Source organism: Caulobacter sp. SLTY (assembly GCF_009905535.1).
Lineage (GTDB): Bacteria > Pseudomonadota > Alphaproteobacteria > Caulobacterales > Caulobacteraceae > Caulobacter.
The window spans coordinates 114,685-163,055 of the sequence record NZ_JAAALA010000005.1 but is presented as its reverse complement, the minus strand read 5'-3'; the positions used below and the strand labels follow the sequence as shown (position 1 = coordinate 163,055).

At 68.0% G+C, this 48,371-nt stretch carries 54 protein-coding genes and 1 tRNA gene (1 of these 55 running past the window's edge); 33 read left to right on the top strand and 22 right to left on the bottom strand.

Features of this window, described 5'->3' with window-relative positions; all coding sequences use genetic code 11:
- Window positions 1-107 precede the first annotated feature (107 nt).
- Window positions 108-449 (top strand): ferredoxin FdxA, encoded by a 342-nt coding sequence (fdxA, locus tag GVN21_RS04515; RefSeq protein ID WP_166573522.1) that lies wholly within the window; start codon window positions 108-110, stop codon window positions 447-449.
- 22 nt (window positions 450-471) lie between these two features.
- Here the strand turns inward: fdxA and GVN21_RS04510 are convergent, their stop codons facing one another.
- A complete protein-coding gene (locus tag GVN21_RS04510; protein ID WP_166573521.1) occupies window positions 472-1,026 on the bottom strand; it encodes a hypothetical protein in 555 nt (184 codons plus the stop codon).
- Between the two features lie 345 nt (window positions 1,027-1,371).
- Here GVN21_RS04510 and GVN21_RS04505 point away from each other — a divergent pair, with 345 nt between their 5' ends.
- From GVN21_RS04505 to GVN21_RS04490, 4 genes are all read left to right on the top strand, one after another.
- Complete coding sequence (locus GVN21_RS04505) at window positions 1,372-1,875, top strand: CarD family transcriptional regulator (protein WP_166573520.1); 504 nt, start codon at window positions 1,372-1,374, stop codon at window positions 1,873-1,875.
- Between the two features lie 123 nt (window positions 1,876-1,998).
- On the top strand, window positions 1,999-2,250 hold the full coding sequence (locus GVN21_RS04500; protein WP_166573519.1) for a type II toxin-antitoxin system ParD family antitoxin: 252 nt from the start codon (window positions 1,999-2,001) through the stop codon (window positions 2,248-2,250).
- Entirely contained in the window at window positions 2,234-2,545 is a 312-nt protein-coding gene (locus GVN21_RS04495; protein ID WP_346764221.1) for a type II toxin-antitoxin system RelE/ParE family toxin, read from the top strand. The genes GVN21_RS04500 and GVN21_RS04495 overlap by 17 nt, the downstream gene beginning before the upstream one ends.
- Before the next feature lie 38 nt (window positions 2,546-2,583).
- On the top strand, window positions 2,584-3,465 hold the full coding sequence (locus GVN21_RS04490; RefSeq protein ID WP_166573517.1) for an RNA polymerase factor sigma-32: 882 nt from the start codon (window positions 2,584-2,586) through the stop codon (window positions 3,463-3,465).
- On the opposite strand, the gene GVN21_RS04485 is transcribed toward GVN21_RS04490, so the two are convergent.
- Complete coding sequence (locus GVN21_RS04485) at window positions 3,466-4,221, bottom strand: thermonuclease family protein (protein ID WP_166573516.1); 756 nt, start codon at window positions 4,219-4,221, stop codon at window positions 3,466-3,468. It abuts the gene before it with no gap.
- Window positions 4,222-4,302: 81 nt separating this feature from the next.
- Here GVN21_RS04485 and GVN21_RS04480 point away from each other — a divergent pair, with 81 nt between their 5' ends.
- The 3 genes from GVN21_RS04480 (at window position 4,303) to GVN21_RS04470 (ending at window position 5,541) form a co-directional block, all read left to right on the top strand.
- Window positions 4,303-4,737 carry a DUF488 domain-containing protein gene (locus GVN21_RS04480; protein ID WP_166573515.1) on the top strand — a complete coding sequence of 145 codons (435 nt, stop codon included), beginning with the start codon at window positions 4,303-4,305 and terminating at the stop codon, window positions 4,735-4,737.
- A 37-nt stretch (window positions 4,738-4,774) separates the two neighbouring features.
- Window positions 4,775-4,851 (top strand) — tRNA-Arg (locus GVN21_RS04475).
- Between the two features lie 114 nt (window positions 4,852-4,965).
- Complete coding sequence (locus GVN21_RS04470) at window positions 4,966-5,541, top strand: TIGR04282 family arsenosugar biosynthesis glycosyltransferase (RefSeq protein WP_205689924.1); 576 nt, start codon at window positions 4,966-4,968, stop codon at window positions 5,539-5,541.
- Here the strand turns inward: GVN21_RS04470 and GVN21_RS04465 are convergent.
- Complete coding sequence (locus GVN21_RS04465) at window positions 5,529-6,215, bottom strand: TIGR04283 family arsenosugar biosynthesis glycosyltransferase (RefSeq protein WP_205689923.1); 687 nt, start codon at window positions 6,213-6,215, stop codon at window positions 5,529-5,531. The two genes, GVN21_RS04470 and GVN21_RS04465, sit on opposite strands and share 13 nt — an antisense overlap.
- Window positions 6,206-7,204 (bottom strand): radical SAM protein, encoded by a 999-nt coding sequence (locus GVN21_RS04460; protein WP_205689922.1) that lies wholly within the window; start codon window positions 7,202-7,204, stop codon window positions 6,206-6,208. Before GVN21_RS04460 ends, GVN21_RS04465 begins: the two co-directional genes overlap by 10 nt.
- Before the next feature lie 155 nt (window positions 7,205-7,359).
- Between GVN21_RS04460 and GVN21_RS04455 the strand changes: the two genes are divergently transcribed.
- From GVN21_RS04455 to GVN21_RS21310, 5 genes are all read left to right on the top strand, one after another.
- The gene (locus tag GVN21_RS04455) at window positions 7,360-8,067 is read left to right on the top strand and encodes a VTT domain-containing protein (protein WP_166573513.1); all 708 of its coding nucleotides are present in this window, start codon (window positions 7,360-7,362) and stop codon (window positions 8,065-8,067) included.
- Window positions 8,064-9,485: an FAD-dependent oxidoreductase gene (locus tag GVN21_RS21315; protein WP_166573512.1), complete on the top strand. Its 1,422-nt coding sequence runs from the start codon at window positions 8,064-8,066 to the stop codon at window positions 9,483-9,485. The genes GVN21_RS04455 and GVN21_RS21315 overlap by 4 nt, the downstream gene beginning before the upstream one ends.
- Window positions 9,486-9,554: 69 nt before the next feature.
- Complete coding sequence (locus tag GVN21_RS04445; RefSeq protein WP_166573511.1) at window positions 9,555-10,334, top strand: DUF1499 domain-containing protein; 780 nt, start codon at window positions 9,555-9,557, stop codon at window positions 10,332-10,334.
- Window positions 10,335-10,474: 140 nt separating this feature from the next.
- Window positions 10,475-10,870, top strand: coding sequence for a hypothetical protein (locus GVN21_RS04440; protein WP_166573510.1), 396 nt, complete (start codon window positions 10,475-10,477; stop codon window positions 10,868-10,870).
- Window positions 10,871-10,916: 46 nt separating this feature from the next.
- Window positions 10,917-12,725, top strand: a complete 1,809-nt coding sequence (locus GVN21_RS21310; RefSeq protein ID WP_166573509.1) for an alpha/beta fold hydrolase — start codon at window positions 10,917-10,919, stop codon at window positions 12,723-12,725.
- A gap of 303 nt (window positions 12,726-13,028) precedes the next feature.
- Here the strand turns inward: GVN21_RS21310 and GVN21_RS04430 are convergent, their stop codons facing one another.
- Window positions 13,029-13,211 carry a DUF3606 domain-containing protein gene (locus tag GVN21_RS04430; RefSeq protein ID WP_166573508.1) on the bottom strand — a complete coding sequence of 61 codons (183 nt, stop codon included), beginning with the start codon at window positions 13,209-13,211 and terminating at the stop codon, window positions 13,029-13,031.
- A gap of 114 nt (window positions 13,212-13,325) precedes the next feature.
- On the opposite strand from GVN21_RS04430, the gene GVN21_RS04425 reads away from it, so the two are divergent.
- Entirely contained in the window at window positions 13,326-13,757 is a 432-nt protein-coding gene (locus GVN21_RS04425; RefSeq protein WP_205689921.1) for a PaaI family thioesterase, read from the top strand.
- Window positions 13,758-13,858: 101 nt separating this feature from the next.
- Here GVN21_RS04425 and GVN21_RS21305 read toward each other — a convergent pair whose 3' ends face one another.
- A complete protein-coding gene (locus GVN21_RS21305; protein WP_205689920.1) occupies window positions 13,859-14,812 on the bottom strand; it encodes a type II CAAX endopeptidase family protein in 954 nt (317 codons plus the stop codon).
- Complete coding sequence (locus tag GVN21_RS04415) at window positions 14,764-15,585, bottom strand: AraC family transcriptional regulator (protein WP_166573507.1); 822 nt, start codon at window positions 15,583-15,585, stop codon at window positions 14,764-14,766. The genes GVN21_RS21305 and GVN21_RS04415 overlap by 49 nt, the downstream gene beginning before the upstream one ends.
- Window positions 15,586-15,760: 175 nt before the next feature.
- Here GVN21_RS04415 and GVN21_RS04410 point away from each other — a divergent pair, with 175 nt between their 5' ends.
- From GVN21_RS04410 to GVN21_RS04385, 6 genes are all read left to right on the top strand, one after another.
- On the top strand, window positions 15,761-15,925 hold the full coding sequence (locus GVN21_RS04410; protein WP_166573506.1) for a hypothetical protein: 165 nt from the start codon (window positions 15,761-15,763) through the stop codon (window positions 15,923-15,925).
- Between the two features lie 1,140 nt (window positions 15,926-17,065).
- Window positions 17,066-18,763, top strand: coding sequence for a class I adenylate-forming enzyme family protein (locus GVN21_RS04405; protein ID WP_166573505.1), 1,698 nt, complete (start codon window positions 17,066-17,068; stop codon window positions 18,761-18,763).
- Window positions 18,764-18,898: 135 nt separating this feature from the next.
- Window positions 18,899-19,426 (top strand): hemerythrin domain-containing protein, encoded by a 528-nt coding sequence (locus tag GVN21_RS04400; protein ID WP_166573504.1) that lies wholly within the window; start codon window positions 18,899-18,901, stop codon window positions 19,424-19,426.
- A gap of 156 nt (window positions 19,427-19,582) precedes the next feature.
- Entirely contained in the window at window positions 19,583-22,585 is a 3,003-nt protein-coding gene (locus tag GVN21_RS04395) for an FG-GAP-like repeat-containing protein (protein ID WP_166573503.1), read from the top strand.
- Between the two features lie 151 nt (window positions 22,586-22,736).
- Entirely contained in the window at window positions 22,737-25,739 is a 3,003-nt protein-coding gene (locus GVN21_RS04390; RefSeq protein ID WP_166573502.1) for a calcium-binding protein, read from the top strand.
- Window positions 25,740-25,769: 30 nt separating this feature from the next.
- Entirely contained in the window at window positions 25,770-25,997 is a 228-nt protein-coding gene (locus GVN21_RS04385; RefSeq protein WP_205689919.1) for a hypothetical protein, read from the top strand.
- Here the strand turns inward: GVN21_RS04385 and GVN21_RS04380 are convergent.
- Window positions 25,990-27,120 carry an aminotransferase class I/II-fold pyridoxal phosphate-dependent enzyme gene (locus GVN21_RS04380; RefSeq protein ID WP_166573501.1) on the bottom strand — a complete coding sequence of 377 codons (1,131 nt, stop codon included), beginning with the start codon at window positions 27,118-27,120 and terminating at the stop codon, window positions 25,990-25,992. The genes GVN21_RS04385 and GVN21_RS04380 overlap by 8 nt on opposite strands.
- A gap of 76 nt (window positions 27,121-27,196) precedes the next feature.
- Here GVN21_RS04380 and GVN21_RS04375 point away from each other — a divergent pair, with 76 nt between their 5' ends.
- The gene (locus tag GVN21_RS04375; protein WP_166573500.1) at window positions 27,197-27,376 is read left to right on the top strand and encodes a hypothetical protein; all 180 of its coding nucleotides are present in this window, start codon (window positions 27,197-27,199) and stop codon (window positions 27,374-27,376) included.
- Here the strand turns inward: GVN21_RS04375 and GVN21_RS04370 are convergent.
- The 9 genes from GVN21_RS04370 to GVN21_RS04335 all read right to left on the bottom strand — a co-directional run bounded on the left by GVN21_RS04370 (window position 27,373) and on the right by GVN21_RS04335 (window position 33,902).
- Window positions 27,373-28,530: an acyl-CoA dehydrogenase family protein gene (locus GVN21_RS04370; RefSeq protein ID WP_166573499.1), complete on the bottom strand. Its 1,158-nt coding sequence runs from the start codon at window positions 28,528-28,530 to the stop codon at window positions 27,373-27,375. The genes GVN21_RS04375 and GVN21_RS04370 overlap by 4 nt on opposite strands.
- Window positions 28,527-29,327 carry an enoyl-CoA hydratase/isomerase family protein gene (locus tag GVN21_RS04365; protein ID WP_166573498.1) on the bottom strand — a complete coding sequence of 267 codons (801 nt, stop codon included), beginning with the start codon at window positions 29,325-29,327 and terminating at the stop codon, window positions 28,527-28,529. Before GVN21_RS04365 ends, GVN21_RS04370 begins: the two co-directional genes overlap by 4 nt.
- The gene (locus GVN21_RS04360; RefSeq protein ID WP_166573497.1) at window positions 29,324-30,361 is read right to left on the bottom strand and encodes an NADP-dependent oxidoreductase; all 1,038 of its coding nucleotides are present in this window, start codon (window positions 30,359-30,361) and stop codon (window positions 29,324-29,326) included. Before GVN21_RS04360 ends, GVN21_RS04365 begins: the two co-directional genes overlap by 4 nt.
- A 113-nt stretch (window positions 30,362-30,474) precedes the next feature.
- Window positions 30,475-30,879, bottom strand: a complete 405-nt coding sequence (locus tag GVN21_RS04355) for a helix-turn-helix domain-containing protein (protein WP_166573496.1) — start codon at window positions 30,877-30,879, stop codon at window positions 30,475-30,477.
- Window positions 30,880-30,922: 43 nt separating this feature from the next.
- Window positions 30,923-31,357, bottom strand: a complete 435-nt coding sequence (locus GVN21_RS04350; protein ID WP_166573495.1) for a hypothetical protein — start codon at window positions 31,355-31,357, stop codon at window positions 30,923-30,925.
- 97 nt (window positions 31,358-31,454) lie between these two features.
- Window positions 31,455-31,790 carry a hypothetical protein gene (locus GVN21_RS04345; RefSeq protein WP_166573494.1) on the bottom strand — a complete coding sequence of 112 codons (336 nt, stop codon included), beginning with the start codon at window positions 31,788-31,790 and terminating at the stop codon, window positions 31,455-31,457.
- Window positions 31,791-31,869: 79 nt separating this feature from the next.
- Window positions 31,870-31,998: a hypothetical protein gene (locus GVN21_RS21130; protein WP_276608483.1), complete on the bottom strand. Its 129-nt coding sequence runs from the start codon at window positions 31,996-31,998 to the stop codon at window positions 31,870-31,872.
- Window positions 31,999-32,009: 11 nt separating this feature from the next.
- The gene (locus GVN21_RS20740; RefSeq protein ID WP_240902745.1) at window positions 32,010-32,264 is read right to left on the bottom strand and encodes a hypothetical protein; all 255 of its coding nucleotides are present in this window, start codon (window positions 32,262-32,264) and stop codon (window positions 32,010-32,012) included.
- A 426-nt stretch (window positions 32,265-32,690) separates the two neighbouring features.
- Window positions 32,691-33,902, bottom strand: a complete 1,212-nt coding sequence (locus tag GVN21_RS04335) for an acyl-CoA dehydrogenase family protein (protein WP_166573492.1) — start codon at window positions 33,900-33,902, stop codon at window positions 32,691-32,693.
- A 95-nt stretch (window positions 33,903-33,997) separates the two neighbouring features.
- On the opposite strand from GVN21_RS04335, the gene GVN21_RS04330 reads away from it, so the two are divergent.
- The 3 genes from GVN21_RS04330 to GVN21_RS04320 all read left to right on the top strand — a co-directional run bounded on the left by GVN21_RS04330 (window position 33,998) and on the right by GVN21_RS04320 (window position 38,119).
- Window positions 33,998-36,064, top strand: a complete 2,067-nt coding sequence (locus GVN21_RS04330; protein ID WP_166573491.1) for a 3-hydroxyacyl-CoA dehydrogenase NAD-binding domain-containing protein — start codon at window positions 33,998-34,000, stop codon at window positions 36,062-36,064.
- 196 nt (window positions 36,065-36,260) lie between these two features.
- Window positions 36,261-37,826, top strand: coding sequence for a class I adenylate-forming enzyme family protein (locus GVN21_RS04325; RefSeq protein ID WP_166573490.1), 1,566 nt, complete (start codon window positions 36,261-36,263; stop codon window positions 37,824-37,826).
- Window positions 37,826-38,119: a putative quinol monooxygenase gene (locus tag GVN21_RS04320; RefSeq protein WP_166573489.1), complete on the top strand. Its 294-nt coding sequence runs from the start codon at window positions 37,826-37,828 to the stop codon at window positions 38,117-38,119. Before GVN21_RS04325 ends, GVN21_RS04320 begins: the two co-directional genes overlap by 1 nt.
- Here GVN21_RS04320 and GVN21_RS04315 read toward each other — a convergent pair whose 3' ends face one another.
- Window positions 38,120-39,412, bottom strand: coding sequence for a sorbosone dehydrogenase family protein (locus tag GVN21_RS04315; protein WP_166573488.1), 1,293 nt, complete (start codon window positions 39,410-39,412; stop codon window positions 38,120-38,122).
- A complete protein-coding gene (locus GVN21_RS04310; RefSeq protein WP_166573487.1) occupies window positions 39,412-39,813 on the bottom strand; it encodes a DUF2231 domain-containing protein in 402 nt (133 codons plus the stop codon). The genes GVN21_RS04315 and GVN21_RS04310 overlap by 1 nt, the downstream gene beginning before the upstream one ends.
- 105 nt (window positions 39,814-39,918) lie before the next feature.
- Here GVN21_RS04310 and GVN21_RS04305 point away from each other — a divergent pair, with 105 nt between their 5' ends.
- Window positions 39,919-40,497 carry a DUF1285 domain-containing protein gene (locus tag GVN21_RS04305; RefSeq protein ID WP_166573486.1) on the top strand — a complete coding sequence of 193 codons (579 nt, stop codon included), beginning with the start codon at window positions 39,919-39,921 and terminating at the stop codon, window positions 40,495-40,497.
- Window positions 40,494-41,129: a CoA pyrophosphatase gene (locus tag GVN21_RS04300; RefSeq protein WP_166573485.1), complete on the top strand. Its 636-nt coding sequence runs from the start codon at window positions 40,494-40,496 to the stop codon at window positions 41,127-41,129. The genes GVN21_RS04305 and GVN21_RS04300 overlap by 4 nt, the downstream gene beginning before the upstream one ends.
- Here the strand turns inward: GVN21_RS04300 and GVN21_RS04295 are convergent.
- Window positions 41,126-41,902 carry an SDR family oxidoreductase gene (locus GVN21_RS04295; protein WP_166573484.1) on the bottom strand — a complete coding sequence of 259 codons (777 nt, stop codon included), beginning with the start codon at window positions 41,900-41,902 and terminating at the stop codon, window positions 41,126-41,128. The genes GVN21_RS04300 and GVN21_RS04295 overlap by 4 nt on opposite strands.
- Window positions 41,902-42,228 carry a nuclear transport factor 2 family protein gene (locus GVN21_RS04290; RefSeq protein ID WP_166573483.1) on the bottom strand — a complete coding sequence of 109 codons (327 nt, stop codon included), beginning with the start codon at window positions 42,226-42,228 and terminating at the stop codon, window positions 41,902-41,904. Before GVN21_RS04290 ends, GVN21_RS04295 begins: the two co-directional genes overlap by 1 nt.
- 159 nt (window positions 42,229-42,387) lie before the next feature.
- Between GVN21_RS04290 and GVN21_RS04285 the strand changes: the two genes are divergently transcribed.
- The 5 genes from GVN21_RS04285 to GVN21_RS04265 all read left to right on the top strand — a co-directional run bounded on the left by GVN21_RS04285 (window position 42,388) and on the right by GVN21_RS04265 (window position 45,388).
- Window positions 42,388-42,672 carry a helix-turn-helix domain-containing protein gene (locus GVN21_RS04285; protein WP_240902744.1) on the top strand — a complete coding sequence of 95 codons (285 nt, stop codon included), beginning with the start codon at window positions 42,388-42,390 and terminating at the stop codon, window positions 42,670-42,672.
- 79 nt (window positions 42,673-42,751) lie between these two features.
- Complete coding sequence (locus tag GVN21_RS04280; RefSeq protein ID WP_166573481.1) at window positions 42,752-42,991, top strand: AbrB/MazE/SpoVT family DNA-binding domain-containing protein; 240 nt, start codon at window positions 42,752-42,754, stop codon at window positions 42,989-42,991.
- A 3-nt stretch (window positions 42,992-42,994) separates the two neighbouring features.
- Entirely contained in the window at window positions 42,995-43,378 is a 384-nt protein-coding gene (locus GVN21_RS04275) for a PIN domain-containing protein (RefSeq protein ID WP_166573480.1), read from the top strand.
- A gap of 50 nt (window positions 43,379-43,428) precedes the next feature.
- On the top strand, window positions 43,429-44,688 hold the full coding sequence (locus GVN21_RS04270; RefSeq protein WP_166573479.1) for a CCA tRNA nucleotidyltransferase: 1,260 nt from the start codon (window positions 43,429-43,431) through the stop codon (window positions 44,686-44,688).
- Between the two features lie 34 nt (window positions 44,689-44,722).
- Window positions 44,723-45,388 (top strand): Isoquinoline 1-oxidoreductase subunit, encoded by a 666-nt coding sequence (locus tag GVN21_RS04265; RefSeq protein ID WP_166573478.1) that lies wholly within the window; start codon window positions 44,723-44,725, stop codon window positions 45,386-45,388.
- Here the strand turns inward: GVN21_RS04265 and hemF are convergent.
- A complete protein-coding gene (gene hemF / locus GVN21_RS04260) occupies window positions 45,385-46,257 on the bottom strand; it encodes an oxygen-dependent coproporphyrinogen oxidase (RefSeq protein ID WP_166573477.1) in 873 nt (290 codons plus the stop codon). The genes GVN21_RS04265 and hemF overlap by 4 nt on opposite strands.
- Before the next feature lie 250 nt (window positions 46,258-46,507).
- Here hemF and petA point away from each other — a divergent pair, with 250 nt between their 5' ends.
- A complete protein-coding gene (gene petA, locus GVN21_RS04255; RefSeq protein WP_166573476.1) occupies window positions 46,508-47,050 on the top strand; it encodes a ubiquinol-cytochrome c reductase iron-sulfur subunit in 543 nt (180 codons plus the stop codon).
- Between the two features lie 2 nt (window positions 47,051-47,052).
- Window positions 47,053-48,371, top strand: partial view of a cytochrome b N-terminal domain-containing protein gene (locus GVN21_RS04250; RefSeq protein ID WP_166573475.1) — the 5' portion only. The gene runs 1 nt beyond the window's last position; 1,319 of the gene's 1,320 nt are visible here — the first part of the coding sequence; it begins with the start codon at window positions 47,053-47,055; the stop codon is cut by the window's right edge — 2 of its three bases fall inside, at window positions 48,370-48,371.

Below are 48,371 nucleotides of genomic sequence, written 5' to 3'. Positions count from 1 at the left end.
AGCGGGCGCGGGCGACGGCCGCATTGACAAGGCGCCCTCCCCCGGCCGATTACGCCAGCCCACGAAAGAACCCGCGCGCGCCAGCTTGCGCGCCTTCAGAGCGCCTGATGACCTACATCGTCACCGATCCCTGCATCAAATGTAAGTTCATGGACTGCGTCGAGGTGTGCCCCGTCGACTGCTTCTATGAGGGCGAGAACTTCCTGGTCATCAATCCGGACGAATGCATCGACTGCGGCGTCTGCGAACCCGAGTGCCCGGTCGACGCCATCAAGCCGGACACCGAAGACGATCCCGACAGCAAGTGGCTGAAGATCAACACCGACTACGCCAAGATCTGGCCGAACATCACCCTCAAGGGCGAGCCGCCAGCCGACAAGGAACAGTTCGAGCGCGAGACGGGCAAGTTCGAGAAATACTTCAGCGAGAAGCCCGGCAAGGGCAGCTGACCCCGTCGAGGGACACAGAAGGCTAGCGCCGCTCGACTTTGATAACGATCGCGTAAGCGTCCAGCAGGTCGATGGCGCCGTCAGCGGGCGGGGAAAAACGTTCGACGATAAGCCGCTCGGCCGGTCGCTCGAAGACCGTGCGGGAGGCGGGCTTGGGGCCGAACATATCCTCGGTGAAGTCTCGCGGCCGATCCGCGACGATGAAGGCCGGTCGCGTGCCCAGAGCCCAGTCGCGGATTTCGCGCTCCAGCCGCTCGCCATCAACAGCCCCGCGGGAGACATCGATGCGGCAGGTCGGCCCCTTTCGGCCTTCCGCGCGCGTCAGGGTGATGCCGACCTGATGGCTCCCCTTGGTCCAGGTCAGCCGCTCTCCCAGCACGCCGCCCCGGTCCGAATCGCGGACGAACCCTCCGCTCTGGGCACGGGCGACCAACGCCGCCGCCGGCTCACCCGCCAGGTAGGGCACGCAGACCTTCAGCAGACTGGTGGTCGACAGGTCCCCCGCGCTGTTCTGGGCCCAGGCCGTCCCCGCCAGGAGCGGAAGGACCAGCAGGGCGGCGGCGATCGAATGACGCATGAGATCTCCAGACTCGCGACCGGAGGGTAGCAAGGCCGGCGATCCGCGGCATCCTCTGAACCGGGGGGAGTCGACGGCGCGACACGGCCTTGTCGCAAACCTTTCATTCGGCTGAATTTTGTGCTAATACACCCTCGACGCGGAGGGATTTCACCCCCGCGCCTCGGTTCAAGAACAGCCGCTCCCGATCGGCGCGCCCGGACGAAGGCGAAGGGTGTCCTAGAAGACTTTTGACCACGAACGATCAGCCCGCGCCTCTCTGGCGCCTGGGGCTTTTTCGCGTCGCGGTCAGGGTCATATCGGTAGTGGCTCGCCGGCAAACGGCGGGTGCAGGAGAAGACGAGAATGAGCAAGTCCGGACAGGCGTTTTCGGTGGGTGACCACGTTGTCTATCCCGCGCACGGGGTGGGCACGATCCAGGCGGTCGAGACCCAGGAAGTCGCCGGCATGTCTCTGGAAGTCTATGTGATCACCTTCGACCACGAGAAGATGACCCTGCGCGTCCCGACCAAGAAGGCGGCCACCAGCGGCCTGCGCTCGCTGGCCGAAGAAGGCGTGATGAGCAAGGCCCTGACCACCTTGAAGGGCCGCGCCCGGGTCAAGCGCACCATGTGGTCGCGCCGCGCCCAGGAATACGAAGCCAAGATCAACTCGGGCGACCTGGTGTCGATCGCCGAGGTGGTGCGCGACCTGCACCGCGCCGAGAACCAGCCGGAACAGTCCTACTCCGAGCGCCAGCTCTATGAGTCGGCCCTGGACCGCATGGCCCGCGAAGTCGCCGCCGTCGAACGCATCGACCGCGACGCGGCCGTCAACCTGCTGACCAAGAACCTGCAGAAGGCCGCCTGAGGGGACTGACTGTGGTTTGAAGGAATGAACGCCCGGACCCGAAAAGTCCGGGCGTTTTTCTTTGGGCGGAGCACCCTTGACAAATTTTGCCAAGCGCCCGATCCTTGGGTTTGGAGGTGCGCCATGGCGACCATGAATGTGTCCCTGCCCGATGCCATGAAGGATTGGGTCGAGCGGCAATCCGCCGATGGCCGGTACAGCAATTCCAGCGACTATGTGCGCGACCTGATCCGGCAGGATCAGGAGCGAGCCCGAAAGATCTCGGCCATGCAGGTCCTGGTCGATGAGGCGCTGGCGAGCGGATTCTGCGAACGGTCGTTGCCAGAAATTATCGAGGATGCTCGGCAGAGGGCAGCGCGTGACGAAACGGTATAGGACGACACGCGAAGCAGAGAACGACATCATCCGCCTCTACCTAGAGGGCTATGAGCGTTTCGGGCCTAATCAGGCAGATGTTTATGCGGCGGGACTGATCGCGGCGATCGAGATGCTGGCCGAGCACCCGACGATGGTGCGTGAACGACGCGAACTGAAGCCGCCCGTTCGCATCCATCGATATGGCTCTCACGTGATCGTCTACATGATTGAAGATCAGGGCATCGCCATTCTCCGTGTTCGGTATGGACGAGAGAATTGGTCCGGAGATCCCCTAGGTCGGCGAAATACCTGATCAGTGATCCACCCGCGCCACCCTCGCGTATTCGCGTTATGGCTCGGGAAGCACCCATCACCGCGGAGACGGCGGAGCGGCGGTACATCCGCCATGCGATGCGCGCCCCGATGCTGGCCGCCGACCATGAGCATGACCTGGCGGTGCGCTGGAAAGAGCATCAGGACGAGGAAGCCCTGCACGAACTGACGAGCGCCTACATGCGCCTGGTCATTTCCATGGCCAGCCGCTTCAAGGCCTACGGCCTGCCCCACGGCGACCTGATCCAGGAGGGCAGCGTCGGCCTCATGCAGGCCGCCGCGCGGTTCGAGCCGGACCGTGCGGTACGGTTCTCCACCTATGCCGGCTGGTGGGTGCGGGCGGCGATGCAGGACTATGTGCTGCGCAACTGGTCGATCGTACGCACCGGCACCACCGCGGCCGGCAAGAGCCTGTTCTTCAACCTGCGCCGGCTGCGCGCCCGCCTCGGCGACCTGGACGGCCGGCTGAACCCCGAAGCCCGCCAGAAGATCGCCGTCGAACTGGGCGTCGATGTCGAGGACGTGGAGGCCATGGCCGCCCGCCTGGCTGCCGGCGATCGCTCGCTGAACGCCCCCGTCGCCGCCGGGGCCGACGACGCCTACCAGGATTTCCTGGCCGACGAGGCTGATGACCCCGAAACGGTGGTCACCGCCAAGCTGGACGGGGCGGCCCGCCAGAGCGCCGTGGCTCGCGCCCTGAAGGTTCTAAATCCCCGTGAGCTGGCCATCGTCAAGGCGCGGCGGCTGAGCGAAGAGCAGCGCACGCTGGAATCACTGGGCGAGGAGATGGGCGTCTCCAAGGAGCGGGTGCGCCAGGTCGAGCACGGAGCCTTGGCCAAGCTGCGCAAGGCGCTCGAGAGTGAGTATGGCGGCGCCGGTCTGGCCGGGCTTGTCGGCTGATCACTTCTGAGGATTGAGAATCTCGACCGTCTCGGGATGGTCCAGCCGCATGCTCCCCTCCCGCCCGACATAGCCCCGAACCCGCACCAGCCGACCCTCAAGCGCAGCCGGCGAGCGGCCGGCGCTGTCGAAATCCTGGATCGCCCGCGCCGGAATCTCCGCCCGGAAACCGTGGCCGAGGTCGAGCACCCGGGCGTCCCCGCTGGTCGTCACCTGTCCCACCTGGCCCTCGACCAGAGCAAAGCCTGGGGTCGCCGCCACGGCCTCCTTCGGCAGCAGCACCCGGTAGCGCGGCAGGGCCCACAGCCCGTCGCTCTTGTTGCGCGCCTCGCCCTCCCGGCGGAGCATCATCCCGGCCAGCGCCCGACTCTCCGGAAAGGTGCGCACCCGCACCGCGCCCTCGCGGAGCATTCGCCCCTGCACCCAGCGCCGGCCCTTGGCCATGCGCACCTGGGCCAGTCGCCGCCCAAACGGATCCTTCGCCGCCCCCGCCGACAACAGCTCGATGTCCTTGCCCAGCACCATATCGGCCAGCCGCTCCCGCGAGGCCTCGCCATAGGGTTCGGACAGTTTCGGCGCGGTGATCCCGGCCAGCTTAAGATCGCTACCGTCATCCAGCCGGACCATGTCGCCGGTCACCACCTCGACCACCCGCGCCCGTCCCTGGGCCGCCAGGCTGTCGAGCTTGGCCGCTTCACCGCAGGCCGACAGGGCAAGAGCCATGAAGACCAGGCCCAGCAGTCTTGGAAAACCCATATCCCCTCCGCTCGACAGTGCGTCACGATAGAGCAGGCGCCCGCCGATGCGAAGGCGGCCCTCGGCGCCCATCTCTCCGTCATGTCCAAGCTCTTCACCATCGGCTACGAGGCCGAGACCCTCGACCGCTTCCTGGCCCGGCTGAAGGACGCCGGGGTCAAGGTGGTCATCGATGTGCGCGCCATCGCCGCTTCGCGCCGCGCCGGCTTCTCCAAGACGATGCTGGCCGCCAGCCTGGCCGCCCAGGGCATCGACTACGTCCACCTGCGCGCGCTCGGCACCCCCAAGGCCGGCCGCGACGCCGCCCGCAAGGGCCGGATCGCCGAGATGCGCGACATCTTCGAAGCGGCCCTGGCCGAGCCCAAGGCCCAGTTCGAACTGGCCGAGGCCGAGCAGATCGCCGCCGGCCGCCCCGCCGCCCTCCTCTGTTTCGAGGCCCAGGCCTGCGGCTGTCACCGGGCCATCGTGGCGGAGCGACTGCAGGAGAAGCGGTCCTTCGAGGTGATCAACCTCTAGCGAAGCGACGGCCGGGCCGGTATCACGCCCTCAGCGCGGCCCCGTAGCTCAGCCGGATAGAGCAGGGCTTTCCTAAAGCCAAGGTCGGGGGTTCGAGTCCCTCCGGGGCCGCCAGTGCATCCCAAGCCATCGCCAGCCCTCCTCAACTCCGATCGCGGGCGATCTGGACGTGGCGTTCGGGCGGGTTGAGAAGAGCCTATGGCGGCGCCCGCGGACCCAGCTCAGCTCGTGATTTTCGCCCGTCGCCCCACTCTGGGCGTCGGCAAGCGGCGGCTGGCTGCGGCGGTCGGCGATGTGGAGGCCCTGCGCTTTCAGCGGACGGCGATCGACGGCCTGCTGCGCCGCCTGGCGAGGGACCCGCGCTGGACCACGGCGGTGGCCACGGCGCCCGACCGGCCGACGGACTGGCTGAGGAACCGGGCGGTGGGCCTTCCCCAGGGCCCCGGCGATCTGGGACAGCGACTGACGCGGGTCGCCCGACGGTTTCCGACTGGACGGCTGGTGATCATCGGCAGCGATACGCCCGCCGTTCGGCCAGCCGACGTGGCGGCGGCTTTCGATGCGCTTCGCGGACATGACGCGGTGGTCGGGCCGGCCCGCGACGGCGGATACTGGCTGATCGGTTTGCGGCGATCGGCGCGCGGCCCGCTGCCGTTCGACCAGATCCGATGGTCCAGCCCCTATACGCTGGCCGACACTCTGGCGCGCCTGGAGGGGCGGCGCCTGGTGCGTCTGCGGGTGCTGGAGGACGTCGATGACCTGGCCAGCTACCGCCGGTTCGCGGCCCGCGCTCAGCGGCCGTAGAGCCGGGCGATCCTGGCTGCCGGCACGCCCGCCAGGAACAGGGCCAGACAGAACAGGTTGCGGGCGCTGCGGGCGAGCCAGCCGTCCTGTCGCCAGCGGCGGGCGGAGGTCACGGCCCGGAGGGGCAGGACGTTCAGCCCGCGTCGCCCGATGCGCCGCACCAGATCGACATCTTCCATCAGCGGCAACGGCCGAAAGCCCCCCAGCCGAGCGTAGTGGTCCCGATGGATCAGCAGGCCCTGGTCGCCATAGGGCAGCGCCAGCAGCGCCACGCGCAGCGCCACCCATCGCTCCAGGCGGCGGGCCTGGGGAGAGGCGTCGTCCAGGGCGAACCGGAAGCAAGCCGCTCGCGCCGCCGCATCGGGGCTCGCCGCATGGCGGTCGACCGCTTCTCGCCATCCTGCGTCCAGCACAGTGTCGGCATGCAGGAAGAGCAACCACTCTCCGGAGGCGGCCGCTGCGCCGGCCGCAAGCTGCCCTCCGCGACCCGGCGGCGCTTCGATAACCGTCGCACCGGCCTCCCGGGCCAGGGCGATGGTGGCGTCGCGCGAGCCGCCATCCACCACGATGATCTCGTCTGCGCCAGTCAGCGCGGCGAGCGTCTGTGCCAGGGTGTCCGCCGCGTTCAGCGCCGGTATCACCACCGACAGCCGGGCGCTGCCCGTCAGCTGCAACTGGCCCCGCCCAGCACGCAGAAGCGGGCGCAGTGGGGATGGTTGAGCGGCACCGTCCCCAGCGCCTGCGCCAGGGTCGCGCCGAGCTCGAACTGGGGATCGTATGGCGTCAGGGTGCAGGCGACCACCGCCGGCGTCGCGGCGCCCTTGCGCTTCACCACCATGCGGCTCGACGCGCACATCACCGACTCCGGCGATAGGCCCAGGATGCCCCAGCAGGCCTCGGTGATCTCCGGGGCGTCCCGCGTGGCGTCCATCTCCGGGAACAGCACCAGCCGGGATGGGTCATCCACATTGAGCGCGATCCCAAGCGAGGACAGCAGGGCCGCATAGCCCGCGGCCGCCGCCGACGGGTCCTCGTCCGCCAGCCTCCGCCCGGCGATCGCGATGGAGAAGCCTTCGCGCGCCAGCCATTGCAGACCCGACAGCGCGGGCGCCCAGGTGTCGGCGCCGCGCTCGGCCTCATGCACCGCCTGGCTGTGGTGGTCGAGGCTGACCCGCAGAACCAGGGCGTCACCGAAGCGGCGCCGCAGCTCGATGAGCTGTCGCTCGAAGCGCCGCATCGGCCGCATGGCGTTGGTCAGGACCAAGGTGCGCCGCCCCGTGGTGAGGGACGCTTCCAGCATGGGAATAATGGCGGCGTTCATGAACGGCTCGCCACCCGTAAAGCCGATCTCGCTGGTCTGAAGACCGAGCGTCTCGATCTCGTCCAGATAGCCCCGCACCTCATCCAGCGCGAGGTAGGAGAGGGCGTCGTTGCGCGGCGAGCTTTCGATGTAGCAGGTCAGGCAGGCGATGTTGCAGAGCGTGCCGGTGTTGAACCACAGGGTGTCCAGCGCCCGCAGCGCGACCGCCGCCCGGGGCGATCCGTCCAGCGTGACCCGGGGGTCCTGGAACTTTCGGGGGTCCAGACGCGGAGCCGCCGGGGACAGGAACGGCGAGCGCGCCGCTTCGCCCACCGCCAGGTCTCCGTCATGCCTCTTATCCAACGCGCTGCTCCCGCCGTGTCGGCTGAACCGTGGCACAGACTGCCCCACCGGGCCAAGGACTTGACCGGAAAACCGCGCGGTCCATCTGCGCCAGGTGACGCCGTCTGCCTGCTAGGGCTATGGTCCGGCGCCATCGGGCAAGGGGCTACGCCGACATGAAACGTTTCCTGCCGCTGATCTTGCTGATCGCGGCCGTCATCGCGGTGTTCGCGAGCGGGGCCGGCCGATACCTGAGCTTTGAGTCCCTGCGCGCCAACGAGGCGCTGCTGCGCGGACTGGTCACCGACAACCTGGCGCTCAGCCTGCTGGTCTTCATCCTGGTCTACGCCGCCGCCACCGCCGTGAGCATTCCGGGGGCGGTGTTCCTCACCCTGGCCGGCGGCTTCCTGTTCGGCACCTGGATCGGCGGCAGCGCCACCGTGGTCGGCGCCACCATCGGCGCCATCCTGGTCTTCCTCGTGGTCCGCACCTCGCTCGGCGCCGTCCTTCGAGCGCGGGCGGAGCGTTCCGGCGGCGCGCTGAAGTCGGCGATGGACGGCATCAGCGCCGGCGCCTTCGGCTATATCCTGACCCTTCGACTGATCCCGCTCGCGCCCTTCTGGCTGGTCAATGTCGCCTCGGCCCTGGCCCATGCGCCGCTACGGTCCTACGCCCTGGCCACGCTGATCGGCATCATCCCGGCCACCTTCATCTACAGCAGCATCGGCGCGGGTGTCGGCCAGCTGCTGGCGCGGGGCGAGGAGCCGAACCTGCGCGTCATCTTCGAACCCTACGTCTTCGGCCCGCTGATCGCGCTGGGCCTGATGTCCCTGGGCGTCACCATCTACCAGAGGGTCCGCGCCCGCCGGGGAGCCGCCTCGTGAAGCCGGAGCGTATCCGCGCCGACCTCGCCATCATCGGGGCCGGGTCCGGTGGGCTGTCGGTCGCCGCCGGCGCCGCGCAGCTGGGCCTGAAGGTCGTGCTGTTCGAAAAGGGCGAGATGGGCGGCGATTGCCTGAACTACGGCTGCGTCCCCTCCAAGGCCCTGATCGCCTCCGCCGAGGCGGCGCACCGCGCACGCCACAGCGGCCCGCTCGGCGTCGCCGCCGCGGACGTCACGGTCGACTTTGTCGCCGTGATGGCGCGGGTCCACAAGGTCATCGAGGAGATCGCTCCCATCGACAGCCAGGAGCGCTTCGAGGGGCTGGGGGTGAGGGTCGTTCGCGAGACGGCGCGCTTCCGCGACCGTCGGACGGTCGAGAGCGACAGTGTGCGGGTGACGGCCCGCAAGGTGGTCATCGCCAGCGGATCGCGCGCGGCCGTGCCGCCGATTCCGGGCCTCGAGGCATCTCCCTACCTGACCAACGAAAGCATCTTCGAGCTGACCACCCTGCCCGAGCACCTGATCGTGCTGGGCGGCGGGCCCATCGGCGTCGAACTGGGCCAGGTGTTCCGGCGCCTCGGCTCACAGGTCACCCTCATCGAGGCGGCGGCCATCCTCGGCCGCGAAGAGCCCGACGCGGCGGCTGTGGTCATCGATCAGCTGACCGCCGATGGCGTCACCCTTCTGCCCGGCCACAAGGCGAAGCGGATCGAGCCTGGACCGGTCGTGGTGGTCGACGGGCCGGACGGGGAGCAACGCATCTCGGGCTCCCACCTGCTGGTCGCCGTCGGCCGCACCCCGTCGATCGAGGCGCTGAACCTCGAGGCCGCCGGAGTGGCCTTCGACAAGGCCGGGGTGAAGACGGACAAGGCCCTGCGCACCAGCAATCCCCGCATCTTCGCCATCGGCGATGTCGCCGGGCGCGGCCAGTTCACCCATCTCGCCGGCGCCCACGCCTCGCTGTTCGTGCGCAAGGCGCTGTTCGCCGCTCCGATCAACGCCGACGCCCTGGCTGTCCCTCGCGTCACCTACTGCAGCCCCGAACTGGCCTCCGTCGGCCTGACCGAGGCCCAGGCCCGCGCCGAGCATGGCGACGACATCCGCGTGCTGGTCCAGCCCTTCGCCGACAACGACCGGGCCCAGGCCGAGGGCGACGTTCGCGGCTTTGGAAAGCTGATCACCACAAAGCGCGGCAAGATCCTGGGGGTGACCCTGGTCGGCGCCCATGCCGGCGACCACCTGCCGCTGTGGGTGCTGACCATGACCGCGGGGCTGAAGCTCAGCACCCTGACCGGCATGATTGCGCCCTATCCGACGCGCGGCGAGATCAACAAGCGACTGGCGGGCCAGTGGTACACCGGGGCGCTGTTCTCACCGGCCACGCGTCGGCTGGTCTCTGTGCTCAAGCGTATCGGCTGAACATCAAACAGGCTGGCGAAAGCGGCCCGGTCGGGCGCATGCTGGCGGAAAGAACGATGGGGGAAACAGATGTCGAAGCTTCGTGATCTCTGGGTGAAGACGGTCTGGGTGCTGGCCCTGCTCCTGCCGGTCTGGTTCCTGGTCGGCGCCCTGGGCACCAAGTTCGGCCTTCTGGACTGGCGCATCGGCTTTGGCTTGATGGTGGTCACGCTGGGGGGGCTGTTGCTGCTCGGCGTGCTGGTCCTGGCCCTGATCGGGCTGCTGCTGGCGCTGCTGGTCAAGCCGCGCAGGGGATGGGGTCGCGCCCTGGTCGCCGTGATCATCCCGGCCCTGGCGCTGGGCTTCGCCGCCAGCGTGATGAGCAAGGCCAAGGACGTGCCGCCGATCCACGACATCGCCACCAACATCCAGGACCCGCCGACCTTCTCCAAGGCCGTCACCGACACCCGCGCGGCCATCGCCGGCGGCAACCCCATCGCGCCCATGGACGTCTCGGTCGCGGCCCTGAAGGGCAAGACGGTCGGCGAGCTCGGCCGCGCCGCCAACCCGGACCTGACGACCCTGACCCTGTCCCAGACCGTGCCCGAGGCCACCAAGCTGGTGGCCGAGGTCGCGGCGGCGGAGGGCCTCAAGGTCACCAGCACGACCGATGGCGCTGTGGAGGCGACCGCCGAATCCTTCTGGTTCGGCTTCAAGGACGACGTCGTCTTCCGCATCCGCCCGGCGGCAAACGGAACCGGCTCGGTCATCGACATCCGCTCGGTCTCTCGCGTTGGGATCAGCGACCTGGGCGCCAACGCCGCCCGGATCCGGAAACTCTCGGCGGCGATCAAGGCGAAGGCAGGCTGACCCGGAGCGTGCTGCAAACCCTTCGCTCGGCGCAGACGTCCAGAGGCGCCCGCAAAACCCCTCAACGCCCCGTTAAGCCTCCTTACCCTAACCTCAACGCGAAGCAGGCCTTTCAGCGCCGGCGTCCGGAGGAGGCCGCCATGTCCGTTACCCGCACCAACAGCGTCCGACGCGGCTACGACCACTTCGAGCCGGAGGTCGACAGCGACCCCCACACCCAGCGCCGCATCCGCGGCCTGCTGGAGCAGATCGACTACACCGCCTTCGCCGCCAACAAGGAAATCCTCGCCCAGTCTCTGGGCCAGGGCGATATCCGCAAGTTCCAGCGCCTGGCCGTTGCCGCCGCCCAGGCCCGCGCCGTATGGGCGGCCCAGGCGCTCGCCGCCTCGGCCTCTGGCGGTCGCCTCAGCGCCGCGGACCTCGCACAGCTGACCCATCTGCGCACAACCTACGAGGAACTGACCGAGGCCTATGAGGCCCTGCGGCGCATGGTGGAGCGCGGCTATCTGGCCATGCCGGTCCCAGCCGCGACCTGACCGGCGGTTGGTGGCGCCCTCCGCTGATCGCCCGTAAGCTTCGGGGGTGGCGGAAGTTGGCTTTCCCAAGATGAAGGACTTCGAGGCCCTCAAGGCCATGGCCGACCTGCTGGCCGGCCCGGAGGCGCCGAACGATTCCGCCGAGGCCGAGGCCCGTCGTTTCCTGCCCCTGGTTCGCCTGGACCGGCTGTCGAGCGCCGTGGTCGATCGGCACGGCCGGCCCCTGCATGCCGACGGCCTGTTCGCCGAGGACCGCGATGTCCTGGCCGCCATCGCCCGCGACCTGGTCGCCGGGCCGGACCGGGGGCCGTTCGTCCTGAGCTGGACCGATCCCGGCGGCCTCGACATGCCGGTCGCCTTCGCCCGCGCCCCCGCCGCCGCCGACTGGCGCCTGCCCCCGGCCGCCCGTCAGGCGCTGTCGGCCCCAGGCGCCTTCGCCGTGCTGCTGACCGCCGGCGCCTGGCAGGCCGAGGGCGCGCTGGAGGAGGCCGCCGCCGCCTACGGCCTGACCGCCGCCCAAGGCCGGCTCGTCGCGGCGCTCGCCCGCACCGGCGACCTGCGCCAGGCGGCGGAGGCCGCTGGCGTGACCTACGCCACCGCCCGAACCCTCGCCGCCGAGGCCATGGCCCGGATGGGCGTCCGCAAGCTGACGGCCCTGATCACCCGGCTGGTGACCCATGCCTTCGGCGCCCTGCCCGCCGATCACCGGGCCGACGACGCCCTGGCCGACCTCTGGGGCCTCACACCGCGCCAGGCGGCCCTGGCCCTGGCCGTCGCCCAGGGCGCTAGCCGCCAGGAGGCGGCGCGGGCGGTGGGCATCTCGGAGGCCTCCGCCAAGAAGGCCTTGCAGGACGTCTTCCTTGCCGCAGGCGTGACCAACGCCCAGGCCCTGGCCCGCAAGGTGGCCGACGCCATGAGCCTGTCGGCCCTGGTCCAGGCCACCGGCGGCGACATCGGCGCCTCGTCGGAGGGCCGCGAACCCTTGGCTTTCGCCATGCGCCCCGACGGCCGGGCCGTGGCCTTCAGCGACTATGGCCCGCGTGAGGCCCGGCCCGTGCTGATCGTCCACACCAACTTCTCCAACCGCCATGCCCCCAGCCGGCTGGTCGAGGCGCTGCAGCGGGCCGGCTACCGGCCCTTCGCCGTCGACCGGCCGGGGTTCGGGTTCAGCGACTCCGCCGCCGAGGCGGAAGATCCGGCCGAGGTTGCCGTGGAAGACCTCGCCGCCGTCATGCGCCGCCTGCGCGTCGATCAGGCCGACCTGGTGGTGCGCGGCGGCTTCCGCTTCGTCCGCCGGCTGGTCGATGCCAGGCCCGCGCTGGTCGGCCGGGTGGTGATGACCTCGGTGCCGCCCCAGGGCCAGACCACCCGCCGCCGGGCCAGCTTCTATTTTGTGCTCCAGTCGCTCACCCACAGCCAGCCGCACCTGATCCGCGAGGCCGCCCGGCTGAGCGGCCGGCTGTTCCCGGTCTCCGACATCCGCCGCCATGTGCTCGACGCCCTGAAGGGCTCGCCGGTCGATGTCGCCGCCATGGAGGACCCGCGCAACTTCTCAGACTACTGGCGTGGCCTGCGGATGTTCAGCACCGGCCGCATCGACGGCTATGTCCAGGAACAGCTGGCCCAGGCCCGCGCCGCCCCACTCACCGCCCTGCCCGACGCCGCCGACTGGACCATCATGACCGGCGACCAGGACGCTATGTTCGATCCCGCCGAGGCCGAGGCCTGGTGGTCGGCCCTCCTCCCCGGAGCCCGCATCCAGCGCATCCCAGGCGCCGGCCGCATGCTGGTGTTCAGCCACCCCGAGACCGTGGTTGCGGCGCTGAACGGGCAGGTGGCGCGGCAGGCGGCTTGAGGCAACCTCGCCTACATTCGCCCCAGGGCGCAGATGAAATGGGACTGCGAAGCTGCCCAAGGCCGCCTCTCGATCTTCCCTTCTCCCCTTGCGGGAGAAGGTGTCGCGAAGCGACGGATGAGGGGTCGATAGGTCTGTAAGCTGCGAGCCCGGGGGTTGCGACAGGCTGTGTCGCAGGCCGGCGCGCCCCCTCATCCGACCCCTTCGGGGCCACCTTCTCCCGCGAGGGGAGAAGGGAGACCAGAGGCGAACTCAGGCTGGTGGCCGGTAGGGCCCTATGCCTAGCAATGGCCGGCGCAAACCCTACCGCTTCTTCCCCAACTCTGCCGCGATGTCCTTGGTCATCTTGCCGACCTTCCGGTGCGCCGCCGACAGCTGGTCGCGGGTCACGCCCCATCGCTTCATCCAGTACTCAACGGCCTGGCGCTCGGAGAGGTCCAGACGCTCCTTGTCGATGAAGCCGCGCTTGTCCTTCAGGCCCGCCATGGTGGTTCTCCGATCGAGCGCCAGTGTCGGCCATGCCCCCTGCCCGATCAACCCGTTGCGGCGCCCCTGGGGTAGCGGGTTAGGCTGGGCATCCGACCACGAGAGCCGATTCCCATGACCGCCATGCCCCAGACCGACGACCTCTCCCGCACCCTCGGCCTGGTCGAGCGGCTGGAGATGGACCCGGCCGGCCGCGCCCGGCTGGCCTACCAGGCTGGCGCCCACATGTGCCATTCCGGCGGCGTGGTGCAGGGCGGCTTTATCACCGGCTGGATCGACGCGGCCATGGCCCACGCCCTGATCGCCAAACACGGCGCCGACATCGTGCCGATGTCCCTGGAACTGAAAGTCAGCTTCTTCGCCCCCACCCGCCCCGGCCGGGTGATCGCCGAGGCCTGGATCGAACAGGGCGGCCGCTCGACCGCCTTCTGCGAAGGCCGCCTGCTCGACGCGGACGGCAAGGTCCTGGCCAAGGCCAGTTCCACCCTCCGGATGATGGACCGCAGCAAGATCGAAGCCGGATCGAAGGCGGCGACGGGCGGCTGAACGGTTCGTCGAACTGGAGGGGCCGCGGGCCCATCCGGCTCCGTTCTACAGCGCCGGCCCTCGCTCTCGCGCGCTGCAACCTGACAGGCGCCGTTCGGTCGTCAGGCCTTGCGCGGCCGTAGAAGGAACAGGATCCCGATCAGCAGGAGGGCGCTGCAGATCAAGCTGCCCTCCGGCCCCACCGCGCCGCCTGTAAGAAGGTCAGGGCCCTGCGGGATCAGCTGGACCAGCAGGGCCGGCAAGTCGATCACAAAGCCAGTGACCGGCAGTTCGAACCCGATCGACAGCAACCAGTTCCAGCCGATGTGCCAGCCCATCACCCCCCAGATGTTTCCCGCCCGGATCGCCCATAGGCAGGCGAAAACCGAGAACAGGGCTGTGCTCAACATGTCCTGCCAGGCCTGTCCCGGCGACCAATGCAGGAAGGTGAAGACCAGGGTCGTGACCACCACGGCTGCCAACTGGCCCCATTTGCGGGTCACGACCGACAACAGCCAACCGCGGAATATGAATTCCTCGACTCCGGCCTGGACCGCGAAGCACAGCAGCAGGAGGGCCATGCTACCGAGCGCTGTTGGCGAGGACAGCGCCGGCCCGAAGCCGGCCAACTGATAGCCGCCGGCGAAGCCGATGGAGGCGACGACCGCTGAGATGGTCACGCATCCGATCAACAGACCCCGAAACAGGGTCGCCAGGGGCGCCGGTCCGGTCAGGCCGACGGTCGACAGCGGACGCCGCTCGACCAGCCAGATCCAGATGAGAACCATCAGGCCATTCAGGGCAAACGCGACCACGAGGTAGGCGTACATGCCGTTGAGGCCGATCGGACCGCCCTTGGCATCTTCCAGCCCGAGGCTTTTCAGCCAAGGCGAGGGTATCAGAACGGAGGCGATAACAAAGGCGAGGAACAGAAAGGGTGCGAGGATTCCCCAGGGAAGCCAGCCTTTGTGGGGCTCGGTTGAAAAGATCGTTTTCGAGTTCATGGGCCTCAAGTAGGCCGACCGCGTCAAACGCGGATAGAACGATCGTGCGCGTGCGTGATGGCGTTCAGCCACGCCATCGGCGCAAGGCCGTAGGTCTTGCGGAACTGGCGGCCGAAATGGCTCTGGTCGGCGAATCCGCAGGCGGCCGCCACGTCCGCGCCAGGCCGACCCCGGATGAGAAGTCCGCGCGCCTTTTCCAGGCGGCGTAGGATCAGGTACCGGTAGGGGCTGGAGCCGAACATGGCGCGAAAGTCTCGCGACAGCTGCCAGCGATCATGGCCCGTCGCCAGTTCCAGGTCCCGCAGGGAAAAGGTCTCGTCCAGGCAGGCGTCTATATACTCCCGGGCCAACCTCGCGGCTTCCCGGTTGGTGCGCCGGATCAGCTCGACACCGCCGGAGGCGGCCTCGAGCGCGCCCGCGATCTCGACCAGGGCATCCTGGTATTCGAGTTGGGACAACGGATTGTCATAGTCCGCCAACAGGTCATTGACGGCCGCCGCGAGCCTCGGATCGGCCGAGAGCCCGCCTTCGATGAACGGCAGCGTCCGGCCGCCCAGGACATCCTGGATATCCCTCGGTCGGATATAGGCCGTCCGATAGCGGAAGGGCTGGTCATCACCGGAACGACCATCGTGCCGCTCGTCCGGATGAATCACGACCAACTGTCCCGGCAACGAGTGCCGGGTCTCGCCGCGGTAGTCGAAACTCTGAACGCCTCCGAGAGTCACGCCGACGGCATAGATGTCGTGGCGGTGCGGTCCGAACGCCAAGCCCGTAAAACAGGCCTCGATCCGGTCGATATCCCCGGGCGCCCTGAACAGCCAGTTTTCCGAAGCCGCAGCCAAATCCGGTTCCTTCCCGTCTGTCCGGGCTTCGACAGCAAAGCACAGCCAGGACAGAGAAGGGCATGAACTCGCCTTCACCTTCTGACCGGGTACCCTGAGAAGCCGCCTTCGGCGCCCCCACGGTAGCGGGTTAGGCTCGACGCAGACGGCGAGGTCCTGGCCAAGGCCCGGCCGGGTGATCGCCGAGGCCTGGATCGAACAGGGCGGCCGCTCCACCGCCTTCTGCGAAGGCCGGCTGCTCGATGCGGACGGCAAGGTCCTGGCCAAGGCCAGCTCCACCCTGCGGATGATGGATCCCACCCGCGTCGAGGCGGGCTCCAAGGCGGCGACGGGCGGCTGAATAGGTGGCGATGCTATACTTTGCAGCCTGAGGGCGTGGGGTCGGCATTCGACCCATCTCAGACCTTCAAAAGGTCCGCGTGTCAGAGCATCATAAACACGTCTCAATAGGGAAGCAGTCCAGATGTCGTGGCCATTTGACCAGGCACCAAATGTCGCCTGTATCACATGCCGATCCGTGATCGATGGCGCGCCGGTGCTGTTGGTCACGCACTACGAGGATGACGACTCGTGGGCGTTCCTGGACGGCCAGACCATCAACGAACGCGATGCCCTCGTCGTGGCGATGCAGACAGTCATGACCCGGCATCCGACCTTGACGGAAGTCGCCGACCTACCTCCGGGATGGACAGCCACACGTGCTGCCGTCGGCGCACCCTGGACAAGGGAGATGGACTAACCATCCTCTGACGAGCGCCAACGTCCACTTTCCACACCTAGCGGACCTTTGGCCGTCCAAGCAGCAGGCAAGCGCCAGCCACGCAAGCAACGACTATCACCACCAATGCAGCGTGTTGCGTCCAATGGATTGATGCATTGCCGAAGGGGTCCGCGTCGTCTGCCATCTTGGTTCCAACGGGGTCCAAGATGGCCATGCACTCAACAAGACCTAAGACTGCTGCACCGAGCAGCATCACTATCGCGCAGACGATCCTCATGGTCGCTCCGAACGGGCGATGAATTGCAGCCCAGCATGGGCCTGCATCGCTAAACGACCTCTTTCCACCCGTTGCCGACCTGGCGGCTTCACGGGTAGCCGAAGGTCCGCTTTCCACCCGTTGCGGAACTTCGGGGGGTCCGCTTCCGAACCCAGTGCCGAATAAGTCTAGACAATTGGAATCCGCGCCCAACCACCGCTTTTGCCGGCCCCGATGACGCCGCGTGGAAGCAGCTTGGCAAAACCTGGGTCGTTTGTCGGTCGATGATCGGCCGCCCAACGGTCGGATCGGGGCCCAAAGCAGGCCTGATGTCATTGATTTATATATGATATTTCACCTGGCTCCCTGCTTCCAGCGTGGTATGATGGCGAACCACCGACATTGCAGAAACGGACTGGTCCCAGGCGCCGGGCCTCGGCTATGGTAATCGCTGATAACCAACGGCCGCCAAGAGCCGTCAGACCTTCGGGATGGAAACCAAGATGCACTACGCAGAGCTCAACCGCGCCTGGGATGAACTGATCGGTCCGGGCGGCCCCTTCGAGATCGAGCGGATCGACCTGCGCGGCGTCTCCATCAAGGCCTTCAAGCACGCCCCGCCGACGGTGCGCGAGGTGTGGCTGTCCACCATCCAGTTCGCCGACCGCGACTACCTGGTCTATCAGGACGAGCGCATCACCTACGGCGAGGCCCACCAGCGGGTGGCCTCCATCGCCAACTGGCTGATGGCCCAGGGGGTGGAGCCGGGCGACCGGATCGCCATCGCCATGCGCAACTATCCCGAATGGATGCTGATCTACTGGGCGGCGGTGAGCATCGGGGTCGCCGTGGTCGGGATGAACGCCTGGTGGACCGCGCCGGAGATGGCCTACGGCCTCAGCGATTCCCGGCCTAAAGTGGTGTTCGCTGATGCCGAGCGGCTGGAGCGCATCGCCGAGCAGCCGGACATGCTGGCCGGCGCCAAGCTGGTCGCCGTCCGCGCCAATCCCCCGGCCGGCGCCGTGGCCTGGCGCGAGGTCGAGGCCCACGGCGGCGAACTGCCGACCGTCGCGGTCGATCCCGACGCCGACGCCTGCATCTTCTATACCTCCGGCACCACGGGCTTTCCCAAGGGCGCCCAGCTGACCCATCGGGGCTGTGTCTCCAACCTGTTCAACATGGTCTTCGCCGGCCAGATGAACGCCCTGGTCACCGCCCGGGTGACCGGCGTGGCGCCGGACCCCGACGCCCCGCCGCCGATCCCGGTGGCCCTGGTCACCACCCCGCTGTTCCACGTCACCGCCAACAACTGCGGCGCCTACGCGGTCACCGCCGCCGGCGGCAAGATGGTGCTGATGTACCGCTGGGACGCCACCCTGGCCCTGCAGCTGATCGAGCAGGAGCGGGTCAGCGCCGTCAGCGGCGTGCCGGTGATGGCCCGCGAGTTGGTCACCCATCCCGACTTCGCCAAGTACGACACCTCCAGCCTGCTCAGCGTCGGCGGCGGTGGGGCCCAGATCCAGCCGGACCTGGTGGCCAAGATCGAGGAGACCGTGGCCACCGCCCGGCCCAACACCGGCTATGGCATGACCGAGACCTGCGGGGTGATCACCTCGCTCAGCGGCGACTTCTTCGTCGACAAGCCGGCCAGCTGCGGCCGGGCCCTGCCCAACTTCGACGCCAAGGTGGTGGACGACGAGGGCAACGCCCTGCCGACCGGCGAGGTCGGCGAGCTGTGGGTGCGCGGCAGCAGCGTCATCAAAGGCTACATCAACCGCCCCGACGCCACCGCCGAGGCCATCACCGACGGCTGGCTGCACACCGGCGACGTCGCCCGCATCGACGAGGAGGGCTTCATCTTCCTGGTCGACCGCAAGAAGGACATGGTCCTGCGCGGCGGCGAGAACGTCTATTGCGCCGAGGTCGAGGCCGCCATCTACCACCACCCGGCCATCGCCGAGGCCTGCGTGTTCGGGGTCCCCGACCAGCGGCTGGGCGAGGAGGTGGCCGCCGCCATCCTGCTGCGTGAGGGCCATGAGGCCAGCGCCGACGACCTGCGCGCCTTCGTCGCCGCCCGGATCGCCAAGCACAAGGCCCCCCGCTACATCTGGTTCCTGTCCGAGAACATCCCGCGCAACGCCAGCGGCAAGTTCCTGAAAAAGGACCTCAAGGCCAGTCTCAGTCTGGAAGCGGCGGCCTAGAGGAACGCCGCGACTCTTTATTGTCGGGGCCCAGACCTAAGCTTAAGAACGACTCTCATCATGGCGCGTCACTGGAACGGGCCGGTCGGCGCGCCGTTAGGCCGGGGAACCCCATTCACCGGCTGGAGACACCCCATGGCCCGCTCATTCACCGACACGTCCGACAAACCCGACGCCATCGCCCTGCTGAAGGCCGACCACCGCAAGGTCGAAGACCTGTTCGAGCAGTTCGAGAACGCCAAGGGCGACGGCAAGAAGAAGAAGATCGCCGAACAGATCTGCCTGGAGCTCAAGGTCCACGCGATGATCGAGGAGGAGATTTTCTACCCGGCCTGCGAAGGCGCGATCGAAGATGACATGCTGAAGGAAGCCTATGTCGAGCATGACGGCGCCAAGCTGCTGATCAACGAGATCGAGGCCGGCGGCCCGGACGACGAATTCTACGAAGCCAAGGTCAAGGTGCTGTCCGAAGAGATCGAGCACCACGTCGAGGAAGAGGAAAAGCGGGTCGAAGGCATGTTCAGCCAGGCCCGCAAGGCCGGCCTCGACATGGACGACCTGGGCGAGCGCATGCTGGCCCGCAAGGAAGAGCTGATGGAACAGGCCAAGACCACCGGCCTGGGCCCGGCACAGACCACCACCATGGCTCAGCCGACGGCCTGAGGACCGGCGGCGGAGGCTGTTTTCAAACCTCCGCCGCCAACGGCCCCCTGTTGACCGTTGCCCAAATTGGGTATGAGTTGACCTCAGCGGCGCCCGCGACCAGCGGGCGCCGTTTTCGTTCAGCCGGCGTTCGGCTGATCCGATGCGGGGGCGTCAATGAGTTTTCCGGCCATTATCAACCTGGCGAACCTCGATCCCGAGGTCGGCTTCACCATCAATGGCCTCAGCAGCGGCGCCTTTTCGGGTTGGTCGGTCGCCGGCCTGGGCGACTTCAACGGCGACGGCCTTGATGACTTCGCCGTCGGCGCGCGGGGAAATACCGGCGGCACTTACGTCATCTATGGCCGCAGCGGCGGGTTCACCACCGGTCTCGATCTGGCCACGCTCGACGGATCCAACGGCTTCGCCCTTGTCGCGCCGGCAGGCCAACTCGCCGCCTGGGACGTCCATTCGGCGGGCGATCTCAACGGCGACGGCAAGATGGATCTGGTGGTGGGGGCCCCTGGCGGTTCGCCGAACGGCTTCCAGTCCGGCTACGCCTACGTCGTCTTCGGCAGCGACCAGCCCTTCACCGCCAGCCTGGCCGTCGGAGACCTGAACGGCGTCAACGGCTTCCGGCTGGACGGGGCTGAAGCCGGCGGGTTCCTCGGCGGCTCGGTTGGCAGCGCGGGCGACTTCAACGGTGATGGCATCGACGATCTCGTAGTGGCCGCCTATGGGGCCGATGCGAACGGCTCGGACTCGGGTGCGGCCTATGTCATCTACGGCAAGCTCAGCGGCTTCAGCTCCACCTTCAGCCTCAGCAGCCTGAGTGGATCGAACGGCTTCCGGATCGTCGGCGAAGCGTCCAGCAATCTCCTGGGCTTCGATGTGGACGCCGCCGGCGACCTCAACAAGGACGGCTATGACGACCTGATCATCGGGGCCCCGAGCGGCAACTCCGTCTACGTTCTCTTCGGCGGCGCCGGAAGGCCGGCCAGCTTCGACGTCAGCGGGCGGACCGGCGCCACCGGCTTCCAGATCAGCGGCGATGTCTCCGACGACCGGCTCGGCAACGTCTCCTCGGCGGGCGACGTCAACGGAGACGGCTTCCTCGACCTGCTGCTGGGCGCCTATTTCGCCGATCCCAACGGCATCAGTTCAGGCGCGGCCTATGTGGTGTTCGGCAAGGCCTCGGGCTGGTCGGACTTCAACGTCAACACGCTCGACGGGACCAACGGCTTCAAGCTCTCCGGCATCGCCGCCGGCGACAACGCCGGCCGGGTTGTGTCCGGCGCCGGCGACGTGGACGGGGACGGCTATGACGACCTTCTGGTCGGCGCGCGATGGGCCGACGTCGGCGGCCTGACCTCCGGCGCCGCCTATATCGTTTTCGGCCGCGCCGGCTTCAGCGCCAATTTCAACCTGTCGACCCTCGACGGGACCAACGGCGCCCGTATCCATGGCGCGCTTCCGGCAGACCAGGCCGGGTCCGCGGTCTCGGGCGCCGGGGATATCAACGGCGATGGGATCGACGATATCCTTGTCGGCGCCCGCTATGCCGATCCCAACGGAACCGCTTCGGGACAGACCTATGTGATCTTCGGCCAGGCGGCCCAGCGGGACTTCATCGGCACAGCCGCGTCTGAGACCTTCCGCGGCGGGGCGCTGGCCGACTTCATCTTCGGCCGGGGCGGCCAGGACGTGCTGCGCGGGCTGGGCGGGGATGACGAGATCCAGGGCGGGGACGGGAACGACCAGTTGTTCGGCGAACTGGGCGCCGACACCCTGAACGGCGGGGCGGGCGCCGACTTGCTTGAAGGGGGCGATGGGAACGACACCCTGATCGACAGCGCCGGGACCAACGACCTGCGCGGCGGCGCTGGCCTCGACAGCCTGACCGGCGGCTCGGACGCCGACCGCCTGGACGGCGGAGCGGATGACGACAGCCTGTTCGGCGCGGCGGGCAACGACGTCCTGGACGGCGGAACCGGCGCCGATGTGATGACCGGCGGCCTGGGCAACGACATCTTCATCGTGGACAACGTCGCCGACGTGGCCAGCGACGCCGGCGCCGGCTCCGACCGGGTTCGGGCCAGCGTCAGCTTCACCATCGGCTCCAACATCGAGAACCTGCAGCTGACCGGCGCGGCCAATATCAACGGCACGGGCAACGAACTGGCCAACCAGCTCGACGGCAACAGCGGCGACAACACCCTCAGCGGGGCCGCCGGGGCCGACCTGATCAAGGGCGAGGACGGGGCCGACATCCTGAACGGCGATGCGGGCGCCGACCAGCTGCTCGGCGGCGAGGGCGCCGATACCCTCAACGGCGGGGCCGACAACGATATCCTCAACGGCGGCGCGGGGATCGACACCCTGAACGGCGGCGAGGGCGCCGACCTGCTGGAAGGCGGCCTGGCCGATGACATCCTGGCCGGCGACGCCGGCGCCGACCAGCTGTTCGGCGGCGACGGGGCGGACACCCTTCGCGGCGGAGAGGGCAACGACATTCTGCGCGGCGAGGCGGGGCTGGACATCCTGTTCGGCGGCATTGGAGATGACGTCTTCTACATCGACGCCGACCTGGACAGCGTCACCGAGGCGGCCGACGAGGGGGTCGATACGGTCCGCGCGACGGTCAGCTACACCCTGACCGCCAACGTCGAGCGCCTGGTCCTCGACGGGTCGGGCGACCTGAACGGGACGGGCAACGCCCTGGCCAACATCCTGACCGGCAATGCCGGCGCCAACCGGCTGGAGGGCCTGGCGGGGGCCGACAACCTCAACGGCGGAGACGGCGCGGACGTGATCGTCGGCGGGGCCGGCGGCGATATCCTGACTGGCGGTCTGGGCGCCGACCGCTTCGTCGTCGGGCAGGAAAGCATCAACCTCAGCGGCGATCCCTCCCCGACGGCCGCAGAGACCGACTACCTGACCGACCTGATCGCCGGCCAGGGCGACACGCTGGACCTGTCGGCGATCGACGCCATCACGGGCGGCGCGGACGACGCCTTTACCCTGGTCGCAGCCTTCAATGGCCAAGCGGGCCAGATGACCCTGTCCTTCGCGGCCGGGACCACCACCCTGCTGCTCGATGTGGATGGCGACCGGTCGGCAGACTACCGGCTGAAGATCACCGGTGACGTGCGAGGCGATGTGGGCGGCTGGCTGTTGTAAGGCCGACGTACGGACCTGTTGCCTGTCTGCCATTCATGCGACATCACGGAGACTGTAAAATTATACTCGCATCGGGTAGTGTCGCGCCATCTGTCAACCGAGCGTTTGATCCGGCGGGCTGCCGGCGACCGCTGACCGGGGGGTCGTCGCCATGAGTTTTCCCGCCATCATTGATCTTTCGACCCTTGATGCCGAGACCGGCTTCCGGGTCAACGGAACCACCGAATCCATGTTCATGGGCTGGGCGGTAGAGGGCCTCGGCGACTTCAACGGCGACGGCCTGGATGACTTCTCGATCACCGCGCGCGGCGGGGCGGGCGCCACCTACGTAATCTACGGCCGCAGCGGCGGGTTCACCACCGGCCTCGACCTGACCACCCTCGACGGGACCAACGGCTTCGTCGTGAGAGGCGCGGGCGGCACCTTCAGCGGCTGGGACGTCGATACGGCGGGCGACATCAACGGCGACGGCAAGATGGACCTCTTGTTCTCCGCGCCCGGTGGCTCGCCGAACGGGTCGTTCTCCGGCAATATGTATGTCGTCTTCGGCAGCGACCAGCCGTTCGCCGCCGATTTCAACGTCAGCGCCCTGAACGGAACCAACGGCTTCCAGATCAACGGCGCCGAGGCCAGTTCCTTCGGCGGCTGGGCCGTTTCCGGGGCCGGTGACTTCAACGGGGACGGCATCGACGACCTGGTGGTCACCGCCTATGCGGCGGATACCAACGGTGTCAACGCCGGGGCGGCCTACGTGGTCTACGGCAAGCTGAGCGCCTTCGCCTCCACCCTGGAGTTGAGCGGCCTCAACGGCTCCAACGGCTTCCGGATCGTCGGCGAGGCGGCCGGTTCCGATCTCGGCTATGACGTCGACTCCGCCGGCGACCTGAACAACGACGGCTACGATGACCTGGTCATCGGCGCGGCCAGCGCCAACTCCGTCTACGTGGTCTTCGGCCGCAGCGGCGCCCCGGCCAACTTCAATGTCGCCTTCCTCACAGGCGCCGACGGCTTCCAGATCTTCGGCGGCGCGGCGAATGATCGCCTCAGCGCCGCCGCCAGCGCCGGCGACGTCAATGGCGATGGCTTCCTCGACATCCTGATCGGCGCCTATGCCGCCGATCCGAACGGGTCGGGCTCAGGCGCGGCCTATGTGATCTTCGGCAAGGCCTCCGGCTTCGCCGACCTCAACGTCAACGACCTGAACGGGACCAACGGGTTCCGGATTTCCGGCATCACCGCCAACGATACGGCCGCTCGCGCCGTGGCCGGCGCCGGCGATGTGAACGGCGATGGATACGATGATCTGCTGATCAACGCGCGCCGGGCGGACGTCAACGGCACCGACGCCGGCGCCGCCTACATCGTTTTCGGCGGGCCCAGCTTCGCCGCCAACCTCAACCTGGCCGCCCTGGACGGAACCAACGGCATCCGCATCCACGGCGCGGCCTCGGGCGACCAGACCGGCGTGTCGGTGGCCGGCGCGGGCGACATCAACGGCGACGGAGTCGACGACCTGATGGTCGGCGCTCCCTATGCCGATCCCGCCGGCAGCAACTCCGGCTCGGCCTATGTGATCTTCGGCCAGGCCTCGCAGCGTGACTTCATCGGCACCAACACGGCCGAGACCTTTCGGGGCGGGGCGCTGGCCGACTTCATCCTCGGCCGGGGTGGCGCCGACAATCTGCGGGGGCTCGGTGGGGACGACGAGATCCAGGGCGGCGACGGGGACGACCAGCTGTTCGGCGAGCTCGGCGCCGACACCCTGAACGGCGGGGCCGGCAACGACCTGCTCGAAGGCGGTGACGGGGACGACATCCTGTTCGACAGCGCCGGGACCAACGACCTGCGCGGCGGCATCGGCGCCGACAGCCTGACCGGCGGCACGGGCGCGGACCGCCTGGACGGCGGGGCGGACGACGACAGCCTGGTCGGCGGGGCGGGCAACGACTTCCTGGACGGCGGAACCGGCGCCGATGTGATGACCGGCGGCCTGGGCAACGACATCTTCATCGTGGACAACGTCGCCGACGTGGCCAGCGACGCCGGCGCCGGCTCCGACCGGGTTCGGGCCAGCGTCAGCTTCACCATCGGCTCCAACATCGAGAACCTGCAGCTGACCGGCGCGGCCAATATCAACGGCACGGGCAACGAACTGGCCAACCAGCTCGACGGCAACAGCGGCGACAACACCCTCAGCGGGGCCGCCGGGGCCGACCTGATCAAGGGCGAGGACGGGGCCGACATCCTGAACGGCGATGCGGGCGCCGACCAGCTGCTCGGCGGCGAGGGCGCCGATACCCTCAACGGCGGGGCCGACAACGATATCCTCAACGGCGGCGCGGGGATCGACACCCTGAACGGCGGCGAGGGCGCCGACCTGCTGGAAGGCGGCCTGGCCGATGACATCCTGGCCGGCGACGCCGGCGCCGACCAGCTGTTCGGCGGCGACGGGGCGGACACCCTTCGCGGCGGAGAGGGCAACGACATTCTGCGCGGCGAGGCGGGGCTGGACATCCTGTTCGGCGGCATTGGAGATGACGTCTTCTACATCGACGCCGACCTGGACAGCGTCACCGAGGCGGCCGACGAGGGGGTCGATACGGTCCGCGCGACGGTCAGCTACACCCTGACCGCCAACGTCGAGCGCCTGGTCCTCGACGGGTCGGGCGACCTGAACGGGACGGGCAACGCCCTGGCCAACATCCTGACCGGCAATGCCGGCGCCAACCGGCTGGAGGGCCTGGCGGGGGCCGACAACCTCAACGGCGGAGACGGCGCGGACGTGATCGTCGGCGGGGCCGGCGGCGATATCCTGACTGGCGGTCTGGGCGCCGACCGCTTCGTCGTCGGGCAGGAAAGCATCAACCTCAGCGGCGATCCCTCCCCGACGGCCGCAGAGACCGACTACCTGACCGACCTGATCGCCGGCCAGGGCGACACGCTGGACCTGTCGGCGATCGACGCCATCACGGGCGGCGCGGACGACGCCTTTACCCTGGTCGCAGCCTTCAATGGCCAAGCGGGCCAGATGACCCTGTCCTTCGCGGCCGGGACCACCACCCTGCTGCTCGATGTGGATGGCGACCGGTCGGCAGACTACCGGCTGAAGATCACCGGTGACGTGCGAGGCGATGTGGGCGGCTGGCTGTTGTAGGGTGGATGAGGGCCGAAGCCTGGAGCGCCCTTGACCGCCAGGCTTTCCACGCCAGCTATGGCGTGGATGACCGCGACCCGCACCACCGCCCTGGCCCTGATCGCGCAGTATGGCGGAGACGCCGAGACGATCGCCATGCTGCGCGCGGCGGAGTATGCGGCGCTGGGCGACCTCAAGGGCCTGGCCGACTGGGACGAGATCATCGCCGACATTCGCCGTCTGGACACGGAAGGCCCCGGCGCGGGCGCGCTCAACTGACCGGCTGAGCCGCGAACCACGGCGCCATCCGCCTCAGGGCTTCCTCGATCTCAGGCGTCGAGACCGCAAAGCTGAACCGCATGAAACGATGGCCATCGACCGGGTCGAAATCGACGCCCGGCGCGGTGGCCACCCCCGTCTCGGTCAGCAGCCGCTTGCAGAAGCCAATGCTGTCATCGGTCAGATGCCCAATGTCGGCCCAGATGTAGAAGGCCCCGTCCGGTGGGGCGATGCTGGTCAGGCCCAGGCGAGGCAGGGCCTCAAGCAACAGTTCGCGATTGCGCCGATAGACGGCCACATGGCCGTCCAGCTCCTCGGTACAGTCCATGGCGGCCAGCCCGGCATGCTGGCTCAGCGACGGGGCGGTCAGGAACAGGTTGCCGACATAGGCCCGCGCCGTCTCCCGCAGGTCCTCGGGCGCCACGAGCCAGCCCAGCCGCCAGCCGGCCATGCTGAAGTATTTCGAGAAGCTGTTGACCACCAGGGCGCCCGGCTCGAACTCCAGCATGGAGGGGACCGCGCCGACGTAGGACAGGCCGTGATAGATCTCGTCGGAGATGATCCGGATGCCGCGCCGCCGACAGACCGCCGCGATGGCCGCCATTTCTTCCGGCGACAGGATGGTCCCTGTGGGGTTGGCGGGGCTGGCGATGATCAGACCGGCCGGCGCGGGGTCCAGGGCCTCGATTATCGCGGCGGTGAGCTGGAACCGGCTTTCCGGGCCGCAGGCCAACTCCACGGGCTCCATGTTCAGCGCCTTGAGCGTGCCGCGATAGGCGACATAGCCCGGCCGCGCCAGCGCGATCCTGTCCCCCGCCTCGAAGGCCGCCGACAGGGCCAGCACCAGGGCCGGCGAGGCGCCGCAGGTCAGGATGATCCGGCCAGGATCGATGTCCACCGCATGCAGCCGCCGATACCGCTCGGCCAGGGCCGCGCACAGCGGCGCGCTTTCCCAATAGCCCATGCCGTCGGCGTCCAGCACTCGGTGGGCGGCGGCGATGGCCCCGGCCGGGGCGCCGGTCGAGGGCTGGCCGAACTCCATGTGGATCACCGGCGCCCCCTCGGCCTTCATCCGGTGGGCCAGGCGGCTGATCTCGATGGCGCGGAAGGGATCGGGCGTCATGCGCCTCGGTTAGCGCCTTTCGTGGTTGCTGGGAACGGTGCGGCGGCCTGACGGCTTGTCAGAACAGGAGGACCCGATGACCGACCGCAACCCGCCCAACAGCGATGGCCGCAAGGCTAATGACGCCGAGCCCCTCGGCCACCTGCCCGGCCTGAAGTCCGAAAAGGACCAGGCCAAGACGGCAGACCGCTCCCGCGAAGCCGCCGGCCCGGATGGCCCGGACGCGACGGAGGTGGGCGACACCTTCAAGCGCTAACCCTTCAGCCGCCAAAGCCCCGCCAGGTTGTTGCGCTGCATGTTCGACGAGCCGCCGACGATGGGCATGCTCAGCAGGTCGCGGACGTTGCGCTCGATGTCGTAGTCGGCGCTCATCGCATAGGCGCCCATCACCTTCTGGCAGGCCAAGGCGATCTCCACCCCGGTCTCGCCGATGAACAGCTTGGCCATGCTGGTCTCGGCGGCGCAGGGCTTTCCGTCGTTGGCCAGGCGGGTGGCGTGGTAGAGCATCAGGCGGCAGGCCTCGAGCTTGGTCTTCGCATCGACCAGGGCGTGGCGAACGGCCTGGTGGCCGCTGATCGGCTTGCCGAACTGTTCGCGCGTCTGGGCGTACTCCCAAGCCTCCTCCAACGCCGCCTGGGCCAGGCCGAAGGCGCAGGCGCTGATCTCCAGCTTCTCGATGTCCAGCGCCCGGCCAGCCAGCATGCCCCAGCCCCGGTTCCACTTCTCCGCGCCGCCGACGATGGCCGAGGCGGGGAGCCGCACCCCGTCGAAATGCACGTCGGAGGACAGGGTGTAGCGCAGGTTCACATGGTCGATGGGGGTGATGGTCACCCCCGGCGCGTCGGTCGGGACCAACACGAAGGACAGGCCAGAGCGCGCCGGCGCCTCCGTGTCCGAGCGAACCAGGCAGTAGATGTAGTCGGCGAAATCGGCGCCGGTGCACCAGCGCTTTGCCCCGTCGAGCACGATCTCCTCACCCTCCAGCCGGGCGCGGGTGGTCACCGCCGACAGGTCTCCCCCAACATCCGGCTCCGACAGGCCGTAGGCGAAGATCAGTTCGCCCTTGGCCAGCCTTGGCAGCAGCGCCGCCTTCTGTTCCGGCGAGCCATTCTCCAGGATGTTCATCCCGCCGTAGAAGGCGCACTGGATGAAGGGTCCTGCCAGGAAGGAGCCTGCCCGGCACAGCTCCTCGATGGCTGCCACCGCCGCCAGGATGTCAGGGCCGGAGCCGCCGTATTCCTCTGGCACGGTCAGGCCGCAGAGCCCCATGGCCGCCAGCTCGGCGTAGAGGTCGCGGGGAAAGCTGTGGGTGCGGTCCCATTCGCGACGCTTCTCGCGCGGGGCTTTTTCGGCCACGAACCGCGCCAGCTGGCGGCGCAGTTCGACGACGTGGTCGGGCTCGTCCATCATTCGCCGGTCAGGTCCGGCTTGCGGCGCTCGCGGAAGGCGTTGACCGCCTCGGCCCGGTCGGCGGTCATGTTGGACAGCATCTCGTAGGCGACGGCTGCGTCGCTGTTGCTGACCGCGATCTGCTTGAGGGCGATGTTGGCCACCGTCTTGGTCCAGCGCACCGCCCAGCGGGGGTTGGCCAGGATCTTGCCGACCAGTTCGGCCACCTTGGCGTCGAGCTCATCGGCCGGCACCGCATAGTTGATCAGCCCCATCCGCGCCGCCTCGTCGGCCCGGATCAGCTCGCCGGTCATCAACAGCTCCTTGGCGCGGGCAAAACCGATCAGCTGCGGCCAGATCACCGCCCCGCCGTCCCCGGCCACCAGCCCGACCTTGACGTGCGGGTCGCCGATCTTGGCGGTTTCGTCGGCGATGATCACATCGCACAGCAGGGCGATGGTCGCCCCCAGCCCCGCGGCCGCCCCGTTCAGCCGGCAGATGATGGGCTTTTCCATATCCAGCAGGGTGGAGACGATCCGCTTGGCGTCATGGGCGATGGCGCGGAAGGCGGCGGGCCGGGCGATCTGTTCGTCGAACCAGTCGAAGTCGCCGCCGGCGCAGAAGGCGCGGCCTTGGCCGGTCAGGACGATCAGGTCGCTCTCCTCATCGGCCTGCAGCTCGATGAACAGCCGCGCCAGTTCGTCGTGCATGGCCGCGTCGACGGCGTTCACCGCGTTGCCGGTGATGGTCACGGTCAGCACCCGCCCGTCACGGTCAAAGCGGAAGCGGCTGTAGTTCTGGAGGAGGGCGTGGGTCATGCGGGATCCGGGCTCAAGCGGGCGAGGCGGCGGCCGAAGTTCTCGCCCCGGAACAGCCCGCAGAAGGCCTCCGGCAGGGAGGCCAGGCCGTCGGTCTCCTCGATGGCGATCTTCAGCGAGCCGTCGGCGATCCAGGCCGCGAGTTGGGCCTGGGCCTCAGGGAACTGGCGGATGTCGTCGAACACCACCAGCCCCTCCATCCGCACCCGGTGGGTGATGAAGACCGAGGTGTTCTTCAGGCCAGGTCGATCAGCGGGTTCGAGGTTGTAGTCGGCCACCTGGCCTGAAACCACGATGCGCCCGCGCATCCGCATCATCGGCAGCACCCGGTCGATGCTCTCGTTGCCGACGTTGTCGAACAGGACATCCACGCCCTTGGGACAGGCCGCCGCGATGGCGGCCGTCAGATCGCCCTCGGACTTGTAGTCGATCACCGCGTCGAACCCGGCCTCGTCACGCAGCCAGGCGCATTTGCGCGCGCCTCCTGCCACGCCGACCACCTGCATACCCAGCTTCTTGCCGATCTGCCCGGCCGTGGCGCCCACCGGGCCGGCGGCCGAGGTGACCAGCAGGGTGTCGCCCTCCTTGGCCTGCGCCACCCGGTGCATCCCGAACCAGGCGGTCATGCCGGGCACGCCCAGGACCCCGATCCACGCGCCCAGCGGCACGCCCCGCGCTGTCCATTCGGCTGGGATCTTCTGGATGAAGCCGCGCCCATCGGAGACGATATGCTCGCGCCAGCCGCCGCCGGCGGCGATCACATCGCCCACCGCGAAGTTCGGATGGCCGCTGTCCGTCACCTGGGCTACCGCGAACCCATCGATCCCCTCGCCCAGCTTCATCGCCCCGGCGTAGCTGTCGCCGCCCGAAAGCCGCGAGCGCATACCGGGATCCACCGAGGCCAGGATGGTGCGGGCGACGAACCGCCCCTCCTCCGCCGCCGGCAGGTCCGAGGTCTCCAGACGGAAATCTTCCGGGACGGGCGCGCCCTCGACATGGCGGGCCAGCACCCATTGGCGGGTCGTATTGGTCAATGCGCCTCCCTTGCCGGCCTAGCCGGTCTGTTGGGGGTAGCTTAGGGGGTTGGCGCACGGTTTGAAAATCCTCCTCCGTGCGAAGCGCGGGGGGAGGATTTGAGTCTGCCCCCCTACCCTTCCGGCTCATCCACCATCGCCCGCATCAGCTGGACCAGCTGGCGGCGCAGGGCCGGCTTTTCGATTCGGACGAACAGGGCGGCCATTTCCAATCCCTCCGGGCTCATCAGGAAGTCGTTGATCGCCCGGTCGAAACCGGTCTCGCCGGCGGTCGCTTGGGCGGTCGGGTCGGCCAGGCCGTCGAAAAAGTAGTCGACCGGTGTCTGGAGGTAGGCGGCCACCTGATAGAGCTTCGAAGCCGAGACGCGGTTGGCGCCCCGCTCATACTTCTGGATCTGCTGGAAGGTCAGGCCAAGGGCGTCGGCCAGGGCTTCCTGGGTGACATTGAGCGCCTTGCGGCGCTGGCGGATGCGGCGGCCAACGTGCAGGTCGACTTCGGCGGGCCCATCGGGCGGCATGGGCGCTCTCCTCGATACGCGGTACGGAGGTCGGATAGCCGACCTAGGTTTCGCGATTGTTTCCGTCGAGGCGGCGCGAAAGAACAGCCTGGCGCGTCCCCCAGACGAGCGCCGCCAAGGTAGCATAACTCCAGGCGTAGTAGGCGGTCATAAATCCGAGCGTGGCGATGCGCGGGTCGAGCACGAAAGCCCAGTGGGTGGCAGCCGTCAAAAGCTGGCTTGCGGTCGCGACCATCAGCCAGGCGCGGCGAAACCTGAGCGCCATCCCGGCGAGCACCAGCAGCAGCACGACGTCGAGCGCGGCGACGGCATACTGCGGATAGGCGATGGCCGCGCGGTCCTGCAGCGCCCAGGACCCAACCCAGGCGGCGGCCACCAGCCCCCCAACCCAGCGGGCCGGGCCGTCCCCCTTCCAAAGGGCATAGCCACAGGCAAGGACCATGGCCACGATCCCGGCCACGAAGAAGAAGGTCGACAAGGGGGGCGGCTCCCAGCAAGGCGGTGCTGCCGTCCATCATGCGCGAAAAAGGACCGGGCGAAAGCCGCCCGGCCCTTTCCGCTTACTGTTCCCGAGCTCAGACGACGCGCAGCTGGCCTTCGGGGCGAGGGATGTTGGTGTCCGGCTTTTCCATGCCGCCGATCGCCACGGTTCGCAGGCCGATCTGGTCCTTGACCACGGCCAGGGCGTCATGCGCCTCGACCAGTTCGCGGCGGCCGTTGGCCAGCATGACGATGGAGGCGCAGGTGCGGTCCATCACCGACTGGCCGACGACGGCCGACAGGCCGGCCTCGACGCGGGCGTCGCTGAGCAGGCTGGTCAGCCGGGCGGTTTCGCTGAGCGCGCGGTCGATGGCGAGCTCGGCGGCGAACAGTTGGTCGGCCACCTTGTGGGCGACGATCTTGCGTTTCATGGCGCAGGTCTCCTCAGCGCGCGAACGGGCCGGCCCGCGCGGGTTGTTGGTTTCTCGATGATTGTGAAGCTCGGTAGGGTCAGCCGCCGCGCGGCCAGATCCCGTCGATGATCCGCTGGACCAGCAGGGAGACCTCATGGGCCCCCATCAGCACGCCGGCCAGCAACAGGCTGCCCACGATCGCCAACCCGGCGATACGCGACAGCACGCGGAAAGGGCTCAGCTCATCGGCGCCTCCCCGTCCGACGAGGAGGTATCGTCCGAAGTCAGCCAGGCCGTAGCGCTGAGGATCTGGACCAGCAGCTTTTCCGGCGGAACCGACGGCTGGGTCTTGCGCAGGGCGGAGATCACCGTGCCGATCCGGTCCGCCTTGGCCGGGCTGGCCAACAGGGTCAGCGCCGACTCCAGCGCCGTCCAGCTGACCAGGAAGACCGGGCTGGAGATCGGCGGCGTTTTCGGTGTTGAACTGGTCACTGCTGGCCCCCGTCTGGGTCTCGAACTGGGCCTCAGTTGACGGGGTTTGCTGGCGGTCCGGTATGGGGTCCGGCTCCGATGGGTACACGATACCCATACTCATTTCGTGGGCAGCCAGCGCCAGGGCGGCCGTGCGCCGGTCCGGCGCGCCGAGCCGGTCGCGGGCGCTGTCGATATGTTTGTCGACCGTGCTCTTGGAGATGCTCAGGAGCCGGGCGATCTCCTTCGACCGGTGATGCTGGGCAACCAGACGCAGACACTCACGCTCTCGCGGCGTCAGCGTGTCGAAGACTGTCGGCGACTCTCCCCTACGCACTCCCATAGGTGGAGACTGTCACATGCTTCCCGCAAGGCCAGTGGAGTCAACCCGAGTCTGTCGAAAATTGACTCACCATTCCGGGTTTCATCAACCGCGGCGGGGCGCGATCAAAGCCCGAGCACCGCCTTGGCCATGATGTTGCGCTGGATCTCGTTCGAGCCCCCGAAGATCGAGGTCTTGCGCATGTTGAAATAGCCGGGGCCGGCCTTGAAGGCGAAGTCCGGACCGATCGGCAGCGCGTTGCCGCCCTCCTTCGGGAACCCGCGGAAGTAGGGCTCGCCATAGTGACCGGCCGCCTCCAGGGTCAGTTCGGTCAGTCGCTGGCCGACCTCCGTGCCCTTCACCTTCAGCAGGCTGGCTTCCGGGCCGGGGCCCTTGCCGCTGCTCTCGCCGGCCAGGGTGCGCAGCTCGGTGTATTCCAGGGCCTGAAGATCGACCTCCAACTCGGCGACCTTGCGGCGGAAGTCGGCGTCCTCGATCAGCGGCTTGCCGTCATCGGCCAGCTGGCCGGCGGCGACCTCGCGCAGTCGCTCGATGCCGCGCTTGCTCCGCGCCACCCCGGCAATGCCTGTCCGCTCGTGGCCGAGCAGGTATTTGGCCACCGTCCAGCCCTTGTTCTCCTCGCCGATGCGATTCTCGACCGGGACGATCACGTCCTCAAGGAAGGTGTCGTTGACCTCATGGCCGCCATCTATGGTGATGATCGGGCGCACCGTGATGCCGGGCGTCTTCATGTCGATCAGCAGGAAGGTGATCCCTTCCTGCTTCTTCGCGGTCGGATCGGTGCGGACCAGGAAGAAGCCCCAGTCGGCGAAGTGGCCCTGGGTGGTCCAGGTCTTCTGGCCGTTGACCTTGTAGTATTCCTTGCCGTCCTCGCCGGTGAAGCGCTCGGCCTTGGTGCTGAGACCCGCCAGGTCTGAGCCGGCGCCAGGCTCGCTATAGCCCTGGCACCACCAGATATCGCCCGCCAGCGTCGGCTTCAGAAGGTTCTCCTTCTGGTCGTCGGAGCCGAAGGTGTAGAGCACCGGCCCGATCATCCCAAGGCCGAACGATGGCCCGGTGGTGTTGGCCCGGGCCAGCTCCTCGCTGAAGATGTATTTGCGCACCGCGTCCCAGCCGGTGCCGCCATGCTCGACCGGCCAGGACGGGGTCAGCCAGCCCTTCTTGTAGAGAATCTTGTGCCAGGACAGGATCTCTTCCTTGTTCAGGTGCTCCCCGGTCGCCTGCTTGTCGCGGATGGCCTTGGGGAAATTGTCTTCGATCCAGGCCCGCACCTCTTTGCGGAACTCACCGTGCTCGGGCAGGAAATCGAGGTCCATCGCAGGCTCCCATTATCCGGGCTGGACTCTGTCGGTCCGCCTCGGCAGTTTGCGCTCAAACAACTGTTTCAACGAAACGATAGGGGCGCAACGCCATGGCTGCAATCAATTCCGTGACCGATCTGGTGGTCGAAGACGGCGTGGCCGTCGTCACTCTCAACTCCCCGCCGGTGAACGCCCTGTCGGCCGCCGTGCGCGACGGGCTGTACGAAGGCTTCAAGGCCGCCATCGCCGATGACGCGGCCAAGTCGATCGTGCTGATCTGCGACGGTCGCACCTTCATCGCGGGGGCCGACATCAGCGAGTTCGGCGGCGCCTCCAAGGGGGCTAGCCTGTTCGACGTCCAGACCATGATGGAAGACTCGCCCAAGGCGGTGATCGCCGCCATCCACGGCACCGCGCTGGGCGGCGGCCTGGAAGTGGCTCTGACCGCCCACTACCGGGTGGCCGTCCCCTCGGCCAAGGTCGGCCTGCCGGAGGTGAACCTCGGCCTCTTGCCCGGCGCCGGCGGCACCCAGCGCCTGCCCCGCATCGTCGGCGCCGAGAAGGCCCTGGAGATGATGACCAGCGGCAGCCATGTGCCGGCCAAGGCGGCCAACGCCATGGGCCTGGTCGATGAACTGGTCGAGGAAGGTAAGCTGCGCGAGGGCGCGATCGCCTTCGCCAGAAAGGTGGTCGCAGAGAACTGGCCGCTGAAGAAGGTGCGTGATCGTGAGGTGAAGGCCGATCCGCAGGTCTTCGCCGACTTCCGCAAGGCCAATGCCCGCAAGTTCCGCGGCTTCAAGGCCCCCGAGAGCAACATCCAGTGCATCGAGGCGGCGGTGAACCTGCCCTTCGAAGAGGGCCTGGCCGTCGAGCGCAAGCTGTTCATCGAGCTGATGACCGGGCCGCAGTCGGCTGCCCAGCGCTACGTCTTCTTCGCCGAGCGCGCCGCCAACAAGATCCCTGACGTGGGTGACGATGTCGAAGTCCTGCCGATCAAGTCGGTCGGCGTGATCGGGGCCGGCACCATGGGCGGCGGCATCTCGATGAACTTCCTCAACGCCGGCATCCCGGTGAAGATCGTCGAGATGAAGCAGGAGGCTCTGGACCGGGGCCTGGGCGTCATCCGCAAGAACTACGAGAACACCGCCAAGAAGGGCCGCCTGACCCAGGACGACGTCGAAAAGCGCATGGGCCTGCTAACCGGCAGCCTCAGCCTCGAGGACCTCGCCGACTGCGACCTGATCATCGAGGCCGTGTTCGAGAACATGGACATCAAGAAGGATGTCTTCGGCAAGCTCGACAAGATCGCCAAGCCGGGCGCCATCCTGGCCAGCAACACCAGCTTCCTCGATATCGACGAAATCGCCTCGGCCACCACCCGGCCGGAAAGCGTCATCGGCCTGCACTTCTTCTCGCCGGCCAATGTCATGCGCCTGCTTGAGATCGTGCGCGGCGACAAGACCTCCAAGCCGGTGATCGCCACCTCGATGAAGCTGGCCAAGACCATCGGCAAGGTCGGCGTGCTGGTCGGGGTCTGCCCCGGCTTCGTCGGCAACCGCATGCTGGCCAAGCGCCAGCAGCAGGCCCAGGCCCTGGTCGCCGAGGGCACCATGCCCTGGGACGTCGACCGCGTGCTCTACGACTTCGGCTTCCCCATGGGCCCCTTCGCCATGAGCGACCTCGCCGGCCTCGACATCGGCTGGAGCAAGGAAACCTCCAAGGGCGAAACCATCCGCGACGTCCTCTGCGAAATGGACCGCCGCGGCCAGAAGACGGGCGCGGGCTACTACGACTATGACGAAAACCGCACCGCCAAGCCCTCGCCCGTCACCGAGAAGATCATCGCCGACTTCGCGGCCAAGAGCGGCGTCAACGCCCGCCAGGCCGACGATCAGGAAATCCTCGAGCGCACCGTCTTCCCGATGATCAACGAGGGGGCCAAGATCCTCGAAGAGGGCAAGGCCATCCGGGCTTCGGACATCGATACGGTGTGGATCACTGGCTATGGCTGGCCGGTCTATCGCGGCGGGCCGATGCACTACGGCGACAGCGTCGGGCTCGACAAGGTGCTGGCCAAGCTGAAGGAATACCAGAACCAGCACGGCGACTTCTTCAAGCCGTCGGCGCTGCTGGAGAAGCTGGCCGCCGAGGGCAAGACCTTTGCGAGCCTGAAGTAACGCAAGGCAACCTTTGGGCGCCCTTCTCCCCTTGCGGGAGAAGGTGGCCCGAAGGGCCGGATGAGGGGTCGATGGAAGAGGCCGCCGCCCTCCGGCGGCGGCTTCAGCCAATCCCTGTAGGCCGGTGCGCCCCCTCATCCGTCGGCTTGGCCGACACCTTCTCCCGCGAGGGGAGAAGGAAGCCTAAGATGACGCCATGACCATCCTCGACCAGTTCCGCGGCGCCGACTTCGGCAACCTGCCTGACATCATGCGCGAGCATGCCGCTGCCAGGCCGGACCATCCGGCTCTCTGGCAGGACGGCGTCTCGATCACCTGGGCCGAACTCGACGCACGGATGGACCGCGTCGCGGCTGCCCTTCAGCGCGACGGCGTCGAGCAGCGCACGGCGGTGGCCATCTGCGCTACGACCTCGATCAACTACGCGGTCCTGTTCCTCGGCTGCCTCCGCGCCGGGGTGGCGGCCGCGCCGCTGGCCCCCTCCTCCACGCCCGAACAGCTGGTCGGGATGATCGCCGACAGCGGGGCCAAGCTGTTCTTCCTGGACAAGGGCGTCGCCGAGCTGATGGCCGGGGTCATCGACCAGGTGACCGCAAAACTCGTCGCCCTGGATGAGTCTGACGCCGGCTCCTCCTTCGATGCCTGGCTCGCCCCCGAGGGCGCCAAGCCGGCCCCTGTCGAGATCGGCAAGAAGGACCCCTTCAACATCATCTACAGCAGTGGCACGACCGGCATCCCCAAGGGCATCGTCCAGTCCCACGGCATGCGCTGGCGCCACCTCTCCGTCCGCCCGGACGGCGTCGGCTACGGCCCGGACGCCCGCAGCTTGATCTCCACCCCGCTGTATTCCAACACCACCCTGGTCTGCTTCTTCCCCACCCTGTCGGGCGGCGGCACGGTCCACATGATGGGCAAGTTCGATACAGAGAAGTACCTGAAGATCGCCCAGGCCCAGCGCATCACCCACACCATGCTGGTGCCGGTGCAGTACCGCCGCCTGATGGAGTTCGCCGGCTTCGACGACTACGACCTGTCGAGCTACCAGATGAAGTTCTGCACCAGCGCCCCCTTCTCGGCCGAGCTGAAGGCCGAGGTGCTGAAACGCTGGCCCGGCGGCCTGATTGAGTACTACGGCATGACCGAAGGTGGCGGCAGCTTCATGCTGGCGGCCCACGAACACCCCGACAAGCTGCACACGGTCGGTCAGCCGGCGCCCGGCTGCATCATCCGCCTGGTCGATGAGGAGGGGAACGAAGTCCCCACCGGCGAGATCGGCGAGATCGTCGGCTACAGCCCCGCCACCATGAACGGCTATCACAACCAGCCCGGCAAGACCGCCGAGGCCCAGTGGGTGCATCCCGAGACCGGCGACATCTACATCCGCACCGGCGATGTCGGCCGTCTCGACTCCGAGGGCTTCCTGCAGCTGATGGACCGCCGCAAGGACATGATCATCTCCGGCGGCTTCAACATCTATCCCAGCGACATGGAGGCGGTGATGGTCGAGCACCCCGCCGTGGTCGAGGCCGCCGTGGTCGGCGTGCCTTCCAAGGACTGGGGCGAGACCCCGGTCGCTTTCGTCGCCCTCAAGGACGGCACGACCGCCGCGCCCCAGGAGATCCGCGAATTCACCAACGCCAAGGTCGGCAAGACCCAGCGCATCGCCGATGTGGTGATCGTCGACAGCCTGCCGCGCAGCCACATCGGCAAAGTCCTGAAGCGCGAACTGCGCGACGCCTACGACGGCCCGGCCAAGAGCTGATGCTCGTCGTTACCGGAACCGTGACGGCCCGGCCCGACACCTTCGAAGAATTGCTCGAGGCGGCCCTGGCGCACGTGCATCGTTCGCGCGGCGAGCCCGGTTGCCTGCAGCACGGCGTCAGCATCGACGCGGAGAACCCCATGACCCTGGTCTTCTACGAGGAGTGGGAGGACCGGGAAGCGCTGGAGGCGCATTTCAAGGTTCCTGGCTCCCTCGACTTCATGGAAACGGTCCGCAACCTCGCCGACCACCAGGGCAGGATGAAGATCCTGCCCGTGGCGCCGCGCGACTGATCAGCGAACCGGCGCCACCCGCCAGACGGTGTTTGAGAGGTCGTCGGCCACCAGCACCGAGCGGCTGCGCGGGTCGAACACCACGCCCACCGGTCGGCCCCGCGCCTTGCCATCCTTAATGAAGCCGGAAAGGAAGTCGACCGGCTGGCCGGCCGGTCGGCCGCCCACGAACGGGATCCAGACCACCTTGTAGCCGGCCAGCTGCTTGCGGTTCCAGCTGCCGTGCTGGCCGACAAAGGCTCCTTCGGCGAACGATCCGCCAAAGCCCCCGTCGACCGCGAAGCTGAGGCCCAGGGCGGCGACGTGGCTGCCCAGCGCATAGTCCGGGGCGATGGCCGTCTTGACCAGGTCCGGGTTCTGAGGCCGCACGCGCGGGTCCACCGTCTTGCCCCAATAGCTGTAGGGCCAGCCGTAGAAGGCGCCGTCGCGCACCGAGGTCAGGTAGTCGGGCACAAGTTCGGCGCCCAACTCGTCCCGCTCGTTGACCACCGACCACAGCTGGCCCGTGCGCGGCTCGATGGCCAGGGCGGTGGGATTTCGGATGCCGCTGGCAAGGGTGCGGTGGGCGCCGGTCAGCCGATCAACCTCCCAGACCACCGCGCGGTCCTGCTCGATGGCCATGCCGCGTTCGCCGACATTGCTGTTGGAGCCAATGCCGACATAGAGCTTGGTCCCGTCGGCGCTGGCCGCCAGGGCCTTGGTCCAGTGGTGGTTCACCTCCGACGGCAGCGGTGTGACCGTCCAGCCTGGATCGGTGATCTTCGTCTGCCCCTCGGCATAGGGGAACCGGCGCAAGCCGCCCTGCTCGGCGACGTAGATCGAGCCATCGACGAACGCCAGGCCATAGGGCGCGTCCAGGTTCTCGATGAAGGTAGTCTTCAGTTCGGCCACGCCGTCCCCGTTGGCGTCGCGCAGCAGGGTGATGCGATTTCCGCCCTTCACCTTGGACTTGCCCTTGGCCTTGATCACGCCGGCGATCAGGTCCTTGGGCCGCAGCTTGGGGGCCTTGCCGCCCGACCCCTCGGCCACCAGCACGTCGCCGTTGGGCAGCACCAGCATCTGGCGCGGAATCTTCAGGTCGCCGGCGAAGGCGGTGACGGTGAACCCGGCGGGCGCCGTCGGCTTCTCACCGTTCCACCCGACGGGCGTGGCGATCTTCATCGGCGGGACCAGGGTCTGCCTCTGGTCCGGCAGGGTTGGCGTCGGCCCGGTCTGGTCGAGCTTTCGGTCCCCGTCACCGCAGGCGGCGAGGGTGAGCACCAGGGCGCTGGCGCAGAGCAGGCGGCGCATCATCAGTGTCCCTCCGGGCGAGAATGGCGCACCCACCCCGCCGCCAGGGCGAGACCCGCGGTCAGCAGTGACAGGATCAACCCAACCGCCCCTACCGAACTCCAGCCGTCCCGGCTGTGCTGGAAGGCGTTGATCAGGCCGAAGACCCACATGGCGGCGAGCAGAAGAAGGTAGACCAGCGCGCCCGCGCGCCGCCGGATCACGTCGATGATCGCCCACAGCCCGACGATGCCGCCGAACACCAGACCGCCCGTGATCAGCCAGGCGGAAAAGTTGGTCCACTGGATCTGGGCGGTGCCCAGATAGGCCAGATCCGTGACGACAGCTGTCGTGAATAGGGCGATGGGGAAGGCCAACAGGATGGCGCGCAGGGGCGCCTCCATCGGCGCGAGTCTGGGCGTCATCAACGGGCCTCCCTGTTTCGCTGAGCCCCCTTCGAACCGCCGGGGACGGCATTGGTTGCCTGTCGCGCCTTGAACACCTCTACGGAAGGCTCCTACATCCGCACCATGACTGGCTCCCCTCCCGGCCTCGAAGGCGTGATCGCCGCCGCCCAATCCTCGGCGGGCAAGGCGGCCAAGGGCCTGCCGCCGGTCCATCTGTGGAACCCGGCCCATTGCGGCGAGATCGACATCGTCATCCGCAAGGACGGCCTGTGGTTTCATGAGGGCAGCCCCATCGGCCGCGAGGCGTTGGTGCGGCTGTTCTCCACTGTGCTGCGCAAGGACCCGGATGGCTTTCATCTGGTGACGCCGGTCGAGAAGATGCGGATCACGGTCGAGGACGCCCCGTTCATCGCCGTGCGCGTCGATCGCGAAGGCGGCGACCTGAAATTCCTGACCAACGTGGGCGATGAGGTCATCGCCGGCCCTGACAACGCGATCCGCGTAGAGGTCGATAGCGACACCGGCGAGCCCCGCCCCTATGTCCATGTCCGCCGGGGGCTGGAGGCCCGGATCGCCCGGCCGGTCTTCTACGAATTGGTCGAGATGGCCGCCGAGCAGGAGGGCCCGGACGGACCGGTCCTGGGCGTGACGAGCGGCGGCGCCTTCTTCCCCGTCGGCCCGGCCGGGGCCCACATCACGTGAAGCCCGGCGCCCAGCTTCGACAATGGATCAGCCATCACCTCGACCCGATTGACGATCCGGGCGCGGCGCATGGCGCGTTCCGCTCCGATTTCGACCTGAACCCTGACATGTGGCCAGGCGAAACGGCCGTCACCCCGGCTGCGGTGTTGGTGCCGCTGGTGGAGCGCCCCGAGGGGGTGTCGGTGATCCTGACCCGCCGCGCCTCGACCCTGCGCCGCCATTCGGGCCAGGTGGCCTTCCCCGGCGGGCGGATGGACGCCGGCGAGACGGCCGTCCAGGCGGCCCTACGCGAGGCCCAGGAGGAGATCGCCCTCGATCCGGCCCATGTCGAGCTGGCCGGCCTCTCCACCCCCTACAGGACCGGCACAGGCTACCTGGTGACCCCGGTCGTCGGCTTCCTGCCCCCCGACCTGCCGCTGATGCCCAGCGAGGCCGAGGTCGCCCGTATCTTCGAGACCCCCTTCGGCTTTCTGATGGACCCTGCCAACTACGAGGAACGCCACTACGACCTGCCGGACGGCGGCCGCCGGCGCTTCTACGCCATGACCTGGGAAGACGAGCTGATCTGGGGCGCCACGGCGGGCATGCTGCGGGCGCTGTACGACCGGCTGTACGGGGCGGCGGTGGCCTAGACGGTCGGCACCGTCCCGCCGTCGATCACATATTCCGTCCCGGTGATCGCGGCCGCCTGGTCCGAAGCCAGGAAGGCGACCAGATCCGCCACCTCGCGCGGGCGCGCCGGCCGGCCGAGCGGAATGCCGCCCAGGGAGTCCATCAGCCCCTGCCGCGCCGCGTCCTCGCTCATCGCCCCGCCGGCCGCCAGTCGCTCGACCAGGGCCACCGAGGCTTCCGTTTCGACCCAGCCCGGCGAGACCCGCACCACCCGGACCCCCGCCGGCGCCACATCCTTGGACAGGGCCTTGCTGTAGGTGGACAGGGCCGCCTTGGCCGCCGCGTAGGCGATGGTCGATTCCGGCAGCGGCAGCTGGCGCTGGATCGAGGTGATGTGGACCACCACCCCGGACTTCTGGCTGACCATCAGCGGCAGCAGTTCGCGGTCCAGCCGCACCGCCGACATCAGGTTGAGGTCGAGGGCCTTGCGCCATTCCTCGTCATCCAGCACCCCGAACCCGCCCGAAGGCGCGGACGAGCCGCCCGCCACATGCACCAGGATGTCGATGCCGCCCAGCCGCGCCCTGACGGCCTGCGCCACCGTCAGCGCGCCCGCCGCCGTGCCCACGTCAGCGGCCACGAAGCCGGCGCCCGCGAGGTCCTCCGGCGCCGTCCGCGCGGTGGCCAGCACCTCCGCGCCGCCTTCCAGCAGTCGCTGCACGACCGCCAGGCCGATCCCCTTGGTGCCGCCCGTGACCAGGGCCCGCCGGCCCTTCAGATCCGCGCCTGACATCAGCCGATCTCCAGGCTGGTGATGCCTAGCCGAGATTGCGTGAAGCGATGGTCCAGCTCGATCGGGCTGCCGGGGAAGTTGCCGGTCACCCGGGCGATGACATGGATCCTGCCGCCCGCCTCGAAGGTCCTCAGCGGCTCGGTGGTGTTGCCGTACCGGGCCTTGGCCGCGTCGATCCAGGCGGCGATGGCCGCCGCGCCCCGGATGTCCCGCCCCTCGTCCCGCACGGCGCCGTCGGGCGCGAAGGTTGCCGCCAGCTCGGCGGAGTTTCCGGCCGCTTCGGCGGCGAAATAGCGGTGGATGAATTCAGGAAGACAGAGGGTCACGACAGCGCTCCTTCTTGGGTGATTGCGATGACGCGATGGATGTGATCTCTTGCCGTCATTATGGGAAGTACAGACAGAAAAGTAGGGTACTCACCCACAGGTAAGCTCCTCGACGTCACGCCCGAGATGGCGGCCGGCGGCGTCGAGAGCGCCTTTCGCATGCTCGAGGGCCGCTGGAAGATGGTCATCCTCTTCCAGCTGTTCGGGGGCGAGCCCCGGCGGTTCTCGGAGCTCGAACGGGCCATCCCGGCCGTGTCCCAGAAGATGCTGATCCAGCAACTGCGCGAGCTGGAGCGCGACGGCATCGTCGCCCGCACCGTCTATCCGCAGGTTCCGCCCAAGGTGGAGTATCGGCTGACCCAATGGGGCGAGGCGCTCTGCCCGGCGCTGGACGCCCTGCTGGAGTGGGGCGCGAAACGGCCGAGAGCCGCGCCAGAAGCCTGACATCAACGGGGCGGCCGCGAGGTTCGGTTTGGTTTCGGAGCTGATTTCGTATATACAGGTACATACGGAGATCAGGCATATGAACGCTGTGATCAGCAAGACCTTCAAGAGCGGCAACAGCGTCGCGGTGCGCCTTCCGAAGGCCGCTGGCATTCCCGCCGGCGTCGAGGTCAGCGTGACGTCGACCGGGTGGGGCGTGAACATTTCGCCTGTTCGGCCGTCCGTGAAGGACATGCTGCGGAAGCTTCGCGCGTTGCCGGCCCCCAGCGATGTCGAGGTTCGCGATCCCGACATCTTCCCCGAACGCGGCGTCGACTGACCCATGTTCCTGCTGGACACCAGCGTGGCGATCGAGCTTCGCGACGCGGCGGCCGGAATCACCGAGAAGGTCGAAACGCTCGACGGGCCGTTAGTCCTTTCGATTATCACCAAGATCGAACTGGAGCGCGGAATCCAGCGTGTTCCCGCTGACGCCCACATCCGCCGACAGCGCCTGGACGCCATTCTGGAGATGCTGCCGACGATTGCCTTTGATGATCAGGCGGCGGACGTCTATCGCTCGATCATCGAGGCAGTGGGCTTTTCCCGCCGCAAGATGGCGGATCGCATGATCGCGTCTCAGGCCTTGGTGGCGGACGCAACCTTGGTCACCCTCAATCCCTCGGACTTCCGCGACATTCCCGGATTGAAGTTGCTGGGTTGGTAGCCGCGATACCGGCTTTGCAGCGCCGGACGTCCCGTCTATTCCCTTCCGCCATGTCCAACCTCCCCGACACCATCGGCAAGCCTGCCTGGATGACCCTGCCGTCCACCCAGGCCGTGATCGCGGCGCTGGAGGCCAAGGGGTTCGCCGGCTGCGCCCGGTTCGTCGGCGGCTGTGTGCGCAACTCCCTGCTGAAGGCCGAGGTGGACGATATCGATATCGCCACCACCCTGACCCCCGATCAGGTCACCGAGGCGCTGGAGACGGCCGGCATCAAGGTGGTGCCGACCGGGGTCGACCACGGCACGGTCACCGCCGTCTGCGACGGGCGGCCCTATGAGGTGACCACCCTGCGCCGCGACGTCTCCACCGACGGGCGGCGGGCCGTAGTGGCCTTCACCAAGAGCTGGGAGGAGGACGCCCAGCGGCGCGACTTCCGCCTCAACGCCCTCTATGCGGACGCCGAGGGCCGGCTGTTCGACCCTACCGGCCAGGGGATCGCCGACTGCATGGCCGGGCGGATCGTCTTCGTCGGCGATGCCATGACCCGCATCCGCGAGGACTACCTGCGCATCCTGCGGTGGTTCCGCTTCCACGCCTGGTACGGCAAGGGTGAGCCCGACCAGGCGGCCCTGACCGCCTGCAAGGCGCTGAAGGGCATGCTGTCAGGCCGGGCCGCCGAACGCACCCAGAAGGAGCTGCTGAAGCTGCTGGGCGCAGAGGACCCGCGGGCTGCCCTGCGGCTGATGGCGGCGACCAGCGTGCTGTCTGCCGTGCTGCCGCAGGTCAAGGCGCTGACCCGGTTCGAGACCCTGGTCGGCATCCAGAACGAGCAGCTGTTCGAGACCGACGCCGAACTGCGGCTGGCCGCCCTGTTGCCCGACGATCCGGTCGTCGCCCGCGACACCGCCGAGCGGCTGCGCCTCTCCAACGCGCTCAAGGACCGGCTGATCGAGGCGGCCGGCAAGGAGCCGCGCATCGTCTCCTGGATGAGCCCGCGCGAGGCCCGGCGCGGCGTCTATCGCGTCGGTCTGCGCGCCTTCACCGACCGGGTGAAGCTGGCCTGGGCCGCCTCCATCCGCCCGGCGACCACCCAGCAATGGCGCGGGCTGCTGGCCCTGGCCCAGACCTGGACCCCGCCCGCCTTCCCCCTGACCGGCGACGAGGTGCTGGCCGCCGGCGTGCCGAAGGGGCCGCTGATCGGCGAGGTTATGCGCGAGGTCGAGGAATGGTGGATCGACCAGGACTTCATGGACGACAAGCTGGCGGCCGTTGAGCGGCTGAAGGCCGTGACGCAAGGGATGGTCTACTAGGCAACTTAATCGGCGTGATCGCCGTTCTGCGATCATGCGCGCCTTCAGCCTCATCTGCCTTTCGACCTTCGGCCTCTGCGTCGCCGCGGGGACCCTCAACGCTCGGGCGGAGACCGCGCCGACCGCCTCGCTGGCGCCTTATGAGGCCGTGCTGGCCAAGCGTGATGCGCTGAAGCCGGCCTCGGCATTCGACACCATCACCGACCGCAACGCCCGCTCCCTCGCCCTGTACGCCGAGGCGGCCAAGGTCATCACCCATCCCCGCTGCGTGAACTGCCACCCGGTCGACAATGTCCCGCGGCAGGGCGCGATGATGAAGGTGCACAGCCCGCCGATGACCGGCGCCGTGGATGGCCACGGTCCGGCCGGCCAGCGCTGCTCGACCTGCCATGGCTCAGAAAACTTCGAGGTCGGCGGCGACCGTATCCAATCGATCCCCGGCAATCCCAAATGGGCCTTGGCCCCCAAGAGCATGGCTTGGCAGGGCAAGACGCCGGGCGAGATCTGCCGCCAGATCAAGGATCCGGCCCGCAACGGCGGCAAGGACCTGGAAGCCCTGCGCCACCACATGGCCGAGGACGAACTGGTCGGCTGGGGCTGGAACCCCGGCAAGGGCCGCGCCCCGGCGCCCGGCGATCAGGCGACGTTCGGCGGGCTGATCAAGGCCTGGATCGATACGGGCGCTGCCTGTCCGGCTTAGGGCCACTTCACCGTCGGCGGCATCGAGCTGAGGATCGACTCCACGTTCCCGCCGGTCTTCAGCCCGAACATGGTCCCCCGGTCGTACAGCAGGTTGAACTCCACGTATCGGCCACGCTGCACCAACTGCTCCTCCCGCTCCGCCTCCGTCCAGGGCTCAGCCATCCGGCCGGCGGCGATCTTCGGATAGGAATCGAGGAAGGCCTCGCCCACCGCCTGGGTGAAGGCGAAATCGCGATCCCAGTCCCCGCTGTCGTGGTGGTCGTAGAAGATGCCGCCGATGCCGCGCGGCTCGTTCCTGTGGGGCAGGAAGAAGTACTCGTCGCACCAGGCCTTGTACTTGGGATGCCAGTCCGGATCGAAGCGGTCGCATGCGTCCTTGAAGGCGGCGTGGAAGGCCTTGGCGTCGGGGAAGTCCTGGTTGCGCTGGTAGCCCAGCAGCGGGGTGAGATCGCCGCCGCCGCCGAACCAGCCCTTGGTCGTGCAGATGAAGCGGGTGTTCATATGCACCGCCGGCACGCGCGGGCTGCGCATATGGGCGATCAGCGACACCCCTGTTGCGAAGAACCGCGGATCCTCCGCCGCGCCCGGCATGGACTTGGCCATCTCTTCGGTGAACGTGCCGAACACCACCGAGGTATGCACCCCGACCTTCTCGAAGAAGCGACCGTGCATCATCGACATGACCCCGCCGCCGCCGGCGGCGCGGACCCAGGGTTTCTTCTCGAACCGCCCAGGCTCGCCGGGATAGAGATCGGCGGGGGCGGCATCCTCCAGGGCCTCGAAGGCGGCCAGAATGCGGTCGCGGAGAGTTTCGAACCAGGCCTGGGCGCGCTGTTTCCGGGTATCGAGAAGGGCGGTGTCGGTCATGGGCAGGCCTTTTACAGCGTCAGGCGCGAGCGTCCATGCGCAGGCTGGGCGCCTTTTCCGATCACAGCCGGTTGAAAAAGGGCTGGGTAGGTTCTAAGCGATCCCGATCGCTGGGCCTTACCGGGGCGGCCCTTCGAATCGCGCGCGCCACAAGGCTCCGCGCGAAGGGCCACTCAAAGGGCCGCGCTTCGGAATTTTCTGGTCCGGCCCCCGCCTCGTGGGCCGGCGTCTTGCGAAGGGTGACCTGCAGGTGGCCGACAGCGCCGTTCATACGACACCAGCCGGAGACGATCCGTCCCGGCGCGACTTCATCCATATCGCGGCGATCGCCGCGGCCGGCGGCGCCGCCGCTTCGGTGGTCTGGCCGTTGATCAGCCAGATGAACCCTTCGGCCGACACCCTCGCTCTCGCCAGCGTCGAGTACGACCTGACCAAGATCGAGCCGGGCCAACAGGTGACCATCAACTGGCGCGGCAAGCCCCTGTTCATCCGCAATCGGACCCAGGCCCAGATCGACGCCGCCGTCCGTGACGACTCGGCGCAGCTGAAGGACCCGCAGGCCGACGCCCAGCGCCACAAGGAAGGCAAGCCCCAGTGGATGGTGCTGGTCGGCAGCTGCACCCACCTCGGTTGTGTGCCGACGGTTGGAGGCGGCGAGTACGGCGGCTGGTTCTGCCCCTGCCACGGGTCGAGCTACGACACTTCGGGCCGCATCCGTAAGGGTCCGGCGCCGACCAACCTCGTGGTCCCCGACTACGCCTTCCTTTCCGACACCAAGGTCAAGATCGGCTGACGATGAGCGGACATTCCACTTACGAGCCGAAATCCGGCATCACCCGCTGGCTCGACCAGCGCCTTCCCGTCACCCGCCTGGTCTGGGACAGCTTCGTCGATTATCCGACGCCGCGGAACCTGAACTACTGGTGGACCTTCGGCGGCATCCTCAGCCTCTGCCTGGCGATCCAGATCGTCACCGGCATCGTGCTGGCCATGCACTACACGCCGAGCGCCAGCGGGGCCTTCGCCTCGGTCGAGCACATCATGCGCGATGTGAATTACGGCTGGCTGATCCGCTACACCCACGCCAACGGGGCCTCGATGTTCTTCATCGCGGTCTACCTGCACATGTTCCGGGGCCTCTACTACGGCAGCTACAAGCCGCCGCGTGAGGTTCTGTGGATTCTCGGCTGCGTCATCTACCTGTTGATGATGGCCACCGCCTTCATGGGTTACGTCCTGCCCTGGGGCCAGATGTCGTTCCACGGCGCGGTCGTGATCACCAACATCATCGGGGCCATCCCGGTGGTCGGCGGGCCGATCCTGGTCTGGCTGCAGGGCGGCTTCGCCGTCGACAACGCCACGCTGAACCGCTTCTTCTCGCTGCACTACCTGCTGCCCTTCATGATCGCGGGCGTCGTTGTCCTGCACGTCTGGGCGCTGCATGTGGTCGGCCAGAACAACCCGACCGGCATCGATCCGAAGTCCAAGGCCGACACCCTGCCCTTCACCCCGTACGCGACGGTGAAGGACGGCTTCGCCATGAGCGTCTTCCTGGTGCTGTTCGCGATCTTCGTGTTCTACATGCCGAACGCGCTTGGCCACGCCGACAACTACATCGAGGCCAACCCGCTGGTGACCCCGGCGCACATCGTGCCCGAGTGGTACTTCCTGCCCTTCTACGCCATCCTGCGCGCCGTTCCGGACAAGGTGATGGGCGTGGTGGCCATGTTCGGCGCCATCGGCGTGCTGTTCGCCCTGCCCTGGCTCGACACCTCCAAGGTGCGTTCCATGCGCTATCGGCCGATGGCCAAGGCCTACTTCATCATCCTGGTCATCGTCTGCGTGATCCTGGGCTTCTGCGGCGCCAAGCTGCCAGACGACCCGGTCATCCCTGGCCTGACCACCTTCAAGATCCTGGAAAGCGACATCAACAGCTGGGTCTGGCTGTCGCGCTTGGCCACCCTCTACTACTTCGCCTACTTCCTGGTGATCATGCCGCTGCTGGGCCTCATCGAGACCCCGAAGCCGACTCCGGAAACCATCGCCTCTCCGGCGCTGTCCCACCCCGCCACGACGCCCGCGGGCGCCACGGCCGACGCCGAAAAGAAGGGCTG

Bases quoted from the DNA above. Each gene is read 5' to 3' on its own strand.
- fdxA (WP_166573522.1), top strand. From the start codon at position 108: ATGACCTACATCGTCACCGATCCCTGCATCAAATGTAAGTTCATGGAC.
- GVN21_RS04510 (WP_166573521.1), bottom strand. From the start codon at position 1,026: ATGCGTCATTCGATCGCCGCCGCCCTGCTGGTCCTTCCGCTCCTGGCG.
- GVN21_RS04505 (WP_166573520.1), top strand. From the start codon at position 1,372: ATGAGCAAGTCCGGACAGGCGTTTTCGGTGGGTGACCACGTTGTCTAT.
- GVN21_RS04500 (WP_166573519.1), top strand. From the start codon at position 1,999: ATGGCGACCATGAATGTGTCCCTGCCCGATGCCATGAAGGATTGGGTC.
- GVN21_RS04490 (WP_166573517.1), top strand. From the start codon at position 2,584: ATGGCTCGGGAAGCACCCATCACCGCGGAGACGGCGGAGCGGCGGTAC.
- GVN21_RS04485 (WP_166573516.1), bottom strand. From the start codon at position 4,221: ATGGGTTTTCCAAGACTGCTGGGCCTGGTCTTCATGGCTCTTGCCCTG.
- GVN21_RS04480 (WP_166573515.1), top strand. From the start codon at position 4,303: ATGTCCAAGCTCTTCACCATCGGCTACGAGGCCGAGACCCTCGACCGC.
- GVN21_RS04455 (WP_166573513.1), top strand. From the start codon at position 7,360: ATGAAACGTTTCCTGCCGCTGATCTTGCTGATCGCGGCCGTCATCGCG.
- GVN21_RS04445 (WP_166573511.1), top strand. From the start codon at position 9,555: ATGTCGAAGCTTCGTGATCTCTGGGTGAAGACGGTCTGGGTGCTGGCC.
- GVN21_RS04440 (WP_166573510.1), top strand. From the start codon at position 10,475: ATGTCCGTTACCCGCACCAACAGCGTCCGACGCGGCTACGACCACTTC.
- GVN21_RS04430 (WP_166573508.1), bottom strand. From the start codon at position 13,211: ATGGCGGGCCTGAAGGACAAGCGCGGCTTCATCGACAAGGAGCGTCTG.
- GVN21_RS04425 (WP_205689921.1), top strand. From the start codon at position 13,326: ATGACCGCCATGCCCCAGACCGACGACCTCTCCCGCACCCTCGGCCTG.
- GVN21_RS04405 (WP_166573505.1), top strand. From the start codon at position 17,066: ATGCACTACGCAGAGCTCAACCGCGCCTGGGATGAACTGATCGGTCCG.
- GVN21_RS04400 (WP_166573504.1), top strand. From the start codon at position 18,899: ATGGCCCGCTCATTCACCGACACGTCCGACAAACCCGACGCCATCGCC.
- GVN21_RS04395 (WP_166573503.1), top strand. From the start codon at position 19,583: ATGAGTTTTCCGGCCATTATCAACCTGGCGAACCTCGATCCCGAGGTC.
- GVN21_RS04390 (WP_166573502.1), top strand. From the start codon at position 22,737: ATGAGTTTTCCCGCCATCATTGATCTTTCGACCCTTGATGCCGAGACC.
- GVN21_RS04380 (WP_166573501.1), bottom strand. From the start codon at position 27,120: ATGACGCCCGATCCCTTCCGCGCCATCGAGATCAGCCGCCTGGCCCAC.
- GVN21_RS04375 (WP_166573500.1), top strand. From the start codon at position 27,197: ATGACCGACCGCAACCCGCCCAACAGCGATGGCCGCAAGGCTAATGAC.
- GVN21_RS04370 (WP_166573499.1), bottom strand. From the start codon at position 28,530: ATGATGGACGAGCCCGACCACGTCGTCGAACTGCGCCGCCAGCTGGCG.
- GVN21_RS04365 (WP_166573498.1), bottom strand. From the start codon at position 29,327: ATGACCCACGCCCTCCTCCAGAACTACAGCCGCTTCCGCTTTGACCGT.
- GVN21_RS04355 (WP_166573496.1), bottom strand. From the start codon at position 30,879: ATGCCGCCCGATGGGCCCGCCGAAGTCGACCTGCACGTTGGCCGCCGC.
- GVN21_RS04345 (WP_166573494.1), bottom strand. From the start codon at position 31,790: ATGAAACGCAAGATCGTCGCCCACAAGGTGGCCGACCAACTGTTCGCC.
- GVN21_RS04335 (WP_166573492.1), bottom strand. From the start codon at position 33,902: ATGGACCTCGATTTCCTGCCCGAGCACGGTGAGTTCCGCAAAGAGGTG.
- GVN21_RS04330 (WP_166573491.1), top strand. From the start codon at position 33,998: ATGGCTGCAATCAATTCCGTGACCGATCTGGTGGTCGAAGACGGCGTG.
- GVN21_RS04325 (WP_166573490.1), top strand. From the start codon at position 36,261: ATGACCATCCTCGACCAGTTCCGCGGCGCCGACTTCGGCAACCTGCCT.
- GVN21_RS04320 (WP_166573489.1), top strand. From the start codon at position 37,826: ATGCTCGTCGTTACCGGAACCGTGACGGCCCGGCCCGACACCTTCGAA.
- GVN21_RS04315 (WP_166573488.1), bottom strand. From the start codon at position 39,412: ATGATGCGCCGCCTGCTCTGCGCCAGCGCCCTGGTGCTCACCCTCGCC.
- GVN21_RS04310 (WP_166573487.1), bottom strand. From the start codon at position 39,813: ATGACGCCCAGACTCGCGCCGATGGAGGCGCCCCTGCGCGCCATCCTG.
- GVN21_RS04305 (WP_166573486.1), top strand. From the start codon at position 39,919: ATGACTGGCTCCCCTCCCGGCCTCGAAGGCGTGATCGCCGCCGCCCAA.
- GVN21_RS04295 (WP_166573484.1), bottom strand. From the start codon at position 41,902: ATGTCAGGCGCGGATCTGAAGGGCCGGCGGGCCCTGGTCACGGGCGGC.
- GVN21_RS04285 (WP_240902744.1), top strand. From the start codon at position 42,388: ATGCTCGAGGGCCGCTGGAAGATGGTCATCCTCTTCCAGCTGTTCGGG.
- GVN21_RS04280 (WP_166573481.1), top strand. From the start codon at position 42,752: ATGAACGCTGTGATCAGCAAGACCTTCAAGAGCGGCAACAGCGTCGCG.
- GVN21_RS04275 (WP_166573480.1), top strand. From the start codon at position 42,995: ATGTTCCTGCTGGACACCAGCGTGGCGATCGAGCTTCGCGACGCGGCG.
- GVN21_RS04270 (WP_166573479.1), top strand. From the start codon at position 43,429: ATGTCCAACCTCCCCGACACCATCGGCAAGCCTGCCTGGATGACCCTG.
- GVN21_RS04265 (WP_166573478.1), top strand. From the start codon at position 44,723: ATGCGCGCCTTCAGCCTCATCTGCCTTTCGACCTTCGGCCTCTGCGTC.
- hemF (WP_166573477.1), bottom strand. From the start codon at position 46,257: ATGACCGACACCGCCCTTCTCGATACCCGGAAACAGCGCGCCCAGGCC.